Genomic DNA, 57,671 nt, shown 5'->3' with positions numbered 1-57,671 from the left:
GCACAGGCGGTCAGCCAACAGCATCGCGACGATGCCAGCGCCGAATACGAGCAGGCCCGTGCCGCAGTGAACGAAGCGCGCGCGATCCTGTCCCGTCGCCAGCTCGATCTGCGTTACGCGACGGTCAGTGCACCCATTGCCGGCCGTATCGACCAGGCGCTGGTGACCGAAGGTGCGCTGGTCGGCGTGGCTGATGCCGAGCCGATGGCGGTGGTGCAGCAGATCGACCAGGTCTACGTTGATGTGCGCCAACCGGCGGCGCAGCTGGAGTCGCTGCAGCGCAGTGCCGCCGGTGATGGCGAGCTGCCGGTGACGATCATCGGTGCGGCCGGCAAGCCGCTGCCAGAGCGCGGGCAGCTGTTGTTCTCCGGCATCAATGTCGATGCGCGGACGGGTGACGTGATCCTGCGCATCCTGGTTGACAACCCGCAGCGGCAGCTGCTGCCGGGCATGTACGTGCGCGCGAGGGTGCCACGTGGCGCGCCCGCCAGTGCATTGACCGTGCCACAGCAGGCGGTGCTGCGCAGCGCCGGTGGCCAGGCCTATGCCTGGGTGATCGGCGCCGACGGCAAGGCGGTGATCCGCACGCTGGAAGTGGACGGTAGTGTCGATCGCCAGTGGCTGGTGCGCACGGGCTTGAAGGCCGGCGAGAAAGTGGTGGTCGAGGGTCAGGAGCGCCTGCAGGAAGGCGTGGTGGTCGATGCGCGCGACTGGCAGATGCCGGTTGCCAGCGCCGGTGCAGTACAGGCCGGCAGCAAGGGCTGAGCCTGTTCCCGGCCGGCCCCTCCAGGAAAATCCAACATGGCACGTTTCTTCATCGATCGCCCGGTGTTCGCCTGGGTGCTGGCGATCTTCATCATCCTGGCCGGCGTGCTGGCGATCCCGCGGCTGGCGGTGGAGCGCTATCCAGCAGTCGCCCCGCCCAGCGTCAGCATCTATGCCAGCTACCCGGGTGCCAGCCCGCAGACGCTGAATGATGCCGTGGTTGGCCTGATCGAGCGCGAGCTGTCCAGCGTCAAGCACCTGCTGTACTTCGAGTCGTCGGTGGACACGTCCGGCGAAGCGTCGATCACTGCCACCTTCAAGCCCGGCACCAATCCGGAGCTGGCGCAGGTGGACGTGCAGAACCGGATCAAGGCGATCGAACCACGGCTGCCGCGCAGCGTGCGCCAGAACGGCCTGTTCGTGGAGGCCGCTGATTCCGGCTTCCTGATGCTGGTCGGCCTGCGTTCGCCCGATGCCAGCGTCAGCGAGGCCGCGCTGGGCGATTTCATGGCGCGCAACATCATCGAAGAGCTGCGCCGTATCGATGGCGTCGGCCGCGTGCAGTTGTTCGGTGCCGAGCAGGCGATGCGCGTGTGGCTGGACCCGACCCGGTTGACCGGCTACGGCCTGACCATGGGCGATGTGGCAGCCGCGATCGAGCAGCAGAATCTGGAGATTTCGCCAGGACGCATTGGTGATTCGCCGGGTGTTCCAGGCCAGCGCATCACCGTGCCGCTCAGTGCCGACGGCCAGTTGTCCACGCCGGAACAGTTCGCGGCGATCGTACTGCGTGCCGGCGCCGACGGTTCACGGGTGGTGCTGGGTGATGTCGCCCGCGTCGAGCTGGGCGCGCAGAGCTATGCCTGGGGCACCCGCGAGGACGGCCATCCAGCCACCGCCGCCGGCGTGCAGCTGCGGCCGGGCGCGAACGCGGTGCGTACCGCTGCGGCGGTGCGTGAGCGCATGGCTGAGCTGGCGCCCCTGCTGCCGCGCGGGGTGGAAGCGAGCATCCCGTTCGACACCGCGCCGTTCGTCAAGATCTCGATCCAGAAGGTGGTGCAGACCCTGCTGGAGGCGATGCTGCTGGTGTTCGCGGTGATGTACCTGTTCCTGCAGAACTGGCGTTACACGCTGATCCCGGCGTTGGTCGCACCGATCGCGCTGCTGGGTACGTTCGCGGTGATGCTGGCGCTGGGCTTCTCGATCAACGTGCTGACCATGTTCGGCATGGTGCTGGCCATCGGCATCATCGTCGACGACGCGATCGTGGTGGTCGAGGGCGTGGAACGGATCATGGCCGAGGAGGGCCTGCCGCCGCGCGAGGCCACCATCAAGGCGATGCGTGAACTGACAGGCGCAGTGATCGGCATCACCCTGGTGCTGACTGCGGTGTTCATCCCGATGGCGCTGGCCAGCGGTTCGGTGGGCGCGATCTACCGCCAGTTCACCGTGGCGATGGCGGTGTCGATCCTGTTCTCTGCGCTGCTGGCCCTGAGCCTGACGCCGGCGCTGTGCGCGACCCTGCTGCGCCAGGCCACCCACGGCCATCACGGTCGCGGTGGGCTGTTCGGCGCCTTCAACCGGGGTTTCGAGCGGATGACCGGGCGTTACCAGCGTGGTGTGGCGTCGGTGCTGCAGCGGAGCGGGCGGGTGATGGGCGTGTTCGCCGCGCTGGTGGCGGCGTTGCTGCTGGGCCTGCACTGGCTGCCGGGTGCATTCCTGCCGGAAGAAGACCAGGGCTATTTCATGACCTCGATCCAGCTGCCGGCCGAGGCGACGGCCGAGCGTACGCTGGCCGTTGTCGAAGCCTATGAACGGCACGTGGCCTCGCGTCCGGGCATCGGCTCCAACCAGTCGATCCTCGGCTACAGCTTTTCCGGTTCCGGCCCGAGTGCGGCGCTGACCTACACCATGCTGAAGGACTGGGGTGAGCGCGCAGGCGCAACCGCGGCCGGTGAGGTGGAGGCCGCACAGCAGGCGATGGCCACAGTTGCCGAGGGTGAGGTGATGAGCGTGATGCCGCCGGCCATCGACAGCCTGGGTCGTTCCTCCGGCTTCTCGCTGGCCCTGCAGGCGCGTACCGGGCAGGGCCAGGCCGAACTGCGCGCAGCCCTGCAGCAGCTGCTGAAGCTGGCCGAAGCCAGCCCGTTGCTGTCGGAGGTGCATGCCGATGGCCTGCCAGCCGGCACCAGCGTGCGGCTGGAGATCGACCGCGCCAAGGCCGAGGCGATGGGCGTGGGCTTCGAGCACATCAGCAGCACGCTGTCGGCGGCCATGGGCTCGCAGTACGTCAACGACTTCCCCAACAAGGGACGGCTGCAGCAGGTGATCCTGCAGGCCGATGCGCCGCACCGGATGGAGCTGGAAGACGTGCTGAAGCTGTACGTGCGCAACAGCGAGGGCGGCATGGTGGCGTTGTCCGAGCTGGTCACCCCGCACTGGACCGAGGCGCCGTTGCAGCTGCAACGCTATCTTGGTTTCCCGGCGCTGAACCTGTCCGGCGCCCCGGCCTCTGGCGTGTCGACCGGCCAGGCCATGGCGGAGATGGAGCGGTTGGCCGAAAAGCTGCCGTCCGGCTTCGCCCTGCAATGGACCAGCCAGTCGCTGCAGGAGCGTGAGTCGGGGGCGCAGGCGCCGTGGCTGCTGCTGTTGTCGATGCTGGTGGTGTTCCTGGTGCTTGCCGCGCTGTACGAGAGCTGGTCGATTCCGTTGGCGGTGCTGCTGGTGGTGCCCCTGGGCCTGCTTGGCGCGGTCGCCGCGGTGCTGTTGCGCGGCATGCCCAACGACGTGTTCTTCAAGGTCGGCATGATCACCGTGATCGGGCTGTCGGCGAAGAACGCGATCCTCATCGTCGAATTCGCGCGGCAGCTGCAGCAGCAGGGGCGCGGCCTGGTTGAAGCAGCGCTGGAGGCGGCGCGGCTGCGCCTGCGTCCGATCGTGATGACCTCGCTGGCGTTCGCGCTGGGCGTGGTGCCACTGATGCTGGCGCAGGGCGCGTCGAAGGAAACCCAGCAGGCGATTGGAACCGGTGTGTTCGGCGGCATGGTCAGTGCGACCGTGCTGGCGGTGTTCTTCGTGCCGGTCTTCTATGTAGTGGTGCAGGGCGCGCGGCAGTGGATCGCGCAGCGCCTGCGCAGGCGCCGGCCGATGCCGGGAGGAACCGTGGATGGAACGGAACATCGTTGAAGATCTGCATGAGCAGCAGTTGATGGCGCTGGAACAGCGCCTGTGCGCAGCGCTGCTGGAGAACAATCACGATGCGTTGAACGCGCTGGTATCGCCAGCCTTGTTCATGATGGACGGCCACGGTGGCCGCATGCTCGATCTGCCGTGGCTGGGTGATTGGTTGGCCGGAGACCTGCAGGTACGAAGCCTGCAGCTGCACGCGGTGGAAACGCTGCTGTGTGGCCGTCTGGCGTTGCTGTCCAGCGACGTGCGGATGTCGGTGTGGCGGCAGGGCTTGGAGCGCGAAGTGAAGTTGCGCCTGTTGCGGGTCTGGACCTGCAGTTCCGGCGGCAGTGGCGCGCAGCTGCTGTCGATGGCGGTGCTGGCCGCATGAGTGCGGTCAGGCCGTTTTCAGGCCCCGCTCACCGCGAGGTGGTAGGGTCGAGCATTCCTGTAGTGTCGACAAGGAGTCGAGCCATGCGTGTAGTTCCCAGTCTGTTGGCAGCCTCCCTGGGGTTGGTCCTGGCCGCGTGCCAACCGGCCCAGGCACCCGCGGCGGGCAGCAATGACGCCCCGCCTGCCACGCTGCAGCCGAGCGCCAACACGGAAGGTGGCAGCGAGACCGCCTACCAGTGTGGTGATCTGAGTGTGGGCGCGACCTTCAATGGCGAGGATGCTGCCACGCTGGTGATCGGCGAGCGTAGCTTCGCCATGACTTCCGAGCGCGCGGCATCCGGCGCCAAGTACAGCGATGGCCTCGGCAACAGCTTCTGGACCAAGGGCAGCAATGATGGCCTGCTGAGCCTGAAGGGCGAGCCGGATCGCGAGTGCCATGCGGTGGAAGCCACCGAAGGCGATGGCAGCGCCGGCAATGCCGCGTTCCGTGCCACCGGCAATGAACCCGGATGGCTTGCAGTCGTCGATGGCGATATGCCGGGCCTGCAGGTGGAAGTTGACTATGGCGAGCGCCGCTTTGACGTGGCCAAGCCAACCAAGGGTGCCGACGGCTGGAGCGGCAAGGCGTCCGATGGTACCGACGTCAAGCTGAGTTTCCAGCGCACTACCTGCCAGGACGATATGAGCGGGGAGGCGTTCGAGGCGAAGGTGATGCTGACCGTCGGTACCCGCCAGTACCACGGCTGCGGCAATTTCGGCGCGAAGCAGCCGTAAGTTACCTGTAGAGCCGAGCCCACGCTCGGCTGCAGTACCTGTCCAACCCACCGCAGCCGAGCACGGGCTCGGCTCTACACAACTACTGTCAGCGATGCGCTGCTTGCTGCCTGCGGCGAACTTGCCGCAGGCAGCGATCGGCAGGCGATCGGCGCAGGGTGCTTAGTCGGCACGGCCGGCGAATTCGCCGGTGGCGGTGTTCACCAGCACGCGCTCGCCGTTGACGATGTACTCCGGCACCATGATCTCGATGCCGGTGTTGAGCTTGGCCGGCTTCGGGCGCTTGGTGGCGGTGCCACCCTTCAGTTCCGGCGGCGTCTCGATCACTTCCAGCACCACGGAGGCCGGCAGCTGGATCGCCACCGGCTGCTCGTCGATCACCTGCACGTAGATGCCGGTCAGGCCGTCGGTGATGTAACCGGCGTCATCGCCGATCACGTCCGCATCCAGGGTGTACGGGGTGTAGTCCTCGTCATCCAGGAACACGAAGGCATCGCCGTCCTTGTACGAATAGGTGGACTGGCGGCGCAGCAGTTCGACCTCGACCAGGTTGTCGTCGGCATCGAAGCTGGCGTCGAGCTTGTTGCCGCCCGGCACGCTGTACATGATGAAGCGGAAGCGGACGTTGCCGCCGCGACCCTGCGGCGAGCTGCGCTCGATGTCGCGGATCTGGTACACGCCGTTGTTGTACTCGACGACGTTGCCCTTCTTGATGTCGTTGGCTTTCATGGTGATCTAGGTCGTTGGGGGAGGGCGCCGTCCCGGCGCCCGTGGGGAATCACTTCGGAGCGAGGCGGGTAGCGCCGTCCAGGCGGATGGTCTCGCCGTTGAGGTAGGTATTGCCAAGGATGAAGCCGACCAGGCTGGCGAAGTCTTCCGGCTTGCCCAGGCGCGACGGGAACGGAATCGAGGCGGCCAGCGACTGCTGCACGGCTTCGGGCATGCCGTCCACCATCGGCGTCCAGAACACGCCGGGAGCAATCGTATTGACGCGGATGCCGAAGCGGGACAGTTCGCGTGCCATCGGCAGCGTCATCGACACCACGCCGCCCTTGCTGGCGGCATAGGCGGCCTGGCCGATCTGGCCTTCATAGGCAGCGATGCTGGCGGTGTTGATGATGACGCCGCGCTCGCCGTCGGTGCCGGCCTCGTTGTGCTGCATGCGGTTGGCCGCGGCCTTGGCCACGTTGAAGCTGCCGACCAGGTTGACCATCACCGTGCCCTGGAAGCCGGCCAGCGGCATCGGGCCTTCTTTGCCCAGCACGCGGCCGGCGCCGAGGATGCCGGCACAGTTCATCGCCACGTTCAGGCCGCCGAGGAAATCGTGGGCCTGGTCGATGGCTGCCGAGACGGCCGCTTCATCGCTGACGTTGACGTTGAAATAGCGGGCCTTGTCGGCACCCAGCCCGGCAATGGCGGCGGCGCCCTTGGCGTCGTTGAGGTCGAACAGGGCCACCTTGCCGCCCTGGGCGACGAGGTGCTGGGCCACGGCCAGGCCGAGGCCGGAGACGCCGCCAGTGATCACGGCACGTACGGAAGACAGCTGCATTGAACGGTCCTGCAGGTTCGAGAACCGCCGATTCTAACGGAAGCGGTGACCGCCGCCGTTGTGCACTGCGCCGCCGGTGCAGGGCGGCGCAGTGCAGCGGTCAGCTGGCGGCGGCCAGCGCCTGCCCGGTGCGGCTGGCGGTGGCGCGACCGAGCAGGCCGGCCAGCCAGCGGCCGGTCTCGGCCAGTGCCGGCAGGTCCACGCCGCTGTCCAGGCCCAGGCCCTGCAGCAGATAGACCACATCCTCGCTGGCGACGTTGCCGCTGGCGCCCTTGGCATACGGGCAGCCACCGGCGCCGGAGATCGCGCTGTCGACCACGCGCACGCCTTCTTCCAGGCAGGTGGCGATGTTGGCGATGGCCTGGCCGTAGGTGTCGTGGAAGTGCACGGCCAGTGCCGTCATCGGAATCTCGGCGGCAACCGCCTGCAGCATCGCCCGAGCCTTGCGCGGGGTGCCGACGCCGATGGTGTCGCCCAGTGAGATTTCGTAACAACCCATCTGGTGCAGGGCGCGCGCCACCCGCACCACGTCGGCCAGTGGCACCTCGCCCTGGTAGGGGCAGCCGAGTACGGTGGAGACATAGCCGCGCACGCGCACGCCATCGGCGGCGGCGCGGCGCAGGATCGGCTCGAACCGGGCCAGCGATTCGTCGATGCCGGCATTGGTATTGGTACGGTTGAACGCCTCGGAGGCGGCGGTGAACACCGCCACTTCCTCCACGCCCACCGCACGGGCGCGGTCGTAGCCCTGTTCGTTCGGCACCAGTACCGGGTAGTGCACGCCCGGCCGGCGCTGGATGCCGGCATAGACCTCGGCGGCGTCGGCCAGTTGCGGGATCCACTTCGGGCTGACGAAACTGGTCGCCTCGATGCTGCGCAGGCCGGTGGCCGACAAGCGGTTGATCAGTTCGATCTTGTCGGCGGTGGACACCGACTGCTTTTCGTTCTGCAGCCCATCACGCGGGCCGACCTCGACGATGCGGACGTAATCGCTCATGCGGCTGCCCCATCGGACGGACGGTGGCAGACCGCTTCGATGTTGTTGCCGTCCGGGTCGAGCACGAAGGCGGCGTAGTAATCCGGGTGGTACCACGGGCGCAGGCCCGGGGCGCCGTTGTCGCGGCCACCGGCGGCGAGGGCGGCGGCGTGGAAGGCGTCCACCTGCGCGCGGCTGGTGCAGGCAAAGGCCACGTGCACGCCGTGACTGGTGGTGCCGCCATTGCCGAGCCAGAAGAACGGCTTGCCGTCGCTGCCGAAGCCGATGTGGTCGTGGTCACCGGTTTCTTCGGCGCTCACTTCCATCACCACGTCGATCTGCAGCGGCGCCAGTGCCTGCAGGAAGAAGGTCCTGCTGCGCGCCAGGTCGGCGCTGGTCAAACCAAGATGATCGAGCATGTTCAGGCTTCCGTGACCCAGTGGGGGGCGCGCTTGTCGAGGAAGGCGCCCAGGCCTTCCTGGCCCTCGGCGGACACCCGCAGGCGCGCGATCAGGGCGGCATTATCCCGATCCAGCGCGTCGCGGTCATGGCTGTCGCGGACCTGCCGCACCAGCTGCTTGGCGGTGGACGAGGCGATCGGGCCGGCCTTGTCGAGCAGGGCCAGCTGGCGTTCCAGGGCTTCGTCCAGGCGTTCGGGCTCGACCAGTTGGTGGACCAGGCCGATGCGCAGCGCGGTATCGGCGTCGAAGTGCTCGCCGGTGGCGAACCAGCGCCGCGCTTGGCGCGGGCCGATGGCCTCGATCACGTAGGGCGAGATCACCGCCGGCAGCAGGCCGAGGCGGCTTTCGGTCAGGCCGAAGCGGGCCGAGGTGCTGGCGATGGCGATGTCGCAGCAGGCGACCAGGCCGACGCCGCCCCCGAAGGCGGCGCCATGGATCCGGGCCAGGGTCGGCTTGGGCAGCTCGTCCAGGGTGCGCATCAGCCGCGCCAGGGCCAGCGAGTCCTCGCGGTTGTCGGCCTCGCTGGCGGCGGCCATGCCGCGCATCCACTGCATGTCGGCACCGGCCGAGAAGGAAGCGCCGTGACCGGCGACCACCACGGCCCGGACCGAATCATCGCCGCCGGCGGCTTCCAGTGCGGCAGTCAGCCGGGCGATCAGGCTGGCGTCAAAGGCGTTGTGCAGCTCCGGCCGGTTCAGCCAGAGGGTGAGGACAGCGCCACGGCGCTCGATCTGCAAAGCATCGTTCATGGGATTCCAAGGTCACTCCATACCTGTATGGATCATAGCGGGCCATTGGTCATGGGCCATGACGCGACGCGGGAATGTTAGAATCGAGAACCATTTACATCCAGCAGAGAACACGCTAGATGACGCTGTCCGAACTGCCGCTGCACACCTCGGCCGTGGTCGAGTCCGTGCAGGACCTGCATGCCAACGATGCCATTGCCCGTCGCCTGCGCGAGCTGGGTTTCGTGAATGGCGAGGAAGTACGCTTGGTGGCCAAGGGCCCGGTGGGGGGCGAGCCGCTGCTGGTGCAGGTCGGGTTCACCCGGTTCGCGCTGCGGATCAGTGAAGCCAAGCGCGTCGTGGTCGACGCTGCCAGCCAGGAACGACGTGCATGACCGCCACTGTCTCCGCCTCACCGCTGCGCATCGCGCTGGTCGGGAACCCCAACAGCGGCAAGACCGCGCTGTTCAACCAGCTGACCGGCAGCCGGCAGAAGGTCGCCAACTACACCGGCGTCACCGTAGAGCGCAAGGAAGGTCGCCTGCGCGCGCCGTCCGGCCGCGAATTCGCCGTGCTCGACCTGCCGGGTGCCTACAGCCTGCATCCGGCCAGCCTGGATGAGGCGATCACCCGTGACCTGTGCCGGGGCTTCTACCCGGGCGAAGCTGCGCCGGACGTGCTGCTGTGCGTGATCGATGCCACCAACCTGCGCCTGCACCTGCGCTTCGCGCTGGAACTGCGCGAGCTGGGCAAGCCGATGGTGGTGGCGCTGAACATGGTCGATGCCGCCCAGCGGCGTGGCATCCAGGTGGACGTGGCCGCGCTGGAGCGCGAGCTGGGCGTACCGGTGGTGGAGACCGTAGCGGTGCGCAAGCAGGGTGCCAAGGCCCTGGTCGAGCGCCTCGATGCGATGGTGCCGCACCTGGATGCACCGGTGCCGGGCCCGGAAGGTGGCATCGACTACCACGCCAAGGTGCGCGAGATCCTGTCGGTCGCCGTGCGGATGCCGGCGCGGACCGCGAAGATCGACGACGCGCTGGACCGCTGGCTGCTGCACCCGGTGTTCGGGCTGATCAGCCTTGCAGTGGTGATGTTCCTGATCTTCCAGGCGGTGTACGCCTGGGCGACGCCGTTGATGGATGGCATCGAGGCTGGCTTCGCCTGGCTCGGTGCTCTCGTTGGCGGCGTGTTGCCGGAGGGTCCGCTGGCCAGCCTGCTGACCGACGGCATCATCGCCGGCGTCGGTGGCGTGGTGGTGTTCCTGCCGCAGATCCTGATCCTGTTCTTCTTCATCCTGGTGCTGGAGGAATCCGGCTACCTGCCACGTGCGGCGTTCCTGCTCGACCGCATGATGGCCGCCGCCGGCCTGTCCGGCCGCTCGTTCATCCCGCTGCTGTCCAGCTTCGCCTGCGCGGTGCCGGGCATCATGTCCACGCGCAGCATCCAGGACCCGCGTGACCGCCTGGCCACCATCCTGGTCGCACCGCTGATGACCTGCTCGGCGCGCCTGCCGGTGTACGCCCTGCTGATCGGTGCGTTCATTCCGCAGAAGACGGTGTGGGGGGTGTTCAACCAGCAGGGCCTGGTCCTGTTCGGCCTGTACGCCGCCGGCATCCTCAGTGCGCTGGCGATGTCCTGGATCATGAAGAAGTGGCGCCGCGACAAGAGCGAGCATCCGCTGATGCTGGAGCTGCCGTCGTACCGCCTGCCACATGTGCGTGACCTGGCGGTCGGCCTGTATGAGCGCGGCATGATCTTCCTCAAGCGCGTCGGCGGCATCATCCTGGCGCTGACCATCCTGCTGTGGGTGTTGCTGTCGTTCCCGGCGGCCCCGGCCGATGCCACGATGCCGGCCATCGACTACAGCTACGCCGGCCGGATCGGCCATGCGATGGCGGTGTTCTTCGCACCGCTGGGCTTCAACTGGCAGATCTGCATCGCGCTGATTCCGGGCCTGGCCGCGCGTGAGGTGGCGGTGTCTTCGCTGGCCACCGTGTATGCGCTGTCGGCCGCCGATGACGATGCCGCCAGCCAGGCGCTGACCCCGTTGATCAGCGATGGCTGGTCGCTGGCCACGGCCCTGTCGCTGCTGGTCTGGTACATCTACGCCCCGATGTGCATCTCGACGCTGGCTACCATCAAGCGCGAGACCAACTCGTGGAAGCAGATGGGCTTTGCCGCGTTCTACCTGTTTGCCGCGGCTTACGTGGCCGCGCTGATCACCTACCAGGTGACCAGGGCGCTGGGAGGCGGCTGATGGATACCGGGCTGCTGATCCAGTACCTGATCATCGCGGTGGCCGTGCTGGTCAGCGCCTGGGTGGTGCTGAAGAAGCAGTTCCCCGGTACCGTACGCAAGCTGCGCGGCGCATTGGCGCTGGCCCTGCTGAAGCCGGGTCGCGCGGCCTGGCTGCAGGCGCTGGGGCGGAAGATCGCGCCGCCGGCCAGTGGTGGGGGGGGGGGCTGTGGGGGGTGCGACAGCTGCGGGCCGACTCCGCCGAAGCAGCGCTGACGCTGCTTTCCTGCTCTGGTGGGTGCGAACCCTGGTTCGCACACTTGCGGGCTTCATCCACGCATGGCGTGGATCTACCGGACGCAGGCCGGATTCAGACCTCTCTGCGGATGATCGCGCGGAAGTTCCCGCCCTGATTCAATCGCCGCACCGATTCGCGGTTTCCATGGGCTGCTGCGAAACCCGCCACGTCGGCCAGGGCATCGAGCAGCAGGGCCTTCAGCGCGTCGCGGTTGCCGGCCTCCAGCAGGTCATCAAGATCCTGCTGGATGAAGGTCCGGCGCAGGCCCGGCGTTTCTTCGATCCGCCAGTCGACATGGGGCGTGGGAATGCTGGAGCGGTACCGGAAAGCCGTTTCAAGATCGTCAGGCGCGAGGGGATACGCGAGCAGCTCTGGAAAGTAGAGTCCAGCATTCACATAGAAGCCCCGGCTTTCGCTGGCGCGCTGGTGATTAACGACAAGCAGGGCGGCATCCAGCAAGCGGTAGCGCGTGGTCGACGTCCCGGCATAACCGGTCTTCCTGGCGCATTTGCTGAAGACGGTCGAGGATTTCATGGGTTTTGCCCGGGCTGAGGGAAGGGCCACAGACTTGAAGGGGAGCGTTGCCGCGTCCAGTGGCAAACCCGTCACCGCAGGGGCATGCAGCATCGCAGCGATGGCGCTTGCCGCAGCGGGCGTGCTGCCGCTAGCCTGCAGGCATGAACCAGACTCCTCTGCGATTGCTCATTCACGGTGCCTCCGGGCGCATGGGCCAAGCCCTGCTTCGGCTGGCCGCCGAACATCCCGAAACCCTGCGGATCGTGGCTGCAGTGACCGGCCGTGCGCCGGCACAGCGCGTGGTCGATGGCGTGCCGTTCTTCGGCGCCAGTGAGCTGCCCGGTGCGCCGGCGTTCGATGTGGCGATCGACTTCAGCCTGCCGGAGGGTTTCGACCCGATGCTGGCGCTGTGCGTGGAGCGGGGTGCCGGGCTGGTGTCGGGTACCACCGGTATCTCCAGCACACAGCGCCAGGCGCTGGACGCCGCGGCGGCGAAGATCCCGCTGGTATGGGCCTCGAACTTCAGCCTGGGCGTGGCGGTACTGGACGAACTGGTGGAGCGCGCGGCGCAGGCGCTGGCCGGCTGGGACTGCGACATCGTCGAATCGCACCACACCCAGAAGAAGGACGCGCCATCGGGCACTGCATTGACCCTGGGCGCGGCCGCGCAGCGGGGCGGGGCGGAGCCGCACTACGCCAGCCTGCGCGCCGGCGACATCGTAGGCGAGCATCTGGTGCAGTTCACCGGGCTGGGCGAGCGCATCGAGCTGGTACACCGGGCCACCAATCGCGACATCTTCGCCCGCGGCGCCCTGTTTGCCGCCCGCCAGCTGCAGGGCCGGGCCCCGGGCAGCTACCGCGTGCGGGACCTGCTGCAGTAAGGCGGGTTGATTCCTGGGGTCGGATCCCTTTCCAGCGGAGAGGGCTCTGACCCCATCCGAGGGCGCCTGGGGTCAGAGCCTTTCCCATTCGGGAATGGATCCGACCCCGCCTCCGGCCCGCATACCCGGCCGGATTGAAATGAATGCGCAATTGCCTGTTCATGAAGCGCGATAACCGCTGGCGTGAGCGTCCCGGCAGCGCTACAATTCGCACTCGCCGAATCACGAAAGCCGGACCGGTCCCAGACCGTACGTCCGCGCTTTTTTGCAACCGGATTTCCGTGAAGCGCAGGCGTGACTTCGGCAGCCCCCTCGGTAGCCAAAGTGAGATTCCCGTGACCCAAGCCGCAATCCTCGTCCTCGAAGACGGCACCGTATTCGAGGGCGAATCCGTAGGCGCGCCCGGCCTGTCCGTCGGTGAAGTGGTGTTCAACACCGCCATGACCGGCTATCAGGAAGTATTGACCGACCCGTCCTACGCCCGGCAGATGGTCACGTTGACCTATCCGCATATCGGCAACACCGGCATGACCGACCAGGACGATGAAGCGTCCAAGGTATGGTCGGCCGGTCTGATCGTGCGCGACGTCCCGCGCCGTCCCAGCAACTGGCGCAGCCAGCTGTCGCTGCAGGACTGGCTGATCCAGCGGGGCGTGGTCGCCATCGCCGGCATCGACACCCGCAAGCTGACCCGCATCCTGCGCGAGAAGGGCGCGCAGAACGGTGCGCTGATGGCCGGCGACATCGACGTGGAAAAGGCACTGGAAGCCGCCCGCAAGTTCCCGGGCCTGAAGGGCATGGATCTGGCCAAGGTCGTCACTACCGAGAAGACCTACACCTGGACCGAGGGCCAGCTGGACCTGGATGCCAATGCTTTCGTCAGCGTGCCGGCCCGGTTCAAGGTCGTGGCCTACGACTTCGGCGTGAAGACCAACATCCTGCGCATGCTGGCCGAGCGCGGCTGCGAAGTGACCGTGGTGCCGGCGCAGACCCCGGCCGCCGAAGTGCTGGCACTGAAGCCGGACGGCGTGTTCCTGTCCAATGGCCCGGGTGACCCGGAACCGTGCGACTACGCCATCGACGCGATCAAGACCTTCATCGACGTGAAGATCCCGACCTTCGGCATCTGCCTGGGCCACCAGCTGCTCGGCCTGGCCTCTGGCGCGAAGACCATGAAGATGGGCCATGGCCACCACGGTGCCAACCACCCGGTGCAGGACCTGGACAGTGGCCGGGTGATGATCACCTCGCAGAACCACGGTTTTGCGATCGATGAAGCAACCCTGCCGCCGACCCTGCGCGTGACCCACCGTTCGCTGTTCGACGGCACCAACCAGGGTGTCGCCCGCACCGACGTGCCGGCGTTCTCGTTCCAGGGCCATCCGGAAGCATCCCCGGGCCCGCACGATGTCGGTCCGCTGTTCGACCGCTTCGTGGCGCTGATGGAGCAGGCCAAGGCGTGATCAGTACGCCGCCGGCCTGCCGGTGGCGTCGCGATGGACCGTAAACCCCGCATCGCTGCTGCCCCTGGCGCGGCGCTGCGGATCAAGATTCCTGATCGACAGCGTGCGATCACCCCCCTTGTCACGCTGTACTGACTTAGAGAAGAAAATGCCCAAGCGCACTGACCTCAAGACCATCCTCATCATCGGTGCTGGCCCGATCGTCATCGGCCAGGCCTGCGAGTTCGACTACTCCGGTGCCCAGGCCTGCAAGGCCCTGCGTGACGAGGGTTACCGCGTGGTGCTGGTCAACAGCAACCCTGCCACGATCATGACCGACCCGGAGATGGCCGACGCCGTCTACATCGAGCCGATCAACTGGCAGACGGTCGAGAAGATCATCGCCAAGGAAAAGCCCGATGCGCTGCTGCCGACCATGGGTGGCCAGACCGCGCTGAACTGCGCGCTGGACCTGGCCGACCACGGCGTGCTGGAGAAGTACAACGTCGAACTGATCGGCGCCAAGCGCGAAGCGATCCGCATGGCCGAAGACCGCGAGCTGTTCCGCGTGGCCATGGGTGAGATCGGCCTGGAGTGCCCGACTGCCGCCGTCGCCCACACCCTGGACGAAGCGCTGGAAATCCAGACCCGCGTCGGCTATCCGACCATCATCCGCCCCAGCTTCACCCTGGGCGGCAGCGGTGGCGGCATTGCCTACAACCGCGAAGAGCTGGTCGAGATCGTCAGCCGCGGCCTGGAACTGTCGCCGACCACCGAAGTGCTGGTGGAAGAGTCGGTGCTGGGCTGGAAGGAATTCGAGATGGAAGTGGTCCGCGATACTGCGGACAACTGCATCATCGTCTGCTCGATCGAAAACCTGGACCCGATGGGCGTGCACACCGGTGACTCGATCACCGTGGCCCCGGCCCAGACCCTGACCGACAAGGAATACCAGCGCCTGCGCGATGCCTCCATCGCCGTGCTGCGCAAGATCGGCGTCGATACCGGTGGCTCGAACGTGCAGTTCGGCATCAACCCGAAGACCGGCCGCGTGGTCGTCATCGAGATGAACCCGCGCGTGTCGCGTTCCTCGGCGCTGGCTTCCAAGGCCACCGGCTTCCCGATCGCCAAGGTCGCCGCCAAGCTGGCCGTGGGCTACACCCTGGACGAACTGAAGAACGAAATCACCGGCGGCCTGACCCCGGCCTCGTTCGAGCCGTCCATCGACTACGTCGTCACCAAGATCCCTCGCTTCGCCTTCGAGAAGTTCCCGGCCGCCGATGCCCGCCTGACCACCCAGATGAAGTCGGTGGGCGAGGTGATGGCGATGGGCCGCACCTTCCAGGAGTCGGTGCAGAAGGCCCTGCGTGGCCTGGAAACCGGCAAGGTCGGCTTCGACCCGACCGGCCTGGACCTGGGCAACGAAGACGACCTGCAGACCCTGCGTCGCGAGCTGAAGGCGCCGGGCCCGGAGCGCCTGTTCTATGTGGCCGATGCGTTCCGCGCCGGCATGAGCGTGGAAGAGATCTACGCACTGTCGTTCATCGATCACTGGTTCCTGGACCAGATCGAGGAAATCATCGCGGCCGAAGCCGAAGTCGCTGCCGGCGGCATCGATGCGCTGGATGCCGCACGCCTGCGCAAGCTGAAGCGCGCTGGCTTCTCCGACGCGCGCCTGGCGCAGCTGACCGGCACCAACGAAGCCGCCATCCGCGCGCTGCGTCGTGCGCACAAGGTGCGCCCGGTCTACAAGCGCGTGGACTCCTGTGCCGGTGAGTTCTCCACCGGTACCGCCTACCTGTACTCGACCTACGAGGACGAGTGCGAGGCCGCGCCGAGCAACCGCGACAAGATCATGATCCTGGGCGGTGGCCCGAACCGCATCGGCCAGGGCATCGAGTTCGACTACTGCTGCGTGCACGCGGCACTGGCGCTGCGCGAGGATGGCTATGAAACCATCATGGTCAACTGCAACCCGGAAACCGTGTCGACCGACTATGACACCTCCGACCGCCTGTACTTCGAACCGCTGACCCTGGAAGACGTGCTGGAAATCGTCGAACTGGAGCAGCCGAAGGGCGTGATCGTGCAGTACGGCGGCCAGACCCCGCTGAAGCTGGCGCGCGCGCTGGAAGCCAACGGCGTGCCGGTGATCGGCACCAGCCCGGACTCGATCGACCTGGCCGAAGACCGTGAGCGCTTCCAGCAGCTGGTGGACAAGCTGGGCCTGAAGCAGCCGCCGAACCGCATCGCCCGCAATGATCAGGAAGCCCTACTGCTGGCCCGCGAGATCGGCTACCCGCTGGTGGTGCGCCCGAGCTACGTGCTGGGCGGCCGTGCCATGGAAATCGTCTACGGCGAAGCCGACCTGGCCCGTTACGTGCGCGACGCTGTGAAGGTGTCCAACGATTCGCCGGTGCTGCTGGACCGCTTCCTCGACAATGCTGTCGAGTGCGACGTCGACATCATTGCCGACAAGGATGGCAACGTCCTGATCGGTGGCGTGATGGAGCACATCGAAGAAGCTGGCGTGCACTCGGGCGATTCCTCGTGCTCGCTGCCGCCGTATTCGCTGTCGGCTGAAACCCAGGCCGAACTGCGCCGCCAGGTGGTGGAGCTGGCCAAGGCCCTGAACGTGGTCGGCCTGATGAACACCCAGTTCGCGATCCAGACCAGCGACGAGGGTGCCGACACCATCTACCTGCTGGAAGTGAACCCGCGTGCCTCGCGCACCGTGCCGTTCGTGTCCAAGGCCACCGGCATGGCGCTGGCGAAGATCGCCGCCCGTTGCATGGCTGGCAAGAGCCTGGCCGAGCAGGGCGCGACCAAGGAAATCGTTCCGGACTACTACTCGGTGAAGGAAGCGATCTTCCCGTTCGCCAAGTTCCAGGGCGTCGATCCGATCCTCGGGCCGGAGATGCGCTCCACCGGCGAGGTGATGGGCGTCGGCCGCACCTTCAACGCCGCCTTTGCGCGCGCGCAGGAAGCCGGTGGCATCAAGGCACCGCCGGTCGGCAAGGCCTTCGTCTCGGTCCGCGACCCGGACAAGAAGCGCGTGCTGCCGGTGGCCAAGGCGCTGCTGGCGCGTGGCTACAGCCTGGTCGCCACCCGTGGCACCGCCGCGTGGCTGCAGCAGCACGGCATGGACTGCGAGATCATCAACAAGGTGGTCGAAGGCCGTCCGCACATCGTCGACTCGATCAAGAACGGCGAGATCGTCTACATCGTCAACACGACCGAAGGTCGTTCGGCGATCAACGACTCGTTCTCGATCCGCCGCGAGGCGCTGCAGCACCGCGTCACCTACTCGACCACCATTGCCGGCGCCAAGGCGCTGGTGGATTCACTGGAATTCCGCGGCACCGGCCCCGTCTGGTCGCTGCAGGAGCTGCACAAGGAGTTGAATGCATGAGAGCCCCCATCACCATGAAGGGCGCGCAGAAGCTGCGCGACGAACTGGATCACTTGAAGTCGGTCAAGCGCCCGAAGGTCATCGCCGCCATCGCCGAAGCGCGTGAGCACGGTGACCTGAAGGAGAATGCCGAGTACCACGCCGCGCGCGAGGAACAGGGCTTCATCGAAGGCCGCATCAAGCAGCTGGAGGGCGAGCTGTCGCACGCCGAGATCATCGACGTGAGCAAGCTCAATGCCGGCTCCAAGGTGGTGTTCGGCGCCAGCGTGACGCTGGCCGACGTGGAAACCGACGAAGAGAAGAAGTACCAGATCGTCGGTGACCTGGAAGCGGACATCAAGCTGGGCCTGATCGCGATTTCCTCGCCGGTGGCGCGGGCGATGATCGGCAAGCTGGAAGGCGATTCGATCGTGATCGACGCCCCGGCCGGCCAGCGCGAGTACGAGATCGTCAGCGTCAGCTACGTGGACTGACCGCGTGGCGACGGCGACCCTGCTGTTGCCTGCACGCAGCCGCTTTGCCGCGGCTGCGCTGCCGGACGATGTGGCACGCGCGCTCGGCCGTGCCACGACGGTGCAGGTCGTGCCGGGCGAGCGCGCGCAGCTGACACGCCATTTCTCGGTTGCCGCGCCGCACTGGCCGGTGGCCGCGTTGACCCGCCAGCGCGACGTCGGCGATGCCGCCGGTGCCAGCTGGCTGCGTGCCGATCCGGCCTGCATGGTGCCGGACATGCACGGCGCGCGGATGATGGCCTACGGCGAAACACTGCGGCCGACGCTGGCCGACAGCCTCGCGTTGCTGCCGGTGCTGCAGCCATTGTTCGCCGATGCCGGCTTCGTGCTCGACGCACCCGATCCCTCGCGCTGGTACCTGCGGCTGCCGATCGACAGCGAGCTGCCGGACTTCGACAGCCCCGACGAGGTCCTCGGCGATGACCTGTTCTCGCATCTGCCCGAAGGCGAGGGCGGTCGTCGCTGGCGGGCGCTGATGACCGAGGCGCAGGTGCTGCTGCACAACCATTCCTGGAACCAGCAGCGTGCCGCACAGGGACAACAGCCGATCAATTCGCTGTGGTTCTGGGGCGGTGGCGTGATGCCGGTGTCGGTCAGCACGCCGCACGCGCAGGTGCGCAGCCGGGACGCGCTGCTGCAGGGCCTGGCCCTGGCGGCTGGTGTGGCCGTGGATGGCGAGCAGGCGGTGGATGCGCTGGTCGACCTGCGCCAGCTGCGCTCTTTGCAGCAGCTCGGCAATGATGCGATCCGGCCGCTGCTGGCCGCGCTCAAGCGTGGCGAACTGCAGCGGCTGGTACTGGACTTCGAGGATGGCCTGCAGTTCCAGCTGGACCGTGGCCAGCGCTGGCAGTTCTGGAAGAAGCCGCGCCAGCTGCACGATTGAGCGGGGCTATCCACGCATGGCGTGGATCTACTGTAGAGCCGAGCCCATGCTCGGCTGGTGTCATTTCACCTCGCTGACCACCGTCGGCAGGGTCCAGTGCCCACCCGCAACGCCCCGGCACTGCCCGGTGGTGAACTCGCTGCTCTTCACGAATCGCGCGCCATCCCAAGCCCAGTCGTGGCCGGAGAAGCAGTCACCGACGCCGCGCCCACGGAAGCGACCGCTCAACGTAGCGTCGTCGCGATCGAAGTCTTCTGCATCGGACGTGACGAAGCGTGCTTCGTACGGCGGCTTGTCCTGCACTACCCAGTAGCCGCTGCTGAAGTTGTAGGCACCCACGAAGCAGCTGGTGCTTGCCAGCACATGTTGGGCGTCCAGTCGCTGGATCTCGATTTCATCTGTCCCGCCATCGCTCAGGCGGCCGCATTCATCCGGCTTGGGCAGGCTGGCGATCAGTGCCTTGCGCAGGCCCGGTGCTTTCGCCAGTGCCGCGTCCGAGGCGCGCGGTGCCACCAGCGTGCCGCGCACGATCACTGGCACCGGCAACGCCGCAGGCACGCTTGCTTCGGGCTTGTCGCCACGCCGCACCAGCGCACCGGGGGTGCCCAGCCGGCCCTGTGCCTCGTCCATCTTCAGCAGTACGGCCGCTGCACCGCGGTCGGAGATCGGCCAGGCCTTGCCCTTGCCGTCGATGATCTCGATGCGTGCCTGACGCGGCAGTGCGGCGGCCAGTGCATCGGTCTGTGCCTGCTGCAACAACACTTTGTCCCCGTCGCCGGTGTCGCGCACCGCGCCCAGGTCCTTGCCGTTCAGGCGCAGGCGCAGTGCCCCGGTCGGCGTCGGGCTTTCGCCATCCTCGCCATTGCGCAGCCGCGCGATCACCTTCGCACCCGGGCCGCCGGCGCGCTCAAGCATCAGGCTGAGCAGGTTGCCGGGTTCTTCCGGACTGTAGCCGGCGGCGCGGCAGGTGCGGGTGTTGTCACAGGCCAGCGACCAGTCGTTGTGTTCGAATTCGACCCCGGGCCTGGGCTCAGGCGTCGCGGAGTGGGCAGCCGGGGCCACGGTGAGTGCCATCAGCGCGGTCAGCAGGGTGCGGGTCATGGATGGAAGTCCGTTCCAGGGCAGGCAAGCATGGAAGATGCGGTCGTGAATTCCAAATGCTGCTGGCCGAAGAGCCAAGTTGCCTCGTCAGCAGCGGCAGCCGACCGGGGGAGCGGTGCACGTTATGATGTGCGGGTCTTTCGTAACCGGCGATGCCGATGTCCCTTGCCGCCGATGCTGCGCAGCCGCCCTCTGATACACCGCTGATCCGCCGCCGCGACGTGGTCGTGCCCGGCAGCTGGCCAGAGGGCACGCTGCCATTGCTGGCCCGACTCTATGCCAGCCGTGGTGCGGGAACGCCAGAGCTGGCGCTGCCGAAACTGGGAAGCCTACACGCGCCCGAGCTGCTGACCGGTATCGATGATGCAGTGGGCCTGCTGATCGAAGCCATCGCCAACGACAAGCGCATCCTGGTGGTCGGCGATTTCGATTGCGATGGCGCCACCGCCTGTGCGGTCGGCGTGCGTGGCCTGCGCATGCTCGGCGCGCAACACGTCTTCCACGCGGTGCCGAACCGCATGGTGCATGGCTATGGCCTGTCACCGTCGCTGGTGGAAGAGTTGGCCGCGCTGCAGCCGGACCTGCTGGTCACGGTCGACCACGGTATTGCCTGCCATGCCGGTGTCACCGCGGCCAAGGCGCGCGGCTGGCAGGTGCTGGTCACCGACCACCATCTGCCGGGGCCGCAGCTGCCGCCGGCCGACGTGATCGTCGATCCAAACCTGGATGGCGATGCCTTCCCCAGCAAATCGCTGGCCGGTGTTGGTGTGATCTTCTATGTGCTGATGGCGCTGCGCCGGCATATGCGCGAGGCCGGCGTCTTCGCAGATGGCAAGGGGCCGGACCTGACCACGCTGCTGGATCTGGTGGCGGTGGGCACCGTTGCGGACCTGGTAGCGCTGGACCCGAACAACCGTGCGCTGGTCAGCGCGGGCCTGCGCCGTCTGCGCGCGGGGCAGGGCTGTGTTGGCCTGCGTGCGCTGATCGAAGCCAGCGGCCGTGATGCCGCGCGGCTCACTGCCACCGACATCGGCTTCGCACTCGGCCCGCGCCTGAACGCGGCGGGCCGGCTGGAAGACATGGCGCTGGGCATCGCGCTGCTGCTCACCGAAGATCCGCGCCAGGCGCGCGAGATCGCGCAGACGCTGGAGCAGATCAACGCGGAACGCCGCGCCGTGCAGCAGTCGATGACCGACGATGCCGAGCAGGCCCTGACCCGCGTGGTGCTGGACATGGCCGGGCAACGGCCGGTGGCCGCCTGCCTGTTTGATGCCGACTGGCATCCCGGTGTGGTCGGCCTGGTCGCTTCGAAGATGAAGGATCGCCTGCATCGTCCGGTGATCGCCTTCGCTCCGGCCGAACCGGGCGCCGACACGCTGCGTGGCTCGGCGCGCTCGATTCCCGGGCTGCACATCCGTGACGCCCTGGCGCTGGTCGATGCGCGCCATCCGGGCCTGATCGACCGCTTCGGCGGTCACGCCATGGCGGCCGGCCTCAGCCTGCGGCTTGACCACGTTGATGACTTCAAGGCCGCCTTCGTCGCCGTGGTGCTGGAAATGCTCGACCCGGCGGCACTGCAGCAGCAGGTGCTCAGCGACGGCGAACTGGCCGCGGACGAGCTCGATCATCGCCACGCCGATGCGCTGCGGTTGGCCGGCCCATGGGGCCAGGGCTTCCCCGAACCCCTGTTCGACGGCCACTTCGAAGTGGCCAACTGGCGCGTGCTGAAGGAGCGCCACCTGAAGCTGGAACTGCGCCTGCCGGGCGTGCCTGGCACGATCAACGCGATCCACTTCGGCGGCTGGCACGGCAATGCGCCCGGCCGACACGTGCACCTCGCCTACCGGCTGGCCTGCGACGACTATCGCGGCGGCAGCGCCATCCAGCTGATCGTCGAACACTGCCTGCCCGCCTGAGAAAAAGGGGACGGAGGGGATTAAGTCGCAACTGGCAAACAGGGCATAAGCGACTTAATCCCCTCCGTCCCCTTTTTGGGTCTCCCAACCCCGTTACGGCTGCTGGTGCGTTCAAGGGTCCACGATCCCACTGGAGTCCGGTCATGGTCTTCGCGCGTTGCTGCATTGTGTTGTTGCTGGCCCTTGCGGCCTGGCCCGCTGGCGCGCAGTCGCCGCCGATCTCCCGGCCGCAGGCCGCCACGCCGCTGCTGATCGCACCGGCGGCTGAGCAGGCGGTCCAACTGCGACACGCCCGCATCGAGGGCGAGGTCCAGGCGGGCATCGCCCAGACCCGGATCATCCTGGAATTCCACAACCCGAACCGGCGCGTGCTGGAGGGTGAGCTGCAGTTCCCCTTGGCCGATGGCCAGCAGATCAGCGGCTTCGCGCTGGATATCAACGGCGAGATGCGTGACGCGGTGCCGGTGCCGAAGGACCGCGGCCGCCAGGTGTTCGAGGAGATTGCCCGCCGCGGCGTTGACCCGGGCCTGCTGGAACAGACCGCCGGCAACCAGTTCCGCCTGCGTATCTATCCGCTGCCGGCCGGCGGCAGCCGGCGCGTGCAGCTGGTGATTCGCGAGCCGTTGGCCTTCGCCGGCCAAGGCTGGCAGTGGACGCTGCCGCTGCAGTTTGCCGCCGGTGCAGCCTCGGTTGAACTGAAACTGCAGGCACCTGGCACGACCACCGCAGGTACGGCGCCATTCCGCATCAGCGCGGGCCAGCTGCAGTGGCAGGGCAAGGGGGCGCAGCTGCCGAAGCAGCTGCAGTGGGATCTGCCGGCGACCCGCCAGGCACGGGTGCAGGTGGCGCCCTGGCAGGATGGCCACTATCTGCTGGCGCAGCTGCCGGTGGCGGCCAGCAGCACGCCGCGCAAACTGCCGAGCGAAATCGGCCTGCTGTGGGATGGCTCCGGTTCGGCGGGCCAGCGCGATCACACACGTGAGTTCGCCCTGCTGGATCGCTATTTCGCTGCGCTGCGCGACGGCACCGTGGCCTTGACCGTGCTGCGCGATCGCGCCGAGCCGGTGCGTCGCTTCCGCATCCGCGCCGGCAACTGGAGTGAACTGCGCGCAGCCCTGCAGGCCGTACGCCCGGACGGTGCCAGCGCGCTGGCACAGTGGCAGCCGCAGCCGGGCGTGAAGGAGTATCTGCTGGTCAGCGATGGCCTGCTGACCTATGGGCCGGAACAGCTGCCGGCGATGGCGGCGGATCAGCGCCTGTTTGCGGTCAGCAGTGCCGGTGCGCGCACCGATGCCGTGCGACTGCGTGGTTGGAGTGAAGCGCATGGCGGCCGCTTCGTCGCGCTGGGCAAGGATGTCGATGCGGCCGCGCGTGAGCTGCTGTCGTCGCCGTTGGATGTGCAGGTCGATGCAGGGCGTGGCGTGCAGGACGTGGTCATCGACCGTCGCAGTGAAGCTCAGGGTTGGCTGTGGCTGCATGCGCGACTGGCAGCTGACGGCGTGCCGATGCGGGTGCGCGTGGGTGGCGGCGAATGGCAGGCGCTGCCGGCCATGCAGAAAGGCGATGACGGCGAACTGCTGGCCGGCCTGTGGGCGCAGGCGCGCCTGCAGCAACTGGCCGTTGACCGCCGCGGCAACCGCGAGGCCATGCAGCGCCTGTCGCAGCAGTTTGGCCTGGTCGGGCCGGACACCTCATTGATCGTGCTGGAGACGCTGGAGGATTACCTGCGCTATGCCATCCGTCCGTCCGGCAAGCTGCGCGCGGACTACGATGCGCGGTTCGCACGGCAGGTGACTGACCGCGCCGCTGCTGATCGCGAGCGCTTGGACCAGGTGGCTGCGCGCTGGAAGGAGCGCCAGCAGTGGTGGAGCCGCAGCTGGCCGAAGGGTGCGCCGCCGCGGGCCAAGGAAGCAGCGCTGGACGTTGCTTCGGCCGACTATCCTGCCGAGTCAGCGCCGATGGCGATGCTCGTCGCACCGGCGCCCGCGGCACCGCCCGCGCCTGCACCGATGGCCGCGGCGGCAGAACAGCGCATGCAGGCCAGCAGCGCACGCGCGCGTCGTCCGGCGCCCGCGTCGGAGAATGCACTGGATGCGATTGTGGTCACCGGCGGCACGGTCGATGCCGCTGCGGCCGCCAACGATGGCCAGCTCGGCATCCAGCTGGCGGCCTGGCAGCCGGACTCGGCCATCGCCCGGCGCCTGCGCCAGGGCCCGCCGTCGCAGCTCTATGACCGCTATCTGGCCCAGCGCGATGCCCACGCCGACAGCAGCGCCTTCTTCCTCGATGTGGCCGACCTGCTGCTGGAGCAGGGCCAGCGCGAGCTGGCACTGCGGGTGCTGTCGAACCTGGCCGAAATGGATCTTGACAACCGCCACCTGCTGCGCGTGCTCGGTTACCGACTGATGCAGGCCGATGCTCCCGCACTGGCGGTGCCGGTGTTCGAGCAGGTGCTGGCGATGGGCCAGGAAGAACCGCAGAGCTTCCGCGACCTGGGCCTGGCGCTGGCAGCGGCCGGCAAGCCACAGCAGGCACTGGCGCCGCTGTACCAGGTGGTGGTGCGGCCGTGGGACAGCCGCTTCGATGGCATCGCCCTGATCGCGCTGGATGAGCTGACCAACCTGGTGGCCGGCAGCACGCCCCGGCTGGATACCACCGGCATCGACCCGCGCCTGTTGCAGGCGATGCCGCTGGACCTGCGCGTGGTGCTGTCGTGGGACGCCGACAACAGCGACATGGACCTGTGGGTAACCGACCCGAACGGCGAGCGCGCCTACTACGGCAACCGGCTGACCTACCAGGGCGGGCAGATGTCGCAGGACTTCACCGGCGGTTATGGTCCCGAGCAGTTCTCGCTACGCAATGCCAAGCCGGGCAAGTACAAGGTGGAGGCGAACTACTTCGGCAGCCGCCAGCAGCTGGTGACCGGGGCGACGACACTGATGCTGCGCCTGACCACCCATTGGGGCACGGCAAAGCAGAAGGATCAGATGGTGACGATGCGACTGAAGGACCGCGCCGAGACCGTGCTGGTGGGCGAATTCGAGGTTAAATAGTCAACTGCCCCAAGTGGCCGTCCGAGGGTGGGCCAAGGAAGACCCTCGTCGACGCCGCTCTGGGGCAAGGAGGCCCTGTGCGGGGTCGGCTGCAGCCCAGCCGGCTCCCTGCGCCAAGGCGGGTACCGCCTGCCTGAATGCAGCGCCGGCGCATCACGCTCGAGCCTCCCCGGCGCAGGCCCAGGCCCTCATTCCGGGGATCCCCGGCCTGCGGTATCATTACCAGTCATCTTTTGAATGCATAACCGCCGACATGATCGAACTGAATCCTGTCCGCCAGCGCATCACCGATCTGACCGATCGCGTGCTGTCGCTTCGGGGGTATCTTTGACTACGACGCCAAGAAAGAGCGTCTTGAAGAAGTAACGCGGGAGCTGGAAAGCCCCGACGTCTGGAACAACGCCGAGTACGCCCAGAACCTGGGCCGCGAGCGTTCCAGCCTGGAAAAGACCGTGGGCGGCATCGCGTCGGTGCTGGATGGCCTGACCGACGCGACCGAACTGCTGGAGCTGGCCGAGTCCGAGCAGGACGAGGACACCGCACTTGCCGTGGTCGCCGACCTGGACAAGCACCAGGCGCACGTCGAGAAGCTGGAATTCCAGCGCATGTTCTCCGGCGAAATGGACAATGCGGCGGCGTTCGTCGACATCCAGGCCGGTGCCGGTGGTACCGAAGCCCAGGACTGGGCCGAGATCCTGCTGCGCATGTACCTGCGCTGGTGCGAATCGCGCGGCTGGAAGACCGAGCTGATGGAAGTCTCCGGTGGCGACGTCGCCGGCATCAAGTCGGCCACGCTGCGCGTGGAAGGCGACTATGCCTATGGCTGGCTGAAGACCGAGACCGGCGTGCACCGCCTGGTGCGCAAGTCGCCGTTCGACTCGGACAACCGCCGCCACACCAGCTTCACCTCGGTATTCGTGTCGCCTGAAATCGATGACAACATCGACATCACCATCAACCCGGCCGACCTGCGTACCGACGTGTACCGCTCGTCCGGTGCCGGTGGCCAGCACGTGAACAAGACCGAGTCGGCGGTGCGTATCACCCACATCCCGACCAACATCGTTGTGGCGTGCCAGACCGGCCGCAGCCAGCACCAGAACCGTGACAACGCGATGAAGATGCTGGCCGCCAAGCTGTATGAACTGGAGATCCAGAAGCGCAACGCCGAGAAGGACGCGGTGGAAGCCACCAAGTCCGACATCGGCTGGGGCAGCCAGATCCGCAACTACGTGCTGGACCAGAGCCGCATCAAGGACCTGCGTACCGGCATCGAGCGTTCGGATACGCAGAAGGTGCTGGACGGCGACCTGGACGAGTTCGTCGAGGCCAGCCTGAAGGCCGGTTTGGCCGTGGGCTCCAAGCGCGCCGATGCCTGATCGACGCGCCTGCGCGGATTTCGTCACCCTCGTGCGCAACGCCGAGGGTGGCTGATCACGCTTCCGGTAGAGCCGAGCCCATGCTCGGCTGCTGTTGGCGCAGTAGCAGATGCGTCGAGCATGGCTCGACCCTACAACGGGTACGGCGGTAGCGATGATGCGCAGCGAAAGTGAACGCAAGGAACTCGGTAGCTTCCTGAAGGCCTGCCGCGCCCGTGTCGACCCCGCCACGCTCGGCCTCCCGGCCGGGCGCCGGCGCACCCCGGGCCTGAAGCGCGAGGAAGTGGCGCTGGCCATCGGGGTCAGTGTCAGCTGGTACACCTGGATCGAGCAGGGCCGTGAAGTGCGCGCCTCGCCCGAGGTGCTGGAGCGCCTGGCGCAGGTGCTGCGCATGAGTGACGACGAGCGCGCCTATGCGTTTGCGCTGTCCGGCTATGGCGTGCCGTTGGAGTCGCCGGACGAGAGCGTGACCGATGGCCTGCGCCAGCTGGTCGAAGCGATGCAGCCGATCCCGGCGTATGTGCGCAACACCCGGTTCGATATCCTGGCCTGGAACCCGGCCATCGCCGATCTGTTCGTGGACTACAGCCAGCTGGCGCCGCATGAGCGCAACACGCTGCGGCTGATGTTCCTGTACCCGCCGTACCGCACGCTGATCCTCAACTGGGAAGAAATGACCCGCGGCCTGCTGGCCGGCTTCCGCGCGGCGATGGCGCAGGCGCCGGACAAGGCGCCGTTCCTGGCGCTGGTGGAGGACATCGCCGCGCACAGCGAGGCGTTCCGGCGGTGGTGGCCGGAGCACGACGTGCGGCGGTTCGATGAAGGTGCGAAGAAGCTCAACCATCCCACGCGCGGGTTGCTGGACCTGCAGTACGTGGCGCTGGTGCCGGAGAGCCGGCACGACCTTTCTCTGGTGACCTACCTGCCGCGAAAGTAGGGGGTGTTCGGCAGGGCTTGCAGCCCTGCACCCGCAGAGGCCGAGCAACAGCAACAGCAACAGCGGGCATTCCGTTGGATGGCGGGGCGGTGTGGGTTGGCAGGACACGCCGTAAACCCGTCCATGGGGGCTCGATGGCGCCATCCATGGCGCCAACGGTCCTGCCAACCCACACCGCCCCACCTCTGACAATTTCCCGCGGCTGTTGGCAGGTGTCGACCTTGGTCGACACATCTGTCAGATATCGAAAGAAATTCCGGGGTCAGATCCGTTTTCCTACGGAAAACGGATCTGACCCCAAGAGTATTTCCGACAGATCGCGGAAAACTGTCGAAGGCGGGGTGGGTCCGGTTGCGGGGGCGTGAGCGCCATGGATGGCGCGACCGAGGCTACATGGGTGAGGGCGCTTTGCTTGCGAAGCACTGCTTCGCAAGCGCCCGAACGCCCAGCCGCCGGCGGCTGGGCCGGACCCCGGAGGGGGATTCACGCCGTCCCCCGCAACCGGAGCCACCCCGCCATCCCACGGAATGCAGGCCTTTGACCTTGACGTTGCCCTGGCCTCTGCGGGTGCAGGGCGCAGCCCTGCCGATAACCCCATTCAGACAGGTAAGTGCAGGTCACAGGATAAGCAGACGCCTTGTTGCCTCCGCCAATCGGGTCCACATTCCTGTGCAGAAGACGGGCCGCTGTCCGTTGCCGAGACAACAGGAGACCTGCATGTCCGCTGCCCCCACCACCGCCATTTCCCGCGATCCGGCCACCGGCCTGCAGATCGCCAGCCATCCCTTCGCCACCGATGCCGAGCTGGATGCGATCCTTGATCGCGGCCAGGCTGGCTTCGCTGCCTGGAGCGCCAGCAGCCTCGAACAACGAGCGCAGGTGTTGCGCGCGATGGCGGGCGTACTGCGCCGTGACCGCGAGAAGCTGGCCGCGCTGGCCACTGCCGAAATGGGCAAGGTGCAGGCCGAATCGCTGGCCGAAATCGAGAAGTGTGCCGTGCTGTGCGACTGGTACGCCGACCACGGCGCGCAGTTCCTGCGCGACGAACCGACCCAGGTGCCCGACGACAAGGCTTACGTGTCCTACCTGCCGCTGGGCGTGGTGCTGGGCATCATGCCGTGGAACTTCCCGTACTGGCAGGTGATGCGTGCGGCAGTGCCGATCCTGATGGGCGGCAACGGCTTCCTGCTGAAGCCGGCCGAGAACATCGTCGGTACCGCGCAGCTGCTCGACGCGGCCTGGCGCGATGCCGGGCTGCCGGAAGGCACCTTCATCGCCGCCAACATCAGCCGCGAGGGCACCAGCCGCGCGATTGCCGATGACCGCATTGCGGCAGTCACCCTGACCGGCAGCGTGGCCGCAGGCCGCAGCATTGCCGCCCAGGCCGGGCAGGCGCTGAAGAAGGTGGTGCTGGAGCTGGGGGGCTCGGATCCGTTCATCGTGCTGGCCGATGCCGATCTGGACGCTGCCGTGGAGGCGGCGGTGGCCTCGCGCTTCCAGAATACCGGGCAGGTCTGCATTGCCGGCAAGCGGATCATCGTTGAAGACGCGGTGTACGACCGCTTCGTCGCGCAGTTCTGCCAGAAGGTGCAGGCACTGACCATCGGCGATGGCCGCGAAGCGGGCAACCGGATCGGACCGATGGCGCGCCAGGACCTGCTGGAGCAGCTGGATGCGCAGGTGCGCGCCTCGGTGGACGCAGGCGCGAAGCTGCTCGTCGGTGGCCATCAGCTCGATCGCCCGGGCGCGTTCTATGCGCCCACCGTGCTGGCCGACGTGGAGCCGGGCATGCAGGCCTTCGATACCGAGACCTTCGGGCCGGTGGCCTCGATCAGCCGCGCCCGCGATGCCGACCATGCGGTGGAACTGGCCAACCAGAGCGAATTCGGCCTCAGCGGCAATCTGTGGACCGGCGACCGCGCCCGTGCCATGCAGCTGGCGCGCCGGCTGCAGACCGGCGGCGTGTTCGTCAACGGCTTCTCCGCTTCGGACCCCCGCGTGCCGATCGGCGGCGTGAAGAAGAGCGGTTTCGGCCGCGAGCTCTCGCACTTCGGCATCCGTGAATTCGTCAATGCGCAGACAGTGTGGTTCGACAAGCATTGACGCGCGGCTCTCATCCTTCCTGCAACGATCCACCATCAGTCCAGCACAAAGGACGGCATCCGATGTCCAAGGGTTCAGATCTGCTTGTCGCCGCGCTTGAGAACGAAGGCGTCGAGCGCATTTTCGGTATTCCCGGCGAGGAAAACCTCGACGTGGTCGAGTCGCTGCGCCATTCCAGCATCGAGCTGGTCATCACCCGCCACGAACAGGCAGCGGTGTTCATGGCTGCAACCTATGGCCGCCTGACCGGCAAGCCCGGCGTGTGCCTGGCCACGCTCGGCCCCGGCGCGCTGAATTTCACCACCGGCGCCGCCTATGCGCTGCTGGGTGCGTGGCCGGTGATCATGATCACCGGCCAGAAGGGCATCGTCGCCAGCAAGCAGGCGCGCTTCCAGATTGTCGACATCGTCGGCACGATGAAGCCGCTGACCAAGCAGGCGCGGCAGATCGTCTCGGCGCGCACGATCCCGACCATCGTCCGCGAGGCGTTCCGTGTCGCTCAGGAGGAGCGCCCGGGCCCGGTGCTGCTGGAGCTGCCCGAAGACATCGCGGCCGATGAGGTCGAGGGCGTGGCGCTGATTCCGCCGCATGCGGTGGACCGTCCCATTGCCAGCCCGGAGGCGCTGGATCGGGCGGCTGAGATCATCCGCAATGCCAAGCGGCCGTTGTTGATGATCGCTTCGGCGGCGTCGCGACCGCAGTCCAGTGAAGCGCTGTCGGCCTTTGTGTTGCGCGCCGGCATCCCGTTCTTCACCACGCAGATGGGCAAGGGCGCGGTGGCCGGAGGTTCGGGCCTGTACATGGGCACCGCCGCGCTGACCGAGCGTGACTACGTGCACATGGCGATCGACCAGGCTGACGTGATCGTGACCATCGGCCACGAGGTGACCGAAAAGCCGCCGTTCGTGATGCGCCCGGGTGGCCCGACCGTGATCCATATCGGCTACTCGCAGGCGGCGGTGGAACAGGTGTACTTCCCGCAGGTAGAGGTGATCGGCGACATCGGCCGTTCGCTCACCCAACTGGCCGACCGCATCGAAGGCGCGGTGCCGAACGCCGATGCTTTGCTGCCGCTGCGCGCGACCATCCTCGAGCATCTGGCCGACCGCGCCGAAGAGGCCGGCTTCACGCCGCAGCGGCTGGTGCACGACGTGCGCCAGGTGATGCCGCCGGACGGCATCGTGGCGCTGGACAACGGCATGTACAAGATCTGGTTCGCCCGCAACTACCGTACCCAGGTCGCCAACACATTGCTGCTGGACAACGCGCTGGCGACCATGGGCGCGGGCCTGCCATCGGCGATCATGGCCTCGATCCTGTATCCACAGCGGCGGGTGCTGGCGGTGTGCGGCGACGGCGGTTTCATGATGAACAGCCAGGAGTTGGAGACGGCGCGCCGGCTGGGCCTGAACCTGGTGGTGCTGATCCTCAATGACGGCGCCTACGGCATGATCCGCTGGAAGCAGGCGGTGGATGGCTTCACCGATTACGGCATGACCTTCAGCAACCCCGACTTCGTCAAGTACGCCGAGGCCTACGGCTGCAGGGGGCATGAGGTGACCGCCATCGAGCAGTTCATCCCGACGCTGGAGGCGGCCTTCAACGACGGCGGGGTGCACCTGGTGTCGGTACCGATCGATTACTCGGAAAACCAGCGGGTGCTGGTGGACGAGCTGCGCCAGGCGTTCCCCGGGAACGCGTAGGCGCCGATCCGCTGATGGGGTCAGATCCCTTTGCTGCGCAAAGGGATCTGACCCCTCTCCAGGCCGGGGCAGGGCGGTTTTGGTATGCTGGGCAACCGGCTGTGCCGGGCGCAGCATCCCCCCTCACTACACGATTCCCGCAGATCCATGAGCGAAGCTACCGATACCCCCCCCGTCGACGAGAACAAGTTGATCGCCGAGCGCCGTGAGAAACTCAAAGCGCTGCGTGGGCAGGGCATCGCGTACCCGAACGATTTCCGTCGTGAGGACTTCGCCGGCCGCCTGCAGGACGAATTCGCCGATGCCGAACAGTGGACCGCCGAGGCGCTGGAAGGCAACGGACGCCAGGTGAAGATGGCCGGCCGCCTGATGGCCAAGCGCATCATGGGCAAGGCGAGCTTCGCGCAGATCCAGGACGAGTCCGGCCGCATCCAGCTGTTCCTGCAGGGGGCCGTGCTGGGCGATGCCTACACCGCGTTCAAGGGCTGGGACGTGGGCGACATCATCGCCGTAGAAGGTGGCCTGACCCGCACCAAGACCGGCGAGCTGTCGGTCAAGGCCGAGTCGATCCGCCTGCTGACCAAGTCGCTGCGTCCGTTGCCGGACAAGTGGCATGGCCTGGCCGACGTCGAGCAGCGTTACCGCCAGCGTTACGTCGACCTGATCGTCACCCCGGAGTCGCGCGCGGTCTTCATCAAGCGCTCGAAGATCATCCGCGCCATGCGTGCGTGGCTGGACAACCGCGACTTCCTGGAAGTCGAGACGCCGATGATGCATTACATCCCCGGCGGCGCGGCGGCCAAGCCGTTCACCACCCACCACAACGCGCTGGACCTGGACCTGTACCTGCGCGTGGCGCCGGAGCTGTACCTCAAGCGCCTGACCGTGGGCGGCCTGGAGCGCGTGTACGAGATCAACCGCAACTTCCGCAATGAAGGCGTCAGCACCCGCCACAATCCAGAATTCACCATGATGGAGCTGTATGAGGCCTATGCCACGTACAACGAGATCATGGACCTGACCGAAGGCGTGATCCGAGACGTGGCCAGGACAGTCAACGGCAGCACCGAGGTCGAGTGGGACGGGGCGAAGATCGACCTGGGCCCGGCGTTCCGCCGCTGGCGCATGGACGAAGCCGTGCGCCACCACAACCCGGAAATCTCGGTTGCCGACTGCACCGACCGTGACGCGCTGCTGCGCCATTGCGAGCGCTTGAACATCCGCGTCAAGCCGTCCTACGGCTGGGGCAAGCTGCTGCTTGAGATCTTCGAGGCCACCGTCGAGCACACCCTGATCCAGCCGACCTTCATCACCGACCATCCGGTGGAAGTCTCGCCGCTGGCCCGTGCCAACGACAATGATCCGGGCTACACCGACCGCTTCGAGCTGTTCGTCAACGGCAAGGAGCTGGCCAATGGCTTCTCCGAGTTGAACGACCCGGAAGACCAGGCCCAGCGCTTCCAGGCCCAGGTGGCCGCGAAGGAAGGTGGCGACGACGAGGCCATGCACTACGACGCCGACTACATCCGTGCGCTGGAGTACGGCATGGCCCCGACCGGCGGCCTGGGTATCGGCGTCGATCGTCTGGTGATGCTGCTGACCGGCAGCAGCTCGATCCGCGATGTGCTGCTGTTCCCGTACATGCGTCCGGAGCAGTAAGTCACCTTTTTGACTCCCGATTGTGCGCGCCGTCCCGAAACGAGACGGCGCGATTGACGCGTCCCGCACTCGGCGTATCGTAATTGCACTACCTTGACGCCTGCTATGGCTTGATCGGCGTTAGGGGAGGGCACGGTGTGGGGAGTCCGCTTCACATTGTGATGACGATCATGAATCGGGATGCACGACACGGGAGTCAGGCCGATGCAGGGTGCGAGCGTTCGCAGCGGCAGAGTATCCTCGCCTGCTGATGATCCAGCGTGGTCGAAAAACCAGGCAGAGTACGCGTTGAATATCGTCATCGTTGATGACCAGACTTCCGCCCGGACGATGCTGCGTCACGTCATCGAAGACATCGCGCCGGAACTGAGCGTGTATGACTTCGGCGATCCGCTGACCGCATTGGCCTGGTGTGAAGCCCATCCGGTCGACCTGCTGCTGCTCGATTACCGCATGCCGGAGATGGACGGGCTGGAATTCGCTCGCCGTTTCCGTCGGCTGCCCAAGCACCGCGACATTCCGGTGATCCTGATCACCGTGGTCGGTGACGAGCCGATCCGGCAGGCGGCACTGGAAGCAGGGGTCATCGACTTCCTGGTCAAGCCGATCCGCCCGCGCGAACTGCGTGCGCGCTGCTACAACCTGCTGCAGCTGCGCCAACAGACCGAGAACGTGAAGCAACGGGCGCTGTCGCTGGAGCAGCGCCTGCTGGCCAGCATGCATGAGGTCGAAGAGCGGGAGCGCGAAACGCTGTCGCGGCTGGCGCGGGCGATCGAGTTCCGTGATGCAGGCACCAGTGCCTATCTGGAGCGCATGGCGCGCGTGGCCGGCCTGATCGCCGACCAGCTCGGGCTGCCCGAGGAGGACGTGCGCCTGATCGAAATGGCTGCGCCGCTGCATGACATGGGCAAGATTGCCATTCCCGATGCGGTGCTGCTCAAGCAGGGCAAGCTCAACGAGGAGGAGCTGGCGATCATGCGCCGGCACCCGCGGATTGGCCATGAACTGCTGAGCGGCAGCCAGAATCGTTTCATCCAGGTTGGCGCCTTGATCGCACTGCGTCATCATGAGCGCTACGATGGCAGCGGCTATCCCGATGGGCTGGTCGGCGATGCGATTCCGCTGGAAGCGCGCATCGTGGCTGTCGCCGATGTCTTCGACGCTCTGATTTCGCCCCGTCCGTACAAGGAAGCATGGACCATGGAAGCCACCCTGGCTTATCTCTACGCCCAGCGTGGCCGGCTGTTCGATCCCCGATGCGTGGACGCGCTGCTGCGCGGCCGCGAACAGCTGGACCAGATCTGCGCCGAGCATTCGATGGCGTCCGCGCGCCCGGGGCTGGGCGCGTGAAACGGCTGTTGTCGCAGCTGCGGCTGCGCCTGTCCCAGCGCCAGGACAGCGAACACGGCCAGCAGATCGTCCGTATTGTCCTGATCAGCCTGATCCTGGCCTACGTGTTGTTGCCGGCGCCGCGCCACGATCTGCCGCACACGCAGTACGTGGGCGTGCTGGCGATCGTATTGACCGGCCTGAGCCTGTCGCTGCTGTTGTTCGGCTGGCTGCTGTGGCGGCCGGCGCGTTCCGATCCCCGCCGCGTGCTGGGCATGCTTGCCGACTATGGCCTGATCGCTGCCGGCATGGTGCAGATGGGCGAGCCGCTGGCCTGGGTCTACATCGTGGTGATGTGGGTGACGGTCGGCAACGGCATGCGCTTCGGCAACCACTACCTGTACGTGGCGGTGGCGATGGCGATGGTGAGCTTCGGTTGCACGGTGCTGCTGACGCCTTACTGGCAACAGAATTTCCGTCTGGCCATCGGCCTCTGGCTCGGCCTGGCCGCGGTGCCGCTGTACTTCTCGACACTGCTGCGGCAGCTGACCGAAGCGATGGCCGAGGCGCGCCGTGCCAGCGAGGCCAAGAGCCGTTTCCTGGCCAACATGAGCCACGAGTTCCGCACGCCGTTGAACGGCCTCAACGGCATGACCGAAGTGCTGGCGACCACGCGCCTGGACGATGAGCAGCGCGAGTGCCTCAACACCATCCAGGCGTCGTCGCGCAGCCTGCTGGCGCTGGTGGAGGAAGTGCTGGACATCTCGGCCATCGAGGCCGGCAAGCTGCGCGTGGTGGCCGAAGACTTCGCCGTGGCCGACGTGATCCAGGCGATCGGGCTGATCCTGTTGCCGCAGGCCAAGGCCAAGCGCCTGGATTACCGGGTGAAGGTCGCCGATGGTGTGCCGCCCCGCGTGCGCGGAGACGTCGGGCACCTGCGGCAGATCCTGCTGAACCTGGCCGGCAACGCGGTCAAGTTCACCGATCACGGCCGGGTCGAAATCCGTGTCAGCGTGGTGCAGGCCGATACCAGTGGCGCGGTGCGGCTGCGCTTCGACATCCTCGACACCGGCATCGGTGTAGCCCCGGCCATGCGTGCGCGGCTGTTCGATGCCTTCGAGCAGGCTGACGTCAGCATGGCGCGTCGCCACGAGGGCACCGGGCTGGGCACGACCATCGCCAAGGGCCTGGTCGAAGCAATGGACGGCGATATTGGTTATCTGGAAAACCCGCCGCGCGGCAGCCATTTCTGGGTCGAGCTGCCGTTCGCGCCGCCGCAACCGCAGGTGCCGGGTGCGGTACCGAGCCTGACCGGCGACGACGACGCGGGGCCGGGTGGCAACGTGATCGCATTTGCCGACCCGTTCCTGCGCCATCGCGCCCGCGTGCGCAGCATGCAGATCCTGGTGGCCGACGACCACGAGGCCAACCGCATGGTCCTGCAGCGCCTGCTGCAGAAGGCCGGGCATCGCGTGCTGTGCGTGGACGGCGGTGAGGCAGTGCTGGATGCGCTGGCCGACAGTGAATTCGATGCGGTCATCGTCGACCTGCACATGCCGGGCATGAGTGGGCTGGACATGCTGAAGGAGTTGCGGGTGATGCAGGCCGGCGGCGGTCCGCGCACGCCGGTGCTGGTGCTCAGCGCCGATGTCACGCCCGAGGCGATCCAGCGCTGCACCCAGGCCGGGGCGCATGCTTTCCTGGCCAAGCCCGTGGTGGCGGTGCGCCTGCTCGATACCCTGGCCGAGATCGCCAGCAACGCCCAGCTGAAGACCATGGCCGCACCGGTGGTGCGACCGATGGCGCTGCAGGATGGGGTGCTCGACAGCAGCGTGCTGGACGAGCTGGCCTCGCTGGGGATGGGCGAGGGCTTCGAACGTGAGTTCATCCGCCAGTGCCTGGAGGACGTGGCGAGCTGCATGGGCAAGGCCGAGCAGGCCGGCGAGGCCACGCAGTGGGACGTGTTCCGCGAACAATCCCATGCGATCAAGGGTGTGGCCAGCAACCTTGGCCTGATGCGCGCGTCGAACCGTGCCGGCGAGCTGATGCGGATGGCCGACTGGCAGCTCAAGACCGAATGGCGCCAGCGCCTGGGCATCCTGCAGGAAGCGATCAAGGAAGGCCGGCGTGCACTGGAGGCGCGGGCCGAACGCCGGCTGCGCGGTGCTGCTGACGATGGCGAGGCGCGCTGAACCACGGCAAGGCCCATAAAAAAAGCCCGGTGGCCAACCGGGCTTGAACCCATCCTGGGGGAGGGATGAATCAGGCCGCGTCGAGACTGGCGCGACGGGTCTGGGCCTTGATCAGGCGATCCATGGTGCGCAGAGAGCGGTCGCCGAGGGCCAGGGCGGAATCGACCCATACCTTGGTGATCTCCAACAGTTCGTCATAGCTGACAGGCTGGGCAATGCTGCGTGCGGCGTTCATTGCCAGGTAGGACTGCGGGGTGCGCTGCTGCTGGCGGATCAGTTCCTCGACGGCCGCCCGGCCTTCGCCCTTCTTCACCAGCACGTCGACCACGCCCATCGCATGCATTTCCTCGGCGCTGTAGACCCGGCCGTCGAGGATGATCTTCTCGGCCAGGTGTGGTGACACCCGGCGGCACAGGAAGGAGTAGGCGCCCATACCCGGGAACAGGCCGAACAGAACTTCGGGCAGGCCGAGGCCGCTGCCTTCCTCGGCGACGATGGTGTGGCAGGCCAGGGCCATTTCCAGGCCACCGCCCAGGGCGTCGCCCTGGATCAGGGCGATCGAACGGACATCGCCGCCGAACCCGGTATGCAGGTGGTGCACGCCCTCAACGCAGCGCTGGGCGTAGTTCAACAGGAGGTCGCGGTTGCCTTCGCGGATCAGGCGGGTGAACAGGTCCAGGTCACCGCCCAGGTTGTAGGCGACGGCATCGGAGGCCAGCACGAAATGCCGCAGGGTGCCGCTGTGGCGCTCGGCAGGGCTGCGGGTGATGGCCGCCATGTAGCTCCACATCTCGTCGAGCATGTCCTTGCGGCAGCAGGGACGGATGCCGGTGGCGGCATCGGCATGCATGAACAGCCAGTGGGCAGCGCCGTCGGCGCTGTCTTCGGTACGGATGGTGGCAAAAGGCGAGCCGCTTGAGGGCAGCTTTTCGATGGTACTCATGGAAGGGTCCTCGGCATGCGGCCCGCAGTGTCAGGTGGGTGGCCGGCGGGCCGAACGGTCCACACACGCGGCGATGCTACACCGCCTCAGGGGCGTCGCATGCGAAAGGGCCCGGGACGTTTCCGCCCCGGGCCCTGCATCGTTCAAATTGCCGCAAACCCTTACTGGGCGGGCGTATCGCGGAGTTCGCGACGGAGGATCTTGCCGACATTGGTCTTCGGCAGCTCCTTTCGGAATTCGACGATTTTGGGGTGCTTGTAGCCGGTCAGGTTGGCCCGGGCATGCTCCTTGACCATTTCGGCGGTCAGGTTCGGATCCTTCTTCACGATGACCACCTTCACCACCTCGCCGGACTTGTCGTCCGGCACGCCGACCGCGGCCACTTCCAGCACGCCCGGCATCATCGCGATCACGTCCTCGACTTCATTCGGATACACGTTGAAGCCGGACACCAGGATCATGTCCTTCTTGCGGTCGACGATGTAGAAGAAGCCGTGTTCGTCCATCTTCGCCATGTCGCCGGTATGCAGCCAGCCGTCGGCATCGATCGCCTTGGCGGTTTCCTCCGGGCGCTGCCAGTAGCCCTTCATCACCTGCGGGCCCTTGATGCAGAGTTCGCCGACCTCGCCCAGCGGCAGGATGGCGCTGTTGTCGTCCTTGATGCAGGCATCGGTGGACGGGATCGGCAGGCCGATCGAGCCGTTGTACTCGGTCAGGGTGAGGGGGTTGATGCAGGCCGCCGGCGAGGTCTCGGTCAGGCCATAGGCCTCGACTAGGGTCACGCCGGTGACCTTCTTCCAGCGCTCGGCCACGGCGCGCTGCACCGCCATGCCGCCGCCCAGGGTGACCTTCAGCGAGGAAAAGTCGACCGTGTCGAAGCCGGGGGTGTTGAGCAGGCCATTGAACAGCGTGTTGACGCCGGTGATGGCGGTGAAGCGCACCGACTTGAGCTCCTTGACGAAGCCCTTCATGTCACGCGGATTGGTGATCAGGTGGTTGCAGCCACCGAACTTCATGAAGACCAGCCCGTTCGCGGTCAGTGCGAAGATGTGGTACAGCGGCAGGGCGGTGATGATCCACTCCTTGCCCATCTCGATGCCCGACGCACTGATCCAGGCCGAGGCCTGCTGCATGTTGGCGATCAGGTTGCGGTTGGTCAGCATCGCGCCCTTGGCCACGCCGGTGGTGCCGCCGGTGTACTGCAGGAACGCAATGTCGTCGTGGTCGATCTCGACCTTGGGCAGGCTGTGGCGGCTGCCGATCTTGAGCGCCTGGCGGAAGCGCACCGCGCCCTTGAGATGGTAGTTGGGCACCATCTTCTTGATGTACTTCAGCACGAAGTTGACGATCACGCCCTTGGCGCCAAGCAGGTCGCCCAGGCCGGTGGTGACCACGTGCTTGACCGGCGTATCGGCGATGACCTGCTCGACGGTATCGCCGAAGTTGTCGACCACCACCAGTGCGGTCACGCCGGCATCGACCAGCTGGTGCTTGAGCTCGCGCGCGGTGTACAACGGATTGACATTGACCACGGTCAGGCCGGCGCGCAGCACGCCGAAGGTGGCCACCGGGTACTGCAGGCAGTTGGGCATCATCAGGGCGACGCGGTCACCCTTCTTGAGCTTGAGCTCTCCCAGCAGGTAGGCCGCGAACTGATTGACCAGCGCGTCGGTCTCGCCATAGGTGAGGACCTTGCCGAAGCTGGAGTAGGCGGGACGGTCGCGGAATTTCGCGACGGAAGCGTCGAAGACCGAAGCTACCGAATGGAACTCGTTGACGTCGATCTCGGCGGGAACGCCTTTCGGATAGCTCTGCAGCCAGGGACGATCCAGACTCATATTCCCCCTCCAGGAATCGTGATGTATTAGGTTCCGGCCCTGAGCGTATCGACCACGGCCGGTCATTGCAGCATACCCCGCCGTAGGGAAAACGCGAAGAGGGGTTCGCGGAGGCTGCAACGGTAGGTGCCGACCTTGGTCGGCACAGGATGGCGAGGGATCGCTGTAAGGCGTGCCCACCAAGGTGGGCACCTACCGGTTCGGGGTGGGGGTCTGCCGAAGGGCCGCTTGCGTCAGCCCTGCTTGCGTACCGGTGCGCCGTTGGCCTTGTAGTACGGCGCAGTGCTGCGGGCCAGCGGGGTGCGGCCACGGATCACATCGGCAAGCTTCTCGGCCATCATGATGGTCGGCGCATTGAGGTTGCCGGTCACCACCTGCGGCATGATCGAGGCATCGACGATGCGCAGGCCTTCCAGGCCGTGCACGCGACCCTGGCCATCGACCACCGCCATCGGGTCGTCGGCATGGCCCATCTTGTTCGAGCACGACGGGTGGTACGCGGTTTCGGCATGCTCGCGCACGAATGCATCGATCTGCGCGTCGGTCTGCAGTGCACTGCCCGGCGAGATCTCGCGACCGCTGTACGGGGCCAGCGCCGGCTGCGCGAAGATCTCGCGGGTGATGCGGATCGCCGCGCGGAATTCGCGCCAGTCCTGCTCGTGCGACATGTAGTTGAACAGGATGCTCGGATGTTCGCGCGGGTCCTTCGAGCGCACATGGATGCGGCCACGGCTGGGCGAGCGCATCGAGCCGACGTGCATCTGGAAGCTGTGCGCCTTGATCGGGTTGGAGCCGTTGTAGTTGATCGCCACCGGCAGGAAGTGGTACTGCAGGTTCGGCCAGTCGAACTCGGCGTCGCTGCGGATGAAGCCACCGGCCTCGAACTGGTTGCTGGCGCCGATGCCGGTGCCCAGGAACAGCCACTCGGCACCGATCGCCGGCTGGTTGTACAGCTTCAGCGCCGGCGCCAGCGACACCGGCTTCTTGCATTCGTACTGCAGGTACATCTCAAGGTGATCCTGCAGGTTGGCGCCGACGCCGGGCAGGTGGTGCACCAGGTCGATGTCCAGGCTGCGCAGCAGGTCGGCCGGGCCGACACCCGAGCGCTGCAGGATCTGCGGCGAGGCGATGGCGCCGCCGCACAGCAGCACTTCGCGGCGGGCGGTGGCGCGCTGCGGCTGGTCGTTGTGCAGCCACTGCACGCCCACCGCGCGCTTGCCCGAGAACAGGATGCGGTCGGTCAGCGCGTGGGTGACGATGGTCAGGTTCGGGCGTGGCTTGGCCAGGTCCAGGTAGCCGCGGGCGGTGCTGGAACGACGGCCGTTCGGGGTCACCGTGCGGTCCATCGGGCCGAAGCCTTCCTGCTGGTAGCCGTTGAGGTCGTCGGTGCGCGGGTAGCCGGCCTGCACGCCGGCTTCGACCATCGCAGCGAACAGTTCGTTGTTGCCGGCCTTCGGCGTGGTCACCCGCAGCGGGCCATCACCACCGTGGTAGTCGTTGGGGCCGATGTCGCGGGTTTCGGCCTTGCGGAAGTAGGGCAGGCAGTCCAGATAGGTCCAGTCTTCCAGGCCCGGCATGCTGGCCCAGTTGTCGTAGTCCATCGCGTTGCCGCGGATGTAGCACATGCCGTTGATCAGCGACGAGCCACCCAGGCCCTTGCCGCGGCCGCAGTCCATGCGGCGGTTGTTCATGAAGGGCTCCGGATCGGTCTTGTACGCCCAGTTGTAGCGCTTGCCCTGCAGCGGGAAGGCCAGTGCAGCCGGCATCTGGGTACGGAAGTCGAGCCGGTAGTCCGGGCCACCGGCTTCCAGCAGCAGCACGCTGACATCGGCATCTTCGGTGAGGCGGGTGGCCAGCACGTTGCCGGCTGAACCGGCGCCGATGATGATGTAGTCGTACTCGTTATGGGTGCTCATGGGTGTCTCCTGCAGGCCGGGGCGCGCTGCATGCAGGCGTCCCGGCGGAATGTCGGATCGGCGCGGTGGCCGGACGATGGGGCGTGCTCGGGGCGCGCCGGTCAGAACACGCTGGCGTAGTCGCCCAGCTCGACCTGCACCGACTTGATGCGGGTGTAGTGGCCGAGGGTGGAGATACCGTTCTCGCGGCCGACGCCGGATTCCTTGTAGCCACCGACCGGCATTTCGGCCGGCGATTCACCCCAGGTGTTGATCCAGCAGATGCCGGCTTCCAGGCGATGGATGATGCGGTGGGCGCGGCTGATGTCCTTGCTGACCACGCCGGCAGCGAGGCCGAAGGTGGTGTCGTTGGCACGACGCACCACTTCGTCTTCGTCGTCATAGGCGAGGATGCTCATCACCGGCCCGAAGATCTCTTCCTTGACGATGGTCATGTCATCGCGGCAGTCGGAGAACACGGTCGGCAGCACGTAGGCGCCCTGGGCCAGCGCACCTTCGGTGGCACGGCCGCCACCCGTCAGCAGGCGGGCACCTTCGGCCTTGCCGCTCTCGATGTAGCGCAGCACGTTTTCCATGTGCGGGAAGCTGGTCAACGGGCCGAAGTTGGTGTCGGCGGCCATCGGGTCGCCGATGCGGATGCGCTTGACGCGCTCGACGACGGCCACCTCGAATGCGGCCAGCATGCTGCGCGGCACGAACACGCGGGTGCCGTTGGTGCAGACCTGGCCGGAGCTGAAGAAGTTGGCCATCACCGCAATGTCGGCGGCGCGGTCCAGATCGGCGTCATCGCAGATCACCAGCGGTGACTTGCCGCCCAGCTCCATGGTCACTTCCTTCAGCGACGAGGACGCCGCGCTGGCCATGACCTTCTTGCCGGTGGCGACGCCACCGGTGAAGGAGATCTTCTCGATCACCGGGTGCTCGGTCAGCCACTGGCCGATCTCGCGGCCCGGGCCCTGCACGACGTTGAACACGCCGGCCGGCACGCCGGCTTCGGTGTAGATTTCGGCCAGCCGGATCGCGGTCAGCGGCGTCACTTCCGACGGCTTGAACACCATCGCGTTGCCGGCAGCCAGCGCCGGCGCCGACTTCCACATGGCGATCTGGATCGGGTAGTTCCATGCGCCGATGCCGGCGACCACGCCCAGCGGCTCGCGACGGGTGTAGAAGAAGCTCGATTCGCGCAGCGGCAACTGGATGCCTTCGATGGCGGTGGCCAGTCCCGCGTAGTACTCGACCACGTCGGCACCGGTGACGATGTCCACGGTGGTGGTCTCGGCCAGCGCCTTGCCGGTGTCCAGGGTTTCCAGGTGGGCCAGTTCGTCGTTGCGCTCGCGCAGGAGCTCGACGGCGCGGCGCAGGATGCGCGAGCGCTCCATGGCGGTCATCGCGGCCCACACCTTCTGGCCTTCGGCTGCGCTCTGCACGGCACGCTCGACGTCGGCCTGGCTGGCGACCTGCACCTCGGCGATCACCTCGCCGGTGGCCGGGTTGACGGTCTTGAAGGTCTTGCCGCTGGTGGCATCGACGCGCTGGCCGTGGATGTAGAGCTGTTGGACGGGCAGGGTGGTCATGGGGCGTACTCCTTGGAAGGGGGCGGGTGCTGGAGCGCTTATAGCGCGACAGCCTGCAACTGGAAGTCGATGTAGCCGTAAGCGATGCGCCGGGACTTCTCGGCGTTGAACTGGCCGCCGACCAGGCTGCCGCGCAGCCACAGGCCATCGATCATCGCGGCCAGGCCGCGGGCAGCCAGGCGGGCCTGCGGGTGGGGCAGCAGGCGGTTGAACTGGTGGCACAGGTTGGAGAACAGGCGCTGGTCGTTGGCGCGCTGCAGCCGGGCCAGTTCCGGCTGGTGCATGCTGGCGGCCCAGAAGGTGAGCCAGACGCGCATCGCGGTGCCGTTGATCTGGCTGTCGTCGAAGTTGCCATCGACGATGGCGCGCAGCTGCTCGCGCGGATCGTCGCCGGCGTCTGCGCGGTAGCGGGCGACGGCGTCCTTCAGTTCGCGCAGGATCTGCCGCATTGCAGCATTGAGCAGGCCGTCCTTGTCGCCGAAGTAGTGGGCGACGATGCCGCTGGACAACCCCGCCTTCTTCGCGATGGTGGCGACAGTGGCATCGGCCATGCCGATCTCGTCGATGGTCTGGAAAGTGGCCCGGATCAGCTGTTCGCGCCGTACCGGTTCCACGCCTTTCTTCGGCATTGTCTCTCCACGGTTTGCGACCCGAAGGATCGGGCTGCCCGCCATTATGCTTTTTATTGATTGAACGTTCAATCAATAAACCCTAGGATGCGCTCGCGCCCCACGCCATGGGCCCGGTTTACCGGTCCGGCCCCGCCCATGTGCTCCCTCGGACTTGATGAGACGACCCCATGTCTTCCCTGGCTCATCCCAAGCGTTCGCCCCTGCGCTTGAACCGTTTTGTCTTCCTCAGCTCCTCGGTGTCGATCGGCATCCTCGGGCTGCTCACCGTTCTCTATCCCGAAGGCAGCGAGCACTGGCTGCAATGGGCGCAGGCCGAAGTGTCGGCCGCGTTCGGCTGGTGGTACATGCTGCTGATCGTGCTGTGCCTGGGCTTCGTGCTGTGGCTGGCGTTCTCGCCGTACGGCCGCATCCGCCTGGGCCACAACGAGGAATCACCGGCCTTCGGCTATGTCGCCTGGGTTTCGATGCTGTTCTCGGCCGGCATCGGCATCGCGCTGCTGTACTACGGCGCCTACGAGCCGCTGGATCATTTCCTCAATCCACCCGGGCAACCCGGCGGCACCGTGGCCGCCGGCCGTGAAGCGATGGTGCTGACCTTCCTGCACTGGGGCCTGCATGGCTGGGCGCTGTATGCGCTGGTCGGCGTGGCACTGGGCTATTTCGCCTATCGCCGGGACCTGCCGCTGGCGCTGCGCTCTGCGTTGTACCCGGTCTTCGGTGAGCGCATCCACGGCCGCATCGGCGACATGGTCGATGGCTTCGGCATCCTGGCCACGCTGATCTCGATGGTGACCAACCTCGGCATCGGCGCGCTGGTGGTGCAGTCCGGCCTGGTCTACCTGTTCCACATCCCGGATACGCCGCAGGTGCTGGTGGTGATCGTGCTGGTGATGATGGTCGTGGCCACCATCGGCGTGGTGGCCGGCGTGGAAAAGGGCATTGCCTGGCTGTCCAACCTCAACGTGCGCCTGCTGTGTGGCCTGCTGCTGTTCGTGCTGGTCACCGGCCCGACCCTGCACCTGTTCGATGGCCTGATCCAGAACACCGGCGATTACCTCGGCGCGTTCGTGCGCAAGAGCTTCGACATGTACCTCAACGACCCCAAGGGCCGTGAGTGGATGGGTTCGTGGACGCTGTTCTACTGGGCGTGGTGGATCGCCTGGGCGCCGTTCGTCGGCCTTTTCGTGGCGCGCATCTCGCGTGGCCGCACCATCCGCGAAGTGATCATGGGCGTGCTGCTGATCCCGCTCGGCTTCACCCTGGCCTGGCTGTCGATCTTCGGCAATACCGCCATCGACCTGGTGCTCAACCACGGCCAGGCGATCCTGGGGGACGTAGCCCAGCATGATGCAGCGATGACCTTGTTCAAGCTGCTGGAATACCTGCCTGCGGCGCCGTACGTGGCCGGTGCTGCGGTGGTGATCGGCTTCGTGCTGTTCCTGACCCCGGTAGACTCGGGCACGCTGATGATCGCCAACCTGTGCACCCGTCGCGTTGACGATGGCGTGGAAGATGGCCATGACGCGCCGATCTGGCTGCGCGTGTTCTGGGCCGCCGGCATCACCGTGGCCAGCGTCGGCCTGCTGCTGGCCGGCAACTTCAGCGCGATGCAGACGGCGGTGGTGCTGTGCGGCCTGCCGTTCTCGTTCACCCTGGCGTTCTACATGTGGGGCCTGTTGAAGGCCCTGCGCACCGACCCGGACGCGCCGCGCCGCTGAGCGCTTCTGTAGAGCCGAGCCCCTGCTCGGCTGCTGTTGGCGCAGAACCCGCCGAGCGCAGGCTCGGCTCTACAGGGGGCATCGCAAACGCAAAGGGCCGGATCCGCAAGGATCCGGCCCTTTCCTCAATCGGGCGCAGCCGCGCCGTTACTTGCTGGCCAGCTGGCGCAGCACGTACTGCAGCAGGCCGCCATGACGGAAGTACTCGACTTCCTTCGGGGTCAGCAGCATCACCGACACCTCGAAGGTCTTCTTCGTGCCATCGGCCTTGGTGGCGGTAACCGTGGCGCGCTTGCTTGCACCATCCTGCAGGCCGGTGATGTCGATCACTTCCGAGCCGTCCAGGCCCAGCGTCTGTGCGTTCTCGCCGTTGCGGAACTGCAGCGGCAGCACGCCCATGCCGACCAGGTTGGAGCGGTGGATGCGCTCGAAGCTCTCGGCGATGACCGCCTTCACCCCCAGCAGCAGGGTGCCCTTGGCCGCCCAGTCACGCGACGATCCGGTGCCGTATTCCTTGCCGGCCAGCACCACCAGCGGCACCTTGTCGGCCTTGTACTTCATGGCCGCGTCGTAGATCGCCAGCTTTTCCGGCTGGCCACCACCGGCCGGGTAGTACAGGGTGTTGCCGCCTTCCTCGCCACCGAACATCAGGTTCTTGATGCGGATGTTGGCGAAGGTGCCGCGGACCATCACGTCATCGTTGCCGCGACGGCTGCCGTAGCTGTTGAAGTCGGCCGGCTGCACGCCGCGCTCCTGCAGGAAGCGGCCTGCCGGCGAGTCCTTCTTGATGTTGCCGGCCGGGGAAATGTGGTCGGTGGTGATCGAGTCGCCGAACAGGCCCATCACGCGTGCGCCGTGCACGTCGTCGATGCTGCCGGTCTGCATGGTCATGCCATCGAAGTAGGGCGGGTTCTTGATGTAGGTGGAGGCGTCGCTCCACTCGTACAGGTTGCCGTCCGGCGAGGCGATGGTGTTCCAGCGGGTGTCACCCTTGAACACATCGGCGTAGTTCTGCTTGAACATCTCCGGGCCAATGGTGGCGGCGATGACATCGCCGATTTCCTTGTTGCTTGGCCAGATGTCGCGCAGGAACACCGGCTGGCCATCGCTGCCGGTACCCAGCGGCTGGGTGGTCAGGTCGATGTCGGTGGTGCCGGCGATGGCATAGGCCACCACCAGCGGCGGGCTGGCCAGGTAGTTCATCTTCACTTCGGGGTGCACGCGGCCCTCGAAGTTGCGGTTGCCCGACAGCACCGAGGTCACCACCAGATCGCCAGCGGCGATGCCGGCGCTGACTTCGGTCGGCAGCGGGCCGGAGTTGCCGATGCAGGTGGTGCAGCCATAGCCGACCACGTAGAAGCCGATCTTCTCCAGCTCCTTCAGTACACCGGCCTTTTCAAGGTAATCGGTAACCACGCGCGAGCCCGGGCCGAGCGAGGTCTTCACCCACGGCTGGCGGTTCAGGCCCTTGGCGGCTGCGTTGCGGGCCAGCAGGCCGGCACCGATCATCACCGCCGGGTTGGAGGTGTTGGTGCACGAGGTGATGGCGGCGATGACCACTGCGCCATCCTTCAGCCGCACCTTGCGGCCTTCGATCTCGATGTCGGCAAAGCCCTTGGCCAGCTGCTCGTTGCCGACCGCGGCGCCGCCGCCTTCGTTGACGAAGGTGGCAACGTCCTCGCTGCGCTTGTCACGGTTGGCAGTCATGCCGACCAGCGCTTCGCGGTAGTTCTTCTGCACGTCTTCCAGCAGCACGCGGTCCTGCGGGCGCTTCGGGCCGGCCAGCGACGGCTTCACCGTGCCCATGTCCAGTTCCAGCGTGCTGCTGTACTGGGCGTGCGGGCTGCCGGGTTCGTGCCACAGGCCCTGCGCCTTGGCGTAGGCCTCGACCAGGCTGATCTGCTCTTCGCTGCGGCCCGACAGGCGCAGGTAGTTCAGCGATTCCGCGTCGATCGGGAAGATGCCGCAGGTGGCGCCGTACTCCGGGGCCATGTTGCCGATGGTGGCGCGGTCGGCCAGCGGCAGGTGCTGCAGGCCGTCACCGTAGAACTCGACGAACTTGCCCACCACGCCCAGCTTGCGCAGCATCTGGGTGACGGTCAGCACCAGGTCGGTGGCGGTGGCGCCCTCGGGCAGCTTGCCGGTCAGCTTGAAGCCGACCACCTGCGGGATCAGCATCGACGACGGCTGGCCGAGCATGGCGGCCTCCGCTTCGATGCCGCCCACGCCCCAGCCCAGCACGCCGATGCCATTGATCATGGTGGTGTGGCTGTCGGTGCCAAACACCGTATCCGGGTAGGCCACTGCCTTGCCGTCCTTGTCCGCGGTCATCACCACGCGGGCAAGGTTTTCCAGGTTCACCTGGTGGACGATACCGGTGTTGGGCGGCACCACCTTGAAGTTGTCGAAGGCCTTCTGGCCCCAGCGCAGGAAGCCGTAGCGTTCCTGGTTGCGCTGGAACTCGATCTTGCCGTTGAGGTCCAGCGCGTCGGGCTTGCCGAACACATCGACCTGCACCGAGTGGTCGATGACCAGTTCGGAGGGAATCTGCGGGTTGATCTGCTCCGGCTTGCCGCCGAGCTTGACCACCGCATCGCGCATCGCGGCCAGGTCGACCACGCAGGGCACGCCGGTGAAGTCCTGCAGGACCACGCGCGCCGGCATGAACGCGATCTCGGTGTCCGGCTCGGCCGCCGGGTTCCAGCGGGCCACGGCTTCGATGTGGTCCTTGCCGACGGTGATGCCGCCGTCCTCGTGCCGGAGCAGGTTCTCCAGCAGGATCTTCATCGAGTAGGGCAGGTGGGAGATATCGAAGCGCTGGCCCAGCGTGGGCAGGCTGAAGTAGTCGTAGGTCTTGCCACCGACATTCAGCTGGCTGCGGGTGGAGAACGAATCGCTCATGCGGGGTAACTCCTTCTTGCGGATGGCTTGCAGTGGCCCGCGCATGGGCAGGCCTGCTTGCGGTGGCCGGCAGTCCGTGCCGCCGGGCAGAAGGCCAGTATCGCCGATGCCGTCGGGGCCGCAGAACTGCGGGCTCAGAACGCAAGGTTATATATTCGTATGTAGTTTTCGTGTCATGGCGCCGCCGAACCTAGTGCGGGCTGACAGGCTCGAGGCAGTGCCGTGTGGCGCCGGGGACAGGTGGACGGCAGCATGTTGTGCTGCAGGCGCTGGGGGGCCGTGCTGAGCGATCTTCATCGTGGCGGTCGAGGTGTTCTTGACCGGGCACAGGGGGCGGCGCGCCGCCGACGGGCAGCGCGCCAGTCAGTGGCAATCAGCCACCCAGGAACGGATTGCCGGTCTTGGCTGGAGCCGCGCCCTTGGATTTCACCTTGAGTACGTTGTCCTTGCCGAACTCAAAGACGGTCGATTCCTGCACGTTCTTTCCGAAGTGCTTGATCTTGGCGTAGTCGTAGTACCAGACCTGGGTGTCGCCCAGCTGCTCACGACGCGTCGGCGCTCCAAACTTCTCGCGGATCTGGTCCTGGGTCGCCTTGCCTACCTCCAGCTCGTCCAATTGCTTCTGGGTGATCTCAGTGCCGGTGGTGTGGGCCGCGAACGGGTTGGCGTGGGCCGGGCCTGCGGCCAGGGCAAGGGGGGTGGCCAGAGCCAGGGTCAGGATGAATGCGCGCATTGAACGTCCTTTTATGACGGAGGGGTCGTGCGGTGCCGGAGCGTCCCGGCCCGGTACAGCGTGAGCTGCCCGGCCAGTCTAGCGGTCGAATGCGACTGATTCCGGTTCAAGGTCACAGTTCGCCCGATTTGAGGTGGTTACGTCAGGTATGTATAATTCATGCATACTTTTTGAGGCCTACCCATGGAAGCCACCGTTGCAGAACGCGGACAGATCACCCTGCCCAAGGCGGTGCGTGATGCCCTCGGCCTGACCAAGGGCACGCTGCTGAAGGTCGAGCTGGACGGCAGCCGCATCATCCTGCGCAAGAGTGTTGACGATGCCATTTCACGGGCGCGCGGCAAGTTCGCGCTGGACGGCTTCGAGTCATCCGACGCGGCCGTGCGCGCGGTGCGTGACGAGGAGTAAGCCGTGATGATCGCCGTCGATTCGCCGGTGCTGGTCGAGCTGCTCAGCAATGGCCCGCAGGCCGATGCCGTGGAAGCCATCCTCCGGCAGAGCCTGGTCGGTGGCCGCGTGGTGGTCTGTGGCGCAACCCTCGCCGAAGTGTGCGCATCGCTGCGCGGTGGTGCCGAGGTGCTCGAAGCGCTGGAAGAGATGGGCGTGCACTTCAACCCGATGGAAGCCAAGTCGGCGCTGCGCGCTGGCGAGATGCACCGCCGTCACCGCCAGCGCGGCGGTAGCCGTCGCAGCCTGGACGAATTCATGGTCGGCGCCCACGCACTGCTGCAGTGCGACGGCCTGATCACCTGGAACGACACGTTTTACCGCGACTACTTCAAGGGCCTGAAGCTGATCGTGCCGCACGCCTGAGCCCACTTTTGATTTTTCAACCTACGCATTACCCGGGAGTTGTCATGTTGGAAGCCTACCGCCACCACGTCGCCGAGCGCGCTGCGCTTGGCATCCCGCCGCTGCCGCTGAGCGCGCAGCAGACGGCCGATGTCATCGAACTGCTGAAGAACCCGCCGCAGGGCGAGGCCGAGTTCCTGCTCGACCTGCTGACCCACCGCGTGCCGGCCGGCGTCGATGACGCGGCCAAGGTCAAGGCCTCGTACCTGGCGGCGATCGCGCTGGGCAGCGAGCAGAACCCGCTGATCAGCCGCGAGCGCGCCACCGAACTGCTGGGCACCATGCTCGGCGGCTACAACGTTGCACCGCTGGTGCAGCTGCTGGACGACGCCAGCGTCGGCACCATCGCCGCCAACGGCCTGAAGAAGACCCTGCTGGTGTTCGATGCGTTCCATGACGTGCAGGAGAAGGCCAAGGCCGGCAACGCCAACGCCCAGGCCGTGCTGCAGAGCTGGGCCGATGCCGAGTGGTTCACCAGCAACCCGGAAGTGCCGCAGAGCCTGACCGTCACCGTGTTCAAGGTGCCGGGCGAAACCAACACCGATGACCTGTCGCCAGCACCGGACGCGACCACCCGCCCGGACATTCCGATGCACGCGCTGGCGATGCTGAAGAACAAGCGCGACGACGCGCCGTTCACCCCGGAAGAAGACGGCAAGCGCGGCCCGATCCGGCAGATCCTGTCGCTGAAGGACAAGGGCCACCTGGTCGCCTACGTCGGCGACGTGGTCGGCACCGGCTCCTCGCGCAAGTCGGCCACCAACAGCGTGCTGTGGTGGACCGGCGATGACATTCCGTACATCCCGAACAAGCGCGCTGGCGGCGTGTGCCTGGGCGGCAAGATCGCCCCGATCTTCTACAACACCATGGAAGATGCCGGTGCGCTGCCGATCGAGCTGGACGTGTCGAAGATGGAGCACGGCGATGTCATCGAGCTGCGTCCGTACGAAGGCAAGGCGCTGAAGAACGGCGAAGTGATCGCCGAGTTCCAGGTCAAGTCCGACGTGCTGTTCGACGAAGTGCGTGCCGGCGGCCGCATCCCGCTGATCATCGGCCGTGGTCTGACCGGCAAGGCGCGCGAAGCGCTGGGCCTGGCCCCGACCGACCTGTTCCGCCTGCCGGTGCAGCCGGCCGATACCGGCAAGGGCTTCTCGCTGGCGCAGAAGATGGTTGGCCGCGCCTGTGGCCTGCCGGAAGGCCAGGGCATGCGCCCGGGCACCTACTGCGAACCGAAGATGACCTCGGTCGGCTCGCAGGACACCACCGGCCCGATGACCCGTGACGAGCTGAAGGACCTGGCCTGCCTGGGCTTCTCGGCCGACCTGGTGATGCAGTCGTTCTGCCACACCGCCGCTTACCCGAAGCCGGTGGACGTGAAGACGCACCACACTCTGCCGGAGTTCATCTCCACCCGTGGCGGCGTTTCCCTGCGCCCGGGCGACGGCGTGATCCACAGCTGGCTCAACCGCATGCTGCTGCCGGACACGGTCGGCACCGGCGGTGACTCGCACACCCGTTTCCCGGTGGGTATTTCGTTCCCGGCCGGCTCGGGCCTGGTCGCCTTCGCCGCTGCCACCGGCGTGATGCCGCTGGACATGCCGGAGTCGGTGCTGGTGCGCTTCAAGGGCAAGATGCAGCCGGGCGTGACCCTGCGTGACCTGGTCAACGCGATCCCGTTGTACGCGATCAAGTCGGGCCTGCTGACCGTGGCCAAGGCGGGCAAGAAGAACATCTTCTCCGGCCGTATCCTGGAGATCGAAGGCCTGCCGGAGCTGAAGGTCGAACAGGCGTTCGAACTGTCCGACGCCTCGGCCGAGCGTTCGGCGGCAGGTTGCTCGGTGCGCCTGAACAAGGAGCCGATCATCGAGTACCTGACCAGCAACATCACCCTGCTGAAGTGGATGATTGCCGAGGGTTACCAGGATCCGCGCTCGCTGCAGCGCCGTATCGAGAAGATGGAAGCGTGGCTGGCCAACCCGCAGCTGCTGGAGCCGGATGCCGACGCCGAATACGCTGCCGTCATCGAGATCGACCTGGCCGATATCCACGAGCCGATCGTGGCCTGCCCGAACGACCCGGACGACGTGAAGACCCTGTCCGAAGTCGCTGGCGCCAAGATCGACGAAGTGTTCATCGGCTCGTGCATGACCAACATCGGTCACTTCCGTGCGGCGGCGAAGCTGCTGGAAGGCAAGCGTGATATTCCCACCCGCCTGTGGGTGGCCCCGCCGACCAAGATGGACGCTTCGGAGCTGACCAAGGAAGGCGTGTACGGCACCTTCGGCAGCGCGGGTGCGCGCATGGAAATGCCGGGCTGCTCGCTGTGCATGGGCAACCAGGCGCAGATCCGCGAAGGCTCCACCGCGATGTCGACCTCGACCCGCAACTTCCCGAACCGTCTGGGCCGCAACACCAACGTGTACCTGGGTTCGGCGGAACTGGCGGCGATCTGCTCGCGCCTTGGCCGCATCCCGACCAAGGAGGAGTACATGGCGGACATCGGCGTGATCAACGCCAATGGTGCGGAGATCTACCGCTACATGAACTTCGACCAGATCGAGGAATACCAGGACGTGGCCAGCACGGTCGCTGCCTGATGCGGTAACGAAAAACCCCCGGCTCGCGCCGGGGGTTTTTTTGTGAGCGGACGGCCCACGCTAGTGCCGGCCGCTGGTAGGCAACCCGTTGAAACGAAGAAACGCAGGTGAAAGCCGGGTTTTTCATTGTGCCCGGCCAGGTGGCCTAGCCCATCCGCCTCGCGGTGAGGGCCTGCTCGTGGGCGAGGTCCTGCTGGGCGACCTGTTGTGCCTGCGAAATCTGCTCGGCCTTGGCGAGCGACTGTTCTACGGGCGTATTGACGGCCTCACTGATTGGAACCGACGCCCGCAGGTGTGCTGGATTGTCGAGCGCTCCCTGCACAACGAACATGCGAGAGGCTGGGCCATCGCTGGGTGAATTGCCCAGTACAACGTGATCGACGCGTTCCAGGCCGCTGCCCTTGGCCGCCGCAAGCAGGCCGGCCGTCACGCGCTCACTGGTTTCATCGAAGCTGCGCCCGTGCCTGGCATCCACGGCGGATACACCCTCGCGAATCTGCCGGTAGAGCGCATGGTCTGGATGGCCTTCCTTCCTGGGATCCAGGCCTGCCCTGTCCAAGGTTGATTCAATGCTCTCCTGCAAAGGGGTCCTGGGAGAGAAAGCGGGATTGCTGAGAGAGGGCGAGCCCTTGTCGGTTGCATCCTGGATCAGTTTATCGCCAGGCCTGAGCGCATTGCGGGCCCGCTGCTCGGCTTCAGCTTCGTGGCGGGCGTATGCACCGGCTTCCTCGACACCGCGCAGGAAATTGATACCGTCGCGCAGCAGACCGGGCCCGCCGCCGACAAGCACGGTCGCACCCGCACGTAGTTGATGAACATCACTGCGGTAGTCGGCAATCCGGCGCAGGTCCTCAGGATCCGTAACGCGCGCCTGTGGATTGTCCAGTACAGATTGCACCGGGCCCTTATCGGTCATGCGATCAAGGAAATGAACCACTCGATGGGAGTCGCCCAACTGGACCGCCACCGCGGCGGACATGACATGGCCGCTCTTCATCCCGGGTGTTCCGATCGAGGCGATGCGCTGGCCGTGCTCGGCGTTGCGCAGGATCTCCAGTTCCCTGGGCAGCGCATACATCTCGACCTTGCCGTAATGGGGACCGCCGGCACTGACCAGGTCGCCTGCCATCACATGGTTGGTGAAGGGTGCCGCGCTGGCTGGCTGGCCTTCAGGAAGGCGATATGCCAGCCCGGCGGCACCGTAGGGATTGAACGCGTCGCCGGGGAGGTTGTAGTGGTGTGCGGTGATCTGTGCGAGCGCGCCGCCCAGGGAGTGGCCGGTGACGTGTACTGGCCCGGCTCCCCTTTCTTCGGCCAGCCTGAGGGCTTGCTTTGTCAGCGCCAGCGCGTCAGTCAGTTGCGCGTTGACTCTGGCGGTGACCATCGCGGCGTCGATGCCGCCATCAAGCATGGGCTGACGATCAAACTCGGTACCGCGATGGGCGACGATGACTTCCTTTGTATTGATGTTGAGGTAGACAATGCCCTGATATCCGCTCCCAGAGTCACGACAAGCGAGGACCTCATACTTTGTTCCGCCGACGGTGATGTCGGAACTGACGGGCGGAAGCGGGTCCTTATAGACATTGTCCGAAAGCGCCGCGCTTTCTCTAGGATTCATTGCGATGCTCCTTCAATCCGTGTGGAGACTTCGATTGGAAAGTACTCCTCGCGCTTCTCTGGGGGCATCTTTTCGTACCAACTTGAAGGCTCGGTTGGCGTCCGCTCTGTCGACTGTCCTGTGGTCAAGGGCGGCAATGCGCGCTTTACGTAAGCAGTGAAGGTTCTCCCGCCCTCAATTTCCTTGAACAGTGCTGCGACGGACGCTCGAATTGGGCGACCATCAATGATGAAGGCGAATGAAGCTTCCACGAGCACGGGTGTCCAAGTGCACGGGCCACGACCGTAATAGTCGGCAACTTCCATACCGTCGTTGAAAACAGCACTGCTGAATTCAGTTGCACTGAGGCGCTGTGCCTGAACCTCAACCTTGTGCTGGTTCGGCTCGTACTGCACCCCCTCCCAATTGTTGACCGGAGGCAGACAGAGTGGGTCTATCTCATACGTGACGAAGACCGAAGGAACGGGAACATCCACGGGTGCATCGTGGACCCGAATCACAATCGGCAGCGCATCCCTTGGCGCAGGATTCTCGCGATAGACCGGGAACGAGCGTTCCTTGTTGCAGCCTGCGACAACCAGTGTGATCAAGGCGATCAACGCAACATGAGCAAGGCTGGGGACGGATTTCAGCATGAGCGGTCCATGTCGCTGCAGGATTGTCCTTGATCCTTGGAACATGCGGTCTCATCGCGAACGACGGCGCCACATCCGGGCAAATGCGACAGGTTGCGCAGTGGGTATTGTCCGTTACCCGGACTTCCCACCCTGTGTACCCGAGCAGCGCGGCCTTGCGGGGTAACGTTCATCGGCGTTCCATTGCGGTGCGATACCTGACTATACGACCCGCTCCAGCCGCGCTCCAAGTCGGTGTCCTGCGGGCCTCCCGTTTGGCGCGCATGGCTTGCGGCAGGATCAAACCTCGATCAGCGCCGTTGAAACATGTCGAAAGTGCTGGCGGCGGATCGGCAATGGAGCCTGACGTCTCTTGCAGGTGTCCAGCAGGGAGCGGAGCCGAGCGTGGGCTCGGCTCTACAGGGGCCTGTCAGCCGCGGGCGAGGGCGAGCAACCGCTCGGCGATCCGCTCCAGTGGCACCTGTTCCTCGGCAGCGCCCAGCTTGAACGCGGCACCGGGCATGCCCCAGACCACGCTGGTCGCTTCGTCCTGCACCAGCGTTGGGGCGCCGGCCTGGCGCATTTCCAGCAGGCCGCGCGCGCCGTCGTCACCCATGCCGGTGAGGATGGCACCGATGGCATTGCCACCGGCGCTCTGCGCGACCGAGCGGAACAGCACGTCCACCGCGGGCTTGTGCCGGTTCACTGCCGGGCCGTCGTCGACGCGGCAGCGCCAGCGCGCACCGTCGCGGATGATGCGCAGGTGCTTGCCGCCGGGCGGGAGGTAGGCGTGGCCGGGCAGCACCGCTTCGCCGTCGCTGGCCTCGCGCACGGCCATTGCCGAGTGTCGGTCCAGGCGTTCGGCAAAGGCGCTGCTGAAGCTGGCCGGCAGGTGCTGGGTCATCACCACGGCGGGTGCATCGGCAGGCATGCCTTCCAGCACCACGCGCAGCGCTTCGGTGCCACCGGCTGACGAGCCGATCGCGATCAGGCGGTCGGTGGTACGGAACTGCGGCGAGGCAGCACGCGTCGCCGGCGCTGCGTCCAGCGTGAGCTTGGGGGCGCTGGCACGCACAAGCGGACGCACGCGCGAGCGCGCCGCCATCTTGACCTTGGCGATGATCTCCTCGGCATAGCCCTGCAGGCCGCGGGCCACGTCCAGCTTGGGCTTGGAGACGAAATCCACGGCGCCCAGCGCCAGTGCCTGCAGGGTGGTGTCGGCGCCTCGCTCGGTCAGCGAAGAAATCATCACCACCGGCAGCGGATGCAGGCGCATCAGGTTTTCCAGGAACGCCAGCCCGTCCATGCGCGGCATTTCCACGTCCAGGGTGATCACGTCCGGGAGCAGGCGCTTGATCTTCTCGCGTGCCAACAGCGGGTCAGCCGCGGTGCCGACCACGTCGATGGCCGGGTCGCTGGACAGGATTTCCGTGAGCATCTGCCGCACGACGGCGGAGTCGTCGACGATCAGGACCCGGCAGGGGGCGTTGCCGGTGAAGGTCATTCGAACAGCTCCACGCCACCGGTGACCGGCGCCTTGGACAGGCGCGCACGCACCGCCGATTCGGCGGCGGCCACCTCGGCCTCATGCGCATGCGGCAGGCGCTGCACCACCACGCGGCCGGTATCGGCGAAGAACCAGATCTTGCGCGGATGGATGCCGCACAGGTCCTCGGCAATGATCGGAATGTGCTCGGCCTGAAGGTACTGGCGGACAAACTCGGCGTTGCGGGTGCCAACCGGGTTGCTGGTGAAGCCCTTCAGCACGTTGGCGCCACCGAACACCTTGGCCTCGATGCGCTTGCGGTGGGCACCACGCTTGAGCATGTCGTTGATCAGCAGTTCCATCGCGTAGCTGCCGTAGCGCGCGGGCGCGCCGTCACCGGCGTTGCCCTCGGGCAGCAGGAAGTGGTTCATGCCGCCGATCTTCAGCACCGGGTCGCGCAGGCAGGCGGCTACGCACGAGCCCAGCGTGGTGGTCAGCGCGGTGGTGTCATCGACCACCAGGTACTGGGTGGGCAGCAGCTTGGCGGCGATGGTCTGGAAACGCGCATCCTGGTAGCGCATCACATCGTCGGTACGCAGCGAAGCATTCATGCGCCGGCCTTCGCCGCACGGCGGTACAGGGTGCGGCCGCAGGGCTGGATCAGGTCGGCGGCGTGCAGATAGTTCTCCGAATGGCCGGTGTAGAGCAGACCGTCATCGGCCAGGTGCTGCACCAGGCGGCCGAGGATCACGCGCTGGGTCGGCTTGTCAAAGTAGATCATCACGTTGCGGCAGAACAGTGCGTCGAACGGGCCACCGACGTCGTAGCGCGGGGCGAGCAGGTTCAACGGGCGGAATTCGATCAGCTCGCGCAGCGCAGGCAGCACGCGGCACTGGCCCTCGTTGGGGCCGCTGCCACGCTGGAAGTAGCGGCGGCGCAGGTCCGGATCGAGGCTGGCGACGCGATCGATGTTGTAGACGCCACGGCCGGCGGTGGCCAGCACCTGGGTGTCGACGTCAGTGGCGATGATGCGTACCGGCGGCTTCAGGGTGCCAAAGGCCTCGCACGCGGTGATCGCCATCGAATAGGGCTCTTCGCCGGTGGACGCCGCGCACGACCACAGCAGCAACGGCGTGCGGCTGGAGCGCTGCTGCAGTTCTTCGCGCAGCTTGTCGAAGTGGTGCGGTTCGCGGAAGAACGAGGTCAGATTGGTGGTCAGGGCGTTGGTGAACGCCTGCCACTCGTCACCATCTTCCTGCTCCAGATGGTCCAGGTACTGCTGGAAGCTGCGCATGCCCAGCGTGCGCAGGCGGCGCGACAGGCGGCCATAGACCATGTCGCGCTTTGCCGGCGCAAGCGCAATGCCCACGCGCTGGTAGATCAGGTCGCAGACGCGACGGAAATCACGGTCGGCGAACTCGAATTCGCGTGGGCCGGTAACGATGGGAGTAGGACTTTGCACGGGGGACGTGTCCATCGGCGGGGGCAGCGGCCGAAGCCGCTACGGGTGGGTCTCAGAATTCCTGCCAGTCGCTGTCGCTGGCGACGAAGGTGCCGGCGTTGCTGCTACGACGTGGCGATATCGGTGCAGGTGCTGCCGCGCGGCTTGGCTGCGGAGGTGCCACGGTGGTGACTCTCGCCGGCTCGACCCGCGCGGCAACGGCCTGCATCGCGGCCGAGACCTGGTTGTCGAGCCGGAAGATCGCCACGGCATCTGCAAGCTGTGCGGCCTGATCTTCCATCGCACGTGCGGCAGCGGTGGCTTCCTCCACCAGCGCGGCATTCTGCTGGGTGGTTTCGTCCATCTGCACCACGGTCTGGTTGACCTGCTCGATGCCGGCCGACTGTTCCTGCGAGGCGGCGGAGATCTCGGCCATG

General features: G+C 66.5%; 44 protein-coding genes and 1 pseudogene (1 of these 45 running past the window's edge). 25 read left to right on the top strand and 20 right to left on the bottom strand.

What is annotated here, in order from left to right; all coding sequences use genetic code 11:
* From AC5P74_RS13295 to AC5P74_RS13280, 4 genes are all read left to right on the top strand, one after another.
* Positions 1-765: the 3' portion of an efflux RND transporter periplasmic adaptor subunit gene (locus AC5P74_RS13295; protein ID WP_053500004.1), read on the top strand. Its footprint begins 384 nt before the window's first position; the window shows 765 of its 1,149 coding nt (coding positions 385-1,149); the start codon falls outside the window, past its left edge; its stop codon occupies positions 763-765.
* Positions 766-801: 36 nt separating this feature from the next.
* Positions 802-3,951 carry a multidrug efflux RND transporter permease subunit gene (locus AC5P74_RS13290; RefSeq protein WP_171956884.1) on the top strand — a complete coding sequence of 1,050 codons (3,150 nt, stop codon included), beginning with the start codon at positions 802-804 and terminating at the stop codon, positions 3,949-3,951.
* Positions 3,932-4,324: a nuclear transport factor 2 family protein gene (locus AC5P74_RS13285; RefSeq protein ID WP_346607835.1), complete on the top strand. Its 393-nt coding sequence runs from the start codon at positions 3,932-3,934 to the stop codon at positions 4,322-4,324. The genes AC5P74_RS13290 and AC5P74_RS13285 overlap by 20 nt, the downstream gene beginning before the upstream one ends.
* 83 nt (positions 4,325-4,407) lie before the next feature.
* Positions 4,408-5,100 (top strand): COG3650 family protein, encoded by a 693-nt coding sequence (locus tag AC5P74_RS13280; RefSeq protein ID WP_070489786.1) that lies wholly within the window; start codon positions 4,408-4,410, stop codon positions 5,098-5,100.
* 162 nt (positions 5,101-5,262) lie between these two features.
* Here the strand turns inward: AC5P74_RS13280 and yeiP are convergent, their stop codons facing one another.
* The 5 genes from yeiP to AC5P74_RS13255 all read right to left on the bottom strand — a co-directional run bounded on the left by yeiP (position 5,263) and on the right by AC5P74_RS13255 (position 8,835).
* Positions 5,263-5,829 carry an elongation factor P-like protein YeiP gene (gene yeiP, locus AC5P74_RS13275; protein WP_005409468.1) on the bottom strand — a complete coding sequence of 189 codons (567 nt, stop codon included), beginning with the start codon at positions 5,827-5,829 and terminating at the stop codon, positions 5,263-5,265.
* Positions 5,830-5,878: 49 nt separating this feature from the next.
* Entirely contained in the window at positions 5,879-6,649 is a 771-nt protein-coding gene (locus tag AC5P74_RS13270) for an SDR family oxidoreductase (RefSeq protein ID WP_329842615.1), read from the bottom strand.
* 100 nt (positions 6,650-6,749) lie between these two features.
* Positions 6,750-7,646 carry a hydroxymethylglutaryl-CoA lyase gene (locus AC5P74_RS13265; RefSeq protein WP_346607834.1) on the bottom strand — a complete coding sequence of 299 codons (897 nt, stop codon included), beginning with the start codon at positions 7,644-7,646 and terminating at the stop codon, positions 6,750-6,752.
* A complete protein-coding gene (locus tag AC5P74_RS13260; RefSeq protein WP_171956886.1) occupies positions 7,643-8,044 on the bottom strand; it encodes a VOC family protein in 402 nt (133 codons plus the stop codon). The genes AC5P74_RS13265 and AC5P74_RS13260 overlap by 4 nt, the downstream gene beginning before the upstream one ends.
* A 2-nt stretch (positions 8,045-8,046) precedes the next feature.
* A complete protein-coding gene (locus AC5P74_RS13255; RefSeq protein WP_053499991.1) occupies positions 8,047-8,835 on the bottom strand; it encodes an enoyl-CoA hydratase/isomerase family protein in 789 nt (262 codons plus the stop codon).
* 119 nt (positions 8,836-8,954) lie between these two features.
* Here AC5P74_RS13255 and AC5P74_RS13250 point away from each other — a divergent pair, with 119 nt between their 5' ends.
* The 3 genes from AC5P74_RS13250 to AC5P74_RS13240 are packed head-to-tail and all read left to right on the top strand — an operon-like array spanning position 8,955 to position 11,325.
* Positions 8,955-9,209: a FeoA family protein gene (locus tag AC5P74_RS13250; RefSeq protein WP_005416370.1), complete on the top strand. Its 255-nt coding sequence runs from the start codon at positions 8,955-8,957 to the stop codon at positions 9,207-9,209.
* Positions 9,206-11,071: a ferrous iron transporter B gene (gene feoB, locus AC5P74_RS13245; RefSeq protein WP_346607833.1), complete on the top strand. Its 1,866-nt coding sequence runs from the start codon at positions 9,206-9,208 to the stop codon at positions 11,069-11,071. The genes AC5P74_RS13250 and feoB overlap by 4 nt, the downstream gene beginning before the upstream one ends.
* The gene (locus AC5P74_RS13240; RefSeq protein WP_208164965.1) at positions 11,071-11,325 is read left to right on the top strand and encodes a DUF6587 family protein; all 255 of its coding nucleotides are present in this window, start codon (positions 11,071-11,073) and stop codon (positions 11,323-11,325) included. Before feoB ends, AC5P74_RS13240 begins: the two co-directional genes overlap by 1 nt.
* Positions 11,326-11,419: 94 nt before the next feature.
* On the opposite strand, the gene AC5P74_RS13235 is transcribed toward AC5P74_RS13240, so the two are convergent.
* Complete coding sequence (locus AC5P74_RS13235; protein WP_065177640.1) at positions 11,420-11,881, bottom strand: DUF4304 domain-containing protein; 462 nt, start codon at positions 11,879-11,881, stop codon at positions 11,420-11,422.
* 143 nt (positions 11,882-12,024) lie between these two features.
* Between AC5P74_RS13235 and dapB the strand changes: the two genes are divergently transcribed.
* From dapB to AC5P74_RS13210, 5 genes are all read left to right on the top strand, one after another.
* On the top strand, positions 12,025-12,744 hold the full coding sequence (gene dapB / locus AC5P74_RS13230) for a 4-hydroxy-tetrahydrodipicolinate reductase (protein ID WP_206620851.1): 720 nt from the start codon (positions 12,025-12,027) through the stop codon (positions 12,742-12,744).
* A gap of 335 nt (positions 12,745-13,079) precedes the next feature.
* The gene (carA, locus tag AC5P74_RS13225; RefSeq protein WP_346607832.1) at positions 13,080-14,207 is read left to right on the top strand and encodes a glutamine-hydrolyzing carbamoyl-phosphate synthase small subunit; all 1,128 of its coding nucleotides are present in this window, start codon (positions 13,080-13,082) and stop codon (positions 14,205-14,207) included.
* Between the two features lie 148 nt (positions 14,208-14,355).
* The gene (gene carB / locus AC5P74_RS13220) at positions 14,356-17,598 is read left to right on the top strand and encodes a carbamoyl-phosphate synthase large subunit (protein ID WP_065177614.1); all 3,243 of its coding nucleotides are present in this window, start codon (positions 14,356-14,358) and stop codon (positions 17,596-17,598) included.
* A gap of 8 nt (positions 17,599-17,606) precedes the next feature.
* Positions 17,607-18,071, top strand: coding sequence for a transcription elongation factor GreA (gene greA / locus AC5P74_RS13215; protein WP_026347191.1), 465 nt, complete (start codon positions 17,607-17,609; stop codon positions 18,069-18,071).
* A 4-nt stretch (positions 18,072-18,075) separates the two neighbouring features.
* Positions 18,076-18,993: a phosphoglycerate mutase gene (locus AC5P74_RS13210; protein ID WP_065184938.1), complete on the top strand. Its 918-nt coding sequence runs from the start codon at positions 18,076-18,078 to the stop codon at positions 18,991-18,993.
* 60 nt (positions 18,994-19,053) lie between these two features.
* Here the strand turns inward: AC5P74_RS13210 and AC5P74_RS13205 are convergent, their stop codons facing one another.
* Positions 19,054-20,094, bottom strand: coding sequence for a DUF1176 domain-containing protein (locus AC5P74_RS13205; protein ID WP_346607830.1), 1,041 nt, complete (start codon positions 20,092-20,094; stop codon positions 19,054-19,056).
* 158 nt (positions 20,095-20,252) lie between these two features.
* Between AC5P74_RS13205 and recJ the strand changes: the two genes are divergently transcribed.
* The 9 genes from recJ to AC5P74_RS13160 all read left to right on the top strand — a co-directional run bounded on the left by recJ (position 20,253) and on the right by AC5P74_RS13160 (position 36,368).
* Positions 20,253-22,010 (top strand): single-stranded-DNA-specific exonuclease RecJ, encoded by a 1,758-nt coding sequence (gene recJ / locus AC5P74_RS13200; RefSeq protein ID WP_053500953.1) that lies wholly within the window; start codon positions 20,253-20,255, stop codon positions 22,008-22,010.
* A 143-nt stretch (positions 22,011-22,153) separates the two neighbouring features.
* The gene (locus AC5P74_RS13195) at positions 22,154-25,066 is read left to right on the top strand and encodes a DUF2135 domain-containing protein (protein ID WP_346607829.1); all 2,913 of its coding nucleotides are present in this window, start codon (positions 22,154-22,156) and stop codon (positions 25,064-25,066) included.
* A gap of 253 nt (positions 25,067-25,319) precedes the next feature.
* Positions 25,320-26,445 (top strand): peptide chain release factor 2 gene (gene prfB / locus AC5P74_RS13190; RefSeq protein WP_141750815.1). Its coding sequence is split into 2 segments (ribosomal slippage): positions 25,320-25,394 and positions 25,396-26,445, totalling 1,125 coding nucleotides; the frame shifts between segments, so codons are not numbered across the junction.
* A gap of 154 nt (positions 26,446-26,599) precedes the next feature.
* On the top strand, positions 26,600-27,382 hold the full coding sequence (locus AC5P74_RS13185) for an MmyB family transcriptional regulator (RefSeq protein WP_164263373.1): 783 nt from the start codon (positions 26,600-26,602) through the stop codon (positions 27,380-27,382).
* Between the two features lie 717 nt (positions 27,383-28,099).
* Positions 28,100-29,485, top strand: coding sequence for an NAD-dependent succinate-semialdehyde dehydrogenase (locus AC5P74_RS13180; RefSeq protein WP_053499442.1), 1,386 nt, complete (start codon positions 28,100-28,102; stop codon positions 29,483-29,485).
* A 62-nt stretch (positions 29,486-29,547) separates the two neighbouring features.
* Positions 29,548-31,188: an acetolactate synthase large subunit gene (locus tag AC5P74_RS13175; RefSeq protein WP_206620847.1), complete on the top strand. Its 1,641-nt coding sequence runs from the start codon at positions 29,548-29,550 to the stop codon at positions 31,186-31,188.
* 147 nt (positions 31,189-31,335) lie between these two features.
* Complete coding sequence (gene lysS, locus AC5P74_RS13170; RefSeq protein WP_053499438.1) at positions 31,336-32,847, top strand: lysine--tRNA ligase; 1,512 nt, start codon at positions 31,336-31,338, stop codon at positions 32,845-32,847.
* Between the two features lie 204 nt (positions 32,848-33,051).
* Entirely contained in the window at positions 33,052-34,197 is a 1,146-nt protein-coding gene (gene rpfG / locus AC5P74_RS13165; RefSeq protein ID WP_032954148.1) for a cyclic di-GMP phosphodiesterase response regulator RpfG, read from the top strand.
* A complete protein-coding gene (locus AC5P74_RS13160) occupies positions 34,194-36,368 on the top strand; it encodes a response regulator (protein WP_053499435.1) in 2,175 nt (724 codons plus the stop codon). Before rpfG ends, AC5P74_RS13160 begins: the two co-directional genes overlap by 4 nt.
* A 70-nt stretch (positions 36,369-36,438) precedes the next feature.
* Here the strand turns inward: AC5P74_RS13160 and AC5P74_RS13155 are convergent, their stop codons facing one another.
* From AC5P74_RS13155 to betI, 5 genes are all read right to left on the bottom strand, one after another.
* Positions 36,439-37,311 (bottom strand): crotonase/enoyl-CoA hydratase family protein, encoded by an 873-nt coding sequence (locus AC5P74_RS13155; RefSeq protein ID WP_014037072.1) that lies wholly within the window; start codon positions 37,309-37,311, stop codon positions 36,439-36,441.
* 161 nt (positions 37,312-37,472) lie between these two features.
* Positions 37,473-39,149, bottom strand: coding sequence for a long-chain fatty acid--CoA ligase (locus AC5P74_RS13150; protein ID WP_053499432.1), 1,677 nt, complete (start codon positions 39,147-39,149; stop codon positions 37,473-37,475).
* 233 nt (positions 39,150-39,382) lie between these two features.
* Positions 39,383-41,065: a choline dehydrogenase gene (gene betA / locus AC5P74_RS13145; protein ID WP_005416392.1), complete on the bottom strand. Its 1,683-nt coding sequence runs from the start codon at positions 41,063-41,065 to the stop codon at positions 39,383-39,385.
* A 101-nt stretch (positions 41,066-41,166) separates the two neighbouring features.
* Positions 41,167-42,639 (bottom strand): betaine-aldehyde dehydrogenase, encoded by a 1,473-nt coding sequence (betB, locus tag AC5P74_RS13140; RefSeq protein WP_005416393.1) that lies wholly within the window; start codon positions 42,637-42,639, stop codon positions 41,167-41,169.
* 38 nt (positions 42,640-42,677) lie between these two features.
* Entirely contained in the window at positions 42,678-43,268 is a 591-nt protein-coding gene (gene betI, locus AC5P74_RS13135; protein WP_005416394.1) for a transcriptional regulator BetI, read from the bottom strand.
* Positions 43,269-43,438: 170 nt separating this feature from the next.
* Between betI and AC5P74_RS13130 the strand changes: the two genes are divergently transcribed.
* On the top strand, positions 43,439-44,989 hold the full coding sequence (locus AC5P74_RS13130) for a BCCT family transporter (protein WP_005416395.1): 1,551 nt from the start codon (positions 43,439-43,441) through the stop codon (positions 44,987-44,989).
* 147 nt (positions 44,990-45,136) lie between these two features.
* On the opposite strand, the gene acnA is transcribed toward AC5P74_RS13130, so the two are convergent.
* Together acnA and bamE are read right to left on the bottom strand one after the other, a co-directional pair.
* A complete protein-coding gene (acnA, locus tag AC5P74_RS13125) occupies positions 45,137-47,890 on the bottom strand; it encodes an aconitate hydratase AcnA (protein ID WP_346607966.1) in 2,754 nt (917 codons plus the stop codon).
* 373 nt (positions 47,891-48,263) lie between these two features.
* A complete protein-coding gene (bamE, locus tag AC5P74_RS13120) occupies positions 48,264-48,623 on the bottom strand; it encodes an outer membrane protein assembly factor BamE domain-containing protein (protein ID WP_346607967.1) in 360 nt (119 codons plus the stop codon).
* 183 nt (positions 48,624-48,806) lie between these two features.
* On the opposite strand from bamE, the gene AC5P74_RS13115 reads away from it, so the two are divergent.
* Genes AC5P74_RS13115 through acnB form a run of 3 tightly spaced genes read left to right on the top strand, consistent with a single transcriptional unit; the run spans position 48,807 to position 52,072 of the window.
* Entirely contained in the window at positions 48,807-49,031 is a 225-nt protein-coding gene (locus tag AC5P74_RS13115; RefSeq protein WP_005409505.1) for an AbrB/MazE/SpoVT family DNA-binding domain-containing protein, read from the top strand.
* A gap of 6 nt (positions 49,032-49,037) precedes the next feature.
* Positions 49,038-49,436, top strand: a complete 399-nt coding sequence (locus AC5P74_RS13110) for a type II toxin-antitoxin system VapC family toxin (protein ID WP_005416402.1) — start codon at positions 49,038-49,040, stop codon at positions 49,434-49,436.
* Positions 49,437-49,480: 44 nt separating this feature from the next.
* Positions 49,481-52,072 carry a bifunctional aconitate hydratase 2/2-methylisocitrate dehydratase gene (acnB, locus tag AC5P74_RS13105; protein WP_495204969.1) on the top strand — a complete coding sequence of 864 codons (2,592 nt, stop codon included), beginning with the start codon at positions 49,481-49,483 and terminating at the stop codon, positions 52,070-52,072.
* 145 nt (positions 52,073-52,217) lie between these two features.
* Here the strand turns inward: acnB and AC5P74_RS13100 are convergent, their stop codons facing one another.
* The 6 genes and pseudogenes from AC5P74_RS13100 to AC5P74_RS13075 all read right to left on the bottom strand — a co-directional run.
* The gene (locus AC5P74_RS13100) at positions 52,218-53,693 is read right to left on the bottom strand and encodes an XVIPCD domain-containing protein (RefSeq protein ID WP_343648366.1); all 1,476 of its coding nucleotides are present in this window, start codon (positions 53,691-53,693) and stop codon (positions 52,218-52,220) included.
* Positions 53,690-54,328 (bottom strand): hypothetical protein, encoded by a 639-nt coding sequence (locus tag AC5P74_RS13095; protein ID WP_065184922.1) that lies wholly within the window; start codon positions 54,326-54,328, stop codon positions 53,690-53,692. The genes AC5P74_RS13100 and AC5P74_RS13095 overlap by 4 nt, the downstream gene beginning before the upstream one ends.
* A 409-nt stretch (positions 54,329-54,737) precedes the next feature.
* Positions 54,738-55,811 (bottom strand): protein-glutamate methylesterase/protein-glutamine glutaminase, encoded by a 1,074-nt coding sequence (locus AC5P74_RS13090; protein ID WP_005416406.1) that lies wholly within the window; start codon positions 55,809-55,811, stop codon positions 54,738-54,740.
* Positions 55,808-56,404 (bottom strand): chemoreceptor glutamine deamidase CheD, encoded by a 597-nt coding sequence (cheD, locus tag AC5P74_RS13085; protein ID WP_053499420.1) that lies wholly within the window; start codon positions 56,402-56,404, stop codon positions 55,808-55,810. Before cheD ends, AC5P74_RS13090 begins: the two co-directional genes overlap by 4 nt.
* The gene (locus tag AC5P74_RS13080; RefSeq protein ID WP_495204968.1) at positions 56,401-57,270 is read right to left on the bottom strand and encodes a CheR family methyltransferase; all 870 of its coding nucleotides are present in this window, start codon (positions 57,268-57,270) and stop codon (positions 56,401-56,403) included. Before AC5P74_RS13080 ends, cheD begins: the two co-directional genes overlap by 4 nt.
* Before the next feature lie 37 nt (positions 57,271-57,307).
* A pseudogene (locus AC5P74_RS13075) lies at positions 57,308-57,671 on the bottom strand (methyl-accepting chemotaxis protein); the annotation flags it as partial.

The organism is Stenotrophomonas sp. YJH_SMC_94-11 (genome assembly GCF_059370435.1).
The sequence above is the reverse complement of the archived record's forward strand: the minus strand, read 5'-3'. Positions and strand labels throughout refer to the sequence as shown.

What these genes read in the sequence shown, in the direction of transcription:
- lysS (WP_053499438.1), top strand. Translation starts at nt 31,336, where the DNA reads ATGAGCGAAGCTACCGATACCCCCCCCGTCGACGAGAACAAGTTGATC.
- dapB (WP_206620851.1), top strand. Translation starts at nt 12,025, where the DNA reads ATGAACCAGACTCCTCTGCGATTGCTCATTCACGGTGCCTCCGGGCGC.
- AC5P74_RS13130 (WP_005416395.1), top strand. Translation starts at nt 43,439, where the DNA reads ATGTCTTCCCTGGCTCATCCCAAGCGTTCGCCCCTGCGCTTGAACCGT.
- AC5P74_RS13080 (WP_495204968.1), bottom strand. Translation starts at nt 57,270, where the DNA reads ATGGACACGTCCCCCGTGCAAAGTCCTACTCCCATCGTTACCGGCCCA.
- AC5P74_RS13270 (WP_329842615.1), bottom strand. Translation starts at nt 6,649, where the DNA reads ATGCAGCTGTCTTCCGTACGTGCCGTGATCACTGGCGGCGTCTCCGGC.
- AC5P74_RS13290 (WP_171956884.1), top strand. Translation starts at nt 802, where the DNA reads ATGGCACGTTTCTTCATCGATCGCCCGGTGTTCGCCTGGGTGCTGGCG.
- AC5P74_RS13250 (WP_005416370.1), top strand. Translation starts at nt 8,955, where the DNA reads ATGACGCTGTCCGAACTGCCGCTGCACACCTCGGCCGTGGTCGAGTCC.
- feoB (WP_346607833.1), top strand. Translation starts at nt 9,206, where the DNA reads ATGACCGCCACTGTCTCCGCCTCACCGCTGCGCATCGCGCTGGTCGGG.
- AC5P74_RS13280 (WP_070489786.1), top strand. Translation starts at nt 4,408, where the DNA reads ATGCGTGTAGTTCCCAGTCTGTTGGCAGCCTCCCTGGGGTTGGTCCTG.
- AC5P74_RS13255 (WP_053499991.1), bottom strand. Translation starts at nt 8,835, where the DNA reads ATGAACGATGCTTTGCAGATCGAGCGCCGTGGCGCTGTCCTCACCCTC.
- betB (WP_005416393.1), bottom strand. Translation starts at nt 42,639, where the DNA reads ATGACCACCCTGCCCGTCCAACAGCTCTACATCCACGGCCAGCGCGTC.
- bamE (WP_346607967.1), bottom strand. Translation starts at nt 48,623, where the DNA reads ATGCGCGCATTCATCCTGACCCTGGCTCTGGCCACCCCCCTTGCCCTG.
- acnA (WP_346607966.1), bottom strand. Translation starts at nt 47,890, where the DNA reads ATGAGCGATTCGTTCTCCACCCGCAGCCAGCTGAATGTCGGTGGCAAG.
- AC5P74_RS13115 (WP_005409505.1), top strand. Translation starts at nt 48,807, where the DNA reads ATGGAAGCCACCGTTGCAGAACGCGGACAGATCACCCTGCCCAAGGCG.
- AC5P74_RS13180 (WP_053499442.1), top strand. Translation starts at nt 28,100, where the DNA reads ATGTCCGCTGCCCCCACCACCGCCATTTCCCGCGATCCGGCCACCGGC.
- rpfG (WP_032954148.1), top strand. Translation starts at nt 33,052, where the DNA reads ATGCAGGGTGCGAGCGTTCGCAGCGGCAGAGTATCCTCGCCTGCTGAT.
- betI (WP_005416394.1), bottom strand. Translation starts at nt 43,268, where the DNA reads ATGCCGAAGAAAGGCGTGGAACCGGTACGGCGCGAACAGCTGATCCGG.
- yeiP (WP_005409468.1), bottom strand. Translation starts at nt 5,829, where the DNA reads ATGAAAGCCAACGACATCAAGAAGGGCAACGTCGTCGAGTACAACAAC.
- cheD (WP_053499420.1), bottom strand. Translation starts at nt 56,404, where the DNA reads ATGAATGCTTCGCTGCGTACCGACGATGTGATGCGCTACCAGGATGCG.
- AC5P74_RS13260 (WP_171956886.1), bottom strand. Translation starts at nt 8,044, where the DNA reads ATGCTCGATCATCTTGGTTTGACCAGCGCCGACCTGGCGCGCAGCAGG.
- recJ (WP_053500953.1), top strand. Translation starts at nt 20,253, where the DNA reads ATGTCCCTTGCCGCCGATGCTGCGCAGCCGCCCTCTGATACACCGCTG.
- acnB (WP_495204969.1), top strand. Translation starts at nt 49,481, where the DNA reads ATGTTGGAAGCCTACCGCCACCACGTCGCCGAGCGCGCTGCGCTTGGC.
- AC5P74_RS13155 (WP_014037072.1), bottom strand. Translation starts at nt 37,311, where the DNA reads ATGAGTACCATCGAAAAGCTGCCCTCAAGCGGCTCGCCTTTTGCCACC.
- AC5P74_RS13100 (WP_343648366.1), bottom strand. Translation starts at nt 53,693, where the DNA reads ATGAATCCTAGAGAAAGCGCGGCGCTTTCGGACAATGTCTATAAGGAC.
- AC5P74_RS13090 (WP_005416406.1), bottom strand. Translation starts at nt 55,811, where the DNA reads ATGACCTTCACCGGCAACGCCCCCTGCCGGGTCCTGATCGTCGACGAC.
- AC5P74_RS13195 (WP_346607829.1), top strand. Translation starts at nt 22,154, where the DNA reads ATGGTCTTCGCGCGTTGCTGCATTGTGTTGTTGCTGGCCCTTGCGGCC.
- betA (WP_005416392.1), bottom strand. Translation starts at nt 41,065, where the DNA reads ATGAGCACCCATAACGAGTACGACTACATCATCATCGGCGCCGGTTCA.
- AC5P74_RS13205 (WP_346607830.1), bottom strand. Translation starts at nt 20,094, where the DNA reads ATGACCCGCACCCTGCTGACCGCGCTGATGGCACTCACCGTGGCCCCG.
- AC5P74_RS13240 (WP_208164965.1), top strand. Translation starts at nt 11,071, where the DNA reads ATGGATACCGGGCTGCTGATCCAGTACCTGATCATCGCGGTGGCCGTG.
- AC5P74_RS13095 (WP_065184922.1), bottom strand. Translation starts at nt 54,328, where the DNA reads ATGCTGAAATCCGTCCCCAGCCTTGCTCATGTTGCGTTGATCGCCTTG.
- AC5P74_RS13110 (WP_005416402.1), top strand. Translation starts at nt 49,038, where the DNA reads ATGATCGCCGTCGATTCGCCGGTGCTGGTCGAGCTGCTCAGCAATGGC.
- AC5P74_RS13285 (WP_346607835.1), top strand. Translation starts at nt 3,932, where the DNA reads ATGGAACGGAACATCGTTGAAGATCTGCATGAGCAGCAGTTGATGGCG.
- AC5P74_RS13185 (WP_164263373.1), top strand. Translation starts at nt 26,600, where the DNA reads ATGATGCGCAGCGAAAGTGAACGCAAGGAACTCGGTAGCTTCCTGAAG.
- carB (WP_065177614.1), top strand. Translation starts at nt 14,356, where the DNA reads ATGCCCAAGCGCACTGACCTCAAGACCATCCTCATCATCGGTGCTGGC.
- AC5P74_RS13150 (WP_053499432.1), bottom strand. Translation starts at nt 39,149, where the DNA reads ATGAGTCTGGATCGTCCCTGGCTGCAGAGCTATCCGAAAGGCGTTCCC.
- AC5P74_RS13235 (WP_065177640.1), bottom strand. Translation starts at nt 11,881, where the DNA reads ATGAAATCCTCGACCGTCTTCAGCAAATGCGCCAGGAAGACCGGTTAT.
- AC5P74_RS13265 (WP_346607834.1), bottom strand. Translation starts at nt 7,646, where the DNA reads ATGAGCGATTACGTCCGCATCGTCGAGGTCGGCCCGCGTGATGGGCTG.
- AC5P74_RS13175 (WP_206620847.1), top strand. Translation starts at nt 29,548, where the DNA reads ATGTCCAAGGGTTCAGATCTGCTTGTCGCCGCGCTTGAGAACGAAGGC.